At 67.0% G+C, this 56807-nt stretch carries 51 protein-coding genes and 1 pseudogene (1 of these 52 running past the window's edge); 13 read left to right on the top strand and 39 right to left on the bottom strand.

From position 1 onward, the window contains the following. On the top strand, nucleotides 1–492 hold the 3' portion of the coding sequence (locus G3N98_RS12860) for a lysophospholipid acyltransferase family protein (protein WP_039360052.1). Its footprint begins 273 nt before the window's first position; only the last 492 of its 765 coding nucleotides appear in the window; its start codon lies off the left edge, out of view; its stop codon occupies nucleotides 490–492. A 46-nt stretch (nucleotides 493–538) separates the two neighbouring features. After that, nucleotides 539–1426 carry a SprT family zinc-dependent metalloprotease gene (locus G3N98_RS12855; RefSeq protein ID WP_206148373.1) on the top strand — a complete coding sequence of 296 codons (888 nt, stop codon included), beginning with the start codon at nucleotides 539–541 and terminating at the stop codon, nucleotides 1424–1426. A 108-nt stretch (nucleotides 1427–1534) separates the two neighbouring features. Here the strand turns inward: G3N98_RS12855 and gloA are convergent, their stop codons facing one another. Further along, nucleotides 1535–1924, bottom strand: a complete 390-nt coding sequence (gene gloA / locus G3N98_RS12850; RefSeq protein ID WP_089473531.1) for a lactoylglutathione lyase — start codon at nucleotides 1922–1924, stop codon at nucleotides 1535–1537. 395 nt (nucleotides 1925–2319) lie between these two features. Here gloA and G3N98_RS12845 point away from each other — a divergent pair, with 395 nt between their 5' ends. Then, nucleotides 2320–3255, top strand: coding sequence for a DMT family transporter (locus G3N98_RS12845; protein ID WP_089473532.1), 936 nt, complete (start codon nucleotides 2320–2322; stop codon nucleotides 3253–3255). Between the two features lie 94 nt (nucleotides 3256–3349). On the opposite strand, the gene rsmA is transcribed toward G3N98_RS12845, so the two are convergent. The 4 genes from rsmA to G3N98_RS12825 are packed head-to-tail and all read right to left on the bottom strand — an operon-like array spanning nucleotide 3350 to nucleotide 8998. Further along, nucleotides 3350–4177: a 16S rRNA (adenine(1518)-N(6)/adenine(1519)-N(6))-dimethyltransferase RsmA gene (gene rsmA / locus G3N98_RS12840; protein WP_047852199.1), complete on the bottom strand. Its 828-nt coding sequence runs from the start codon at nucleotides 4175–4177 to the stop codon at nucleotides 3350–3352. A 49-nt stretch (nucleotides 4178–4226) separates the two neighbouring features. Further along, nucleotides 4227–5216: a 4-hydroxythreonine-4-phosphate dehydrogenase PdxA gene (pdxA, locus tag G3N98_RS12835; protein WP_089473533.1), complete on the bottom strand. Its 990-nt coding sequence runs from the start codon at nucleotides 5214–5216 to the stop codon at nucleotides 4227–4229. 11 nt (nucleotides 5217–5227) lie between these two features. After that, nucleotides 5228–6586 carry a peptidylprolyl isomerase gene (locus tag G3N98_RS12830; protein ID WP_089473534.1) on the bottom strand — a complete coding sequence of 453 codons (1359 nt, stop codon included), beginning with the start codon at nucleotides 6584–6586 and terminating at the stop codon, nucleotides 5228–5230. A 51-nt stretch (nucleotides 6587–6637) separates the two neighbouring features. After that, on the bottom strand, nucleotides 6638–8998 hold the full coding sequence (locus G3N98_RS12825) for an LPS-assembly protein LptD (RefSeq protein ID WP_206148372.1): 2361 nt from the start codon (nucleotides 8996–8998) through the stop codon (nucleotides 6638–6640). 223 nt (nucleotides 8999–9221) lie between these two features. Here G3N98_RS12825 and G3N98_RS12820 point away from each other — a divergent pair, with 223 nt between their 5' ends. Both G3N98_RS12820 and murU read left to right on the top strand, forming a co-directional pair. Beyond that, complete coding sequence (locus tag G3N98_RS12820; protein ID WP_206148371.1) at nucleotides 9222–10271, top strand: phosphotransferase; 1050 nt, start codon at nucleotides 9222–9224, stop codon at nucleotides 10269–10271. A gap of 38 nt (nucleotides 10272–10309) precedes the next feature. Continuing rightward, entirely contained in the window at nucleotides 10310–11029 is a 720-nt protein-coding gene (gene murU, locus G3N98_RS12815; RefSeq protein ID WP_206148370.1) for an N-acetylmuramate alpha-1-phosphate uridylyltransferase MurU, read from the top strand. 198 nt (nucleotides 11030–11227) lie between these two features. Here murU and G3N98_RS12810 read toward each other — a convergent pair whose 3' ends face one another. Then, nucleotides 11228–13099 carry an ABC transporter ATP-binding protein/permease gene (locus G3N98_RS12810; RefSeq protein WP_046546241.1) on the bottom strand — a complete coding sequence of 624 codons (1872 nt, stop codon included), beginning with the start codon at nucleotides 13097–13099 and terminating at the stop codon, nucleotides 11228–11230. Nucleotides 13100–13274: 175 nt separating this feature from the next. Between G3N98_RS12810 and G3N98_RS12805 the strand changes: the two genes are divergently transcribed. Further along, nucleotides 13275–13670 carry a hotdog domain-containing protein gene (locus tag G3N98_RS12805; protein WP_041492954.1) on the top strand — a complete coding sequence of 132 codons (396 nt, stop codon included), beginning with the start codon at nucleotides 13275–13277 and terminating at the stop codon, nucleotides 13668–13670. 44 nt (nucleotides 13671–13714) lie between these two features. Here the strand turns inward: G3N98_RS12805 and G3N98_RS12800 are convergent, their stop codons facing one another. After that, nucleotides 13715–14197: a nitrate reductase associated protein gene (locus G3N98_RS12800; RefSeq protein ID WP_175237366.1), complete on the bottom strand. Its 483-nt coding sequence runs from the start codon at nucleotides 14195–14197 to the stop codon at nucleotides 13715–13717. 123 nt (nucleotides 14198–14320) lie between these two features. Here G3N98_RS12800 and fdhD point away from each other — a divergent pair, with 123 nt between their 5' ends. After that, nucleotides 14321–15157 carry a formate dehydrogenase accessory sulfurtransferase FdhD gene (gene fdhD, locus G3N98_RS12795; protein WP_206148369.1) on the top strand — a complete coding sequence of 279 codons (837 nt, stop codon included), beginning with the start codon at nucleotides 14321–14323 and terminating at the stop codon, nucleotides 15155–15157. A 59-nt stretch (nucleotides 15158–15216) separates the two neighbouring features. Here fdhD and G3N98_RS12790 read toward each other — a convergent pair whose 3' ends face one another. The 18 genes from G3N98_RS12790 to G3N98_RS12705 form a co-directional block, all read right to left on the bottom strand. Beyond that, complete coding sequence (locus G3N98_RS12790; protein ID WP_089426299.1) at nucleotides 15217–15984, bottom strand: enoyl-CoA hydratase; 768 nt, start codon at nucleotides 15982–15984, stop codon at nucleotides 15217–15219. Between the two features lie 93 nt (nucleotides 15985–16077). After that, complete coding sequence (locus G3N98_RS12785) at nucleotides 16078–17277, bottom strand: acetyl-CoA C-acyltransferase (protein ID WP_039360089.1); 1200 nt, start codon at nucleotides 17275–17277, stop codon at nucleotides 16078–16080. A gap of 27 nt (nucleotides 17278–17304) precedes the next feature. Continuing rightward, on the bottom strand, nucleotides 17305–19740 hold the full coding sequence (locus G3N98_RS12780; RefSeq protein ID WP_021158421.1) for a 3-hydroxyacyl-CoA dehydrogenase/enoyl-CoA hydratase family protein: 2436 nt from the start codon (nucleotides 19738–19740) through the stop codon (nucleotides 17305–17307). 113 nt (nucleotides 19741–19853) lie between these two features. Then, nucleotides 19854–21641 carry an acyl-CoA dehydrogenase C-terminal domain-containing protein gene (locus G3N98_RS12775; RefSeq protein WP_089426301.1) on the bottom strand — a complete coding sequence of 596 codons (1788 nt, stop codon included), beginning with the start codon at nucleotides 21639–21641 and terminating at the stop codon, nucleotides 19854–19856. A gap of 58 nt (nucleotides 21642–21699) precedes the next feature. After that, entirely contained in the window at nucleotides 21700–22299 is a 600-nt protein-coding gene (locus G3N98_RS12770; protein ID WP_006751498.1) for a TetR/AcrR family transcriptional regulator, read from the bottom strand. A gap of 201 nt (nucleotides 22300–22500) precedes the next feature. After that, the gene (clsB, locus tag G3N98_RS12765) at nucleotides 22501–23775 is read right to left on the bottom strand and encodes a cardiolipin synthase ClsB (protein ID WP_206148368.1); all 1275 of its coding nucleotides are present in this window, start codon (nucleotides 23773–23775) and stop codon (nucleotides 22501–22503) included. Next, the gene (gene nudB, locus G3N98_RS12760) at nucleotides 23772–24266 is read right to left on the bottom strand and encodes a dihydroneopterin triphosphate diphosphatase (protein WP_089426303.1); all 495 of its coding nucleotides are present in this window, start codon (nucleotides 24264–24266) and stop codon (nucleotides 23772–23774) included. Before nudB ends, clsB begins: the two co-directional genes overlap by 4 nt. Before the next feature lie 159 nt (nucleotides 24267–24425). Further along, nucleotides 24426–26228: an aspartate--tRNA ligase gene (gene aspS / locus G3N98_RS12755; RefSeq protein WP_006477843.1), complete on the bottom strand. Its 1803-nt coding sequence runs from the start codon at nucleotides 26226–26228 to the stop codon at nucleotides 24426–24428. 67 nt (nucleotides 26229–26295) lie between these two features. Next, a complete protein-coding gene (locus G3N98_RS12750) occupies nucleotides 26296–26946 on the bottom strand; it encodes a DUF502 domain-containing protein (RefSeq protein WP_069248829.1) in 651 nt (216 codons plus the stop codon). Between the two features lie 61 nt (nucleotides 26947–27007). Further along, complete coding sequence (locus G3N98_RS12745) at nucleotides 27008–27355, bottom strand: FmdB family zinc ribbon protein (RefSeq protein ID WP_011353158.1); 348 nt, start codon at nucleotides 27353–27355, stop codon at nucleotides 27008–27010. A 95-nt stretch (nucleotides 27356–27450) separates the two neighbouring features. Then, on the bottom strand, nucleotides 27451–28077 hold the full coding sequence (locus tag G3N98_RS12740; protein ID WP_175237363.1) for an SAM-dependent methyltransferase: 627 nt from the start codon (nucleotides 28075–28077) through the stop codon (nucleotides 27451–27453). Between the two features lie 17 nt (nucleotides 28078–28094). Continuing rightward, a complete protein-coding gene (gene ubiB / locus G3N98_RS12735; protein WP_175237362.1) occupies nucleotides 28095–29672 on the bottom strand; it encodes a ubiquinone biosynthesis regulatory protein kinase UbiB in 1578 nt (525 codons plus the stop codon). Between the two features lie 13 nt (nucleotides 29673–29685). Continuing rightward, on the bottom strand, nucleotides 29686–30312 hold the full coding sequence (locus G3N98_RS12730) for an SCP2 sterol-binding domain-containing protein (protein WP_069248831.1): 627 nt from the start codon (nucleotides 30310–30312) through the stop codon (nucleotides 29686–29688). Nucleotides 30313–30475: 163 nt separating this feature from the next. Beyond that, on the bottom strand, nucleotides 30476–31510 hold the full coding sequence (locus G3N98_RS12725; protein WP_175237361.1) for a TIM44-like domain-containing protein: 1035 nt from the start codon (nucleotides 31508–31510) through the stop codon (nucleotides 30476–30478). A 41-nt stretch (nucleotides 31511–31551) separates the two neighbouring features. Continuing rightward, entirely contained in the window at nucleotides 31552–32283 is a 732-nt protein-coding gene (gene ubiE / locus G3N98_RS12720) for a bifunctional demethylmenaquinone methyltransferase/2-methoxy-6-polyprenyl-1,4-benzoquinol methylase UbiE (protein WP_039360112.1), read from the bottom strand. A 53-nt stretch (nucleotides 32284–32336) separates the two neighbouring features. Beyond that, nucleotides 32337–32750, bottom strand: a complete 414-nt coding sequence (locus tag G3N98_RS12715; protein WP_089426307.1) for a DUF971 domain-containing protein — start codon at nucleotides 32748–32750, stop codon at nucleotides 32337–32339. Next, entirely contained in the window at nucleotides 32747–33190 is a 444-nt protein-coding gene (locus G3N98_RS12710) for an HIT family protein (RefSeq protein WP_089426308.1), read from the bottom strand. Before G3N98_RS12710 ends, G3N98_RS12715 begins: the two co-directional genes overlap by 4 nt. Before the next feature lie 85 nt (nucleotides 33191–33275). Next, nucleotides 33276–37310 carry a DUF3683 domain-containing protein gene (locus tag G3N98_RS12705; RefSeq protein ID WP_089426309.1) on the bottom strand — a complete coding sequence of 1345 codons (4035 nt, stop codon included), beginning with the start codon at nucleotides 37308–37310 and terminating at the stop codon, nucleotides 33276–33278. Between the two features lie 575 nt (nucleotides 37311–37885). Here G3N98_RS12705 and ilvA point away from each other — a divergent pair. Together ilvA and queF are read left to right on the top strand one after the other, a co-directional pair. Further along, on the top strand, nucleotides 37886–39409 hold the full coding sequence (ilvA, locus tag G3N98_RS12700; protein ID WP_089426311.1) for a threonine ammonia-lyase, biosynthetic: 1524 nt from the start codon (nucleotides 37886–37888) through the stop codon (nucleotides 39407–39409). A gap of 11 nt (nucleotides 39410–39420) precedes the next feature. After that, nucleotides 39421–40245 (top strand): NADPH-dependent 7-cyano-7-deazaguanine reductase QueF, encoded by an 825-nt coding sequence (queF, locus tag G3N98_RS12695; protein WP_047852210.1) that lies wholly within the window; start codon nucleotides 39421–39423, stop codon nucleotides 40243–40245. A 63-nt stretch (nucleotides 40246–40308) separates the two neighbouring features. On the opposite strand, the gene G3N98_RS12690 is transcribed toward queF, so the two are convergent. The 6 genes from G3N98_RS12690 to G3N98_RS12665 form a co-directional block, all read right to left on the bottom strand. After that, a complete protein-coding gene (locus tag G3N98_RS12690; protein ID WP_144030262.1) occupies nucleotides 40309–40746 on the bottom strand; it encodes a hypothetical protein in 438 nt (145 codons plus the stop codon). Continuing rightward, nucleotides 40740–41342: a peptidoglycan recognition family protein gene (locus tag G3N98_RS12685; RefSeq protein ID WP_083265918.1), complete on the bottom strand. Its 603-nt coding sequence runs from the start codon at nucleotides 41340–41342 to the stop codon at nucleotides 40740–40742. Before G3N98_RS12685 ends, G3N98_RS12690 begins: the two co-directional genes overlap by 7 nt. A 19-nt stretch (nucleotides 41343–41361) precedes the next feature. Beyond that, nucleotides 41362–41796, bottom strand: a complete 435-nt coding sequence (locus G3N98_RS12680; RefSeq protein ID WP_241025888.1) for a DUF1493 family protein — start codon at nucleotides 41794–41796, stop codon at nucleotides 41362–41364. A 287-nt stretch (nucleotides 41797–42083) separates the two neighbouring features. Next, complete coding sequence (locus tag G3N98_RS12675) at nucleotides 42084–42470, bottom strand: RidA family protein (protein WP_069248838.1); 387 nt, start codon at nucleotides 42468–42470, stop codon at nucleotides 42084–42086. A 125-nt stretch (nucleotides 42471–42595) separates the two neighbouring features. Continuing rightward, complete coding sequence (locus G3N98_RS12670) at nucleotides 42596–44077, bottom strand: D-aminoacylase (RefSeq protein WP_206148367.1); 1482 nt, start codon at nucleotides 44075–44077, stop codon at nucleotides 42596–42598. Between the two features lie 2 nt (nucleotides 44078–44079). Beyond that, on the bottom strand, nucleotides 44080–45018 hold the full coding sequence (locus tag G3N98_RS12665; RefSeq protein ID WP_206148366.1) for a MurR/RpiR family transcriptional regulator: 939 nt from the start codon (nucleotides 45016–45018) through the stop codon (nucleotides 44080–44082). A 132-nt stretch (nucleotides 45019–45150) separates the two neighbouring features. Between G3N98_RS12665 and G3N98_RS12660 the strand changes: the two genes are divergently transcribed. Both G3N98_RS12660 and G3N98_RS12655 read left to right on the top strand, forming a co-directional pair. Then, nucleotides 45151–46431 carry an amino acid deaminase gene (locus G3N98_RS12660; protein WP_039360131.1) on the top strand — a complete coding sequence of 427 codons (1281 nt, stop codon included), beginning with the start codon at nucleotides 45151–45153 and terminating at the stop codon, nucleotides 46429–46431. Between the two features lie 166 nt (nucleotides 46432–46597). Beyond that, nucleotides 46598–47179, top strand: coding sequence for a DJ-1/PfpI family protein (locus G3N98_RS12655; protein WP_021161332.1), 582 nt, complete (start codon nucleotides 46598–46600; stop codon nucleotides 47177–47179). Nucleotides 47180–47259: 80 nt separating this feature from the next. On the opposite strand, the gene G3N98_RS12650 is transcribed toward G3N98_RS12655, so the two are convergent. Both G3N98_RS12650 and G3N98_RS12645 read right to left on the bottom strand, forming a co-directional pair. After that, nucleotides 47260–47706, bottom strand: coding sequence for a MarR family transcriptional regulator (locus tag G3N98_RS12650; RefSeq protein ID WP_206148365.1), 447 nt, complete (start codon nucleotides 47704–47706; stop codon nucleotides 47260–47262). A 26-nt stretch (nucleotides 47707–47732) separates the two neighbouring features. Continuing rightward, nucleotides 47733–49328, bottom strand: a complete 1596-nt coding sequence (locus tag G3N98_RS12645) for an MDR family MFS transporter (protein WP_089495629.1) — start codon at nucleotides 49326–49328, stop codon at nucleotides 47733–47735. A 107-nt stretch (nucleotides 49329–49435) separates the two neighbouring features. Here G3N98_RS12645 and G3N98_RS12640 point away from each other — a divergent pair, with 107 nt between their 5' ends. Beyond that, a complete protein-coding gene (locus G3N98_RS12640) occupies nucleotides 49436–50278 on the top strand; it encodes an EcsC family protein (protein ID WP_046544431.1) in 843 nt (280 codons plus the stop codon). Here the strand turns inward: G3N98_RS12640 and G3N98_RS12635 are convergent. From G3N98_RS12635 to G3N98_RS12615, 6 genes and pseudogenes are all read right to left on the bottom strand, one after another. Next, a complete protein-coding gene (locus tag G3N98_RS12635) occupies nucleotides 50248–51210 on the bottom strand; it encodes an alpha/beta hydrolase (protein WP_089473551.1) in 963 nt (320 codons plus the stop codon). The two genes, G3N98_RS12640 and G3N98_RS12635, sit on opposite strands and share 31 nt — an antisense overlap. 137 nt (nucleotides 51211–51347) lie before the next feature. Next, nucleotides 51348–51527, bottom strand: a pseudogene (locus G3N98_RS39775) (zinc ribbon domain-containing protein); the annotation flags it as partial. A gap of 17 nt (nucleotides 51528–51544) precedes the next feature. Beyond that, entirely contained in the window at nucleotides 51545–51979 is a 435-nt protein-coding gene (locus tag G3N98_RS12630; protein ID WP_046544429.1) for a CHRD domain-containing protein, read from the bottom strand. Nucleotides 51980–52345: 366 nt separating this feature from the next. After that, complete coding sequence (locus tag G3N98_RS12625; protein ID WP_089473552.1) at nucleotides 52346–53119, bottom strand: class II aldolase/adducin family protein; 774 nt, start codon at nucleotides 53117–53119, stop codon at nucleotides 52346–52348. Between the two features lie 198 nt (nucleotides 53120–53317). After that, nucleotides 53318–54940, bottom strand: a complete 1623-nt coding sequence (locus G3N98_RS12620) for a phospholipase D family protein (protein ID WP_206148364.1) — start codon at nucleotides 54938–54940, stop codon at nucleotides 53318–53320. 225 nt (nucleotides 54941–55165) lie between these two features. After that, nucleotides 55166–55882: a FadR/GntR family transcriptional regulator gene (locus G3N98_RS12615; RefSeq protein WP_069248848.1), complete on the bottom strand. Its 717-nt coding sequence runs from the start codon at nucleotides 55880–55882 to the stop codon at nucleotides 55166–55168. A gap of 134 nt (nucleotides 55883–56016) precedes the next feature. On the opposite strand from G3N98_RS12615, the gene G3N98_RS12610 reads away from it, so the two are divergent. Continuing rightward, nucleotides 56017–56807, top strand: a 791-nt coding sequence (locus tag G3N98_RS12610) for a (Fe-S)-binding protein (protein WP_206148363.1), incomplete at its 3' end; no start/stop codon positions are given.

Below are 56807 nucleotides of genomic sequence, written 5' to 3'. Positions count from 1 at the left end.
CCGAGGCCGCTTTGCTACGTGTTCAAGCGCGAGCTGCTGTACGTGCCGTTCTTCGGCTGGGCGCTCGGGATGCTGCACATGGTCAACATCAACCGCAAGGAAGGCAAGAACGCGTTCACGTCGGTGATCCGCCAGGGCAAGAAGCGCCTGTCGGAAGGCGCATGGATGATCATGTTCCCGGAAGGCACGCGCACGCCGGTCGGCAAGCAAGGCAAGTACAAGACGGGCGGCGCGCGCTTCGCGATCGAAACCGGCGCACCGGTCGTGCCGATCGCGCACAATGCAGGTCGGGTGTGGCCGCGCAACTCGTTCACGAAATTCCCGGGCGTCGTCACCGTGTCGATCGGCAAGCCGATTCCCAGCGAGGGGTTGACGCCCGATGCATTGAACTCGCAGGTCGAAGCATGGATCGAAGCGGAAATGCGCCGGATCGATCCCGATTCGTATCGCCAGGCGGGCAATGCGGGCACGCGCGATGCCGCGCGTGTCTGACGCCCCCAGGTTGCAGCCGTTGCGTACGACAAAAAGAAGCGAACTGATGAAACAGCGTCCGCGGCCACGGCCTGCCGTCGTGGCCCTCGATCATCGCCAGATGGACCTGCCGCTCTTCGACGGGCCGGCCGCCGCACCGTCGGCGCCCGCCACGCCGCCGGCGCCGCCCGAAGCGGCACCCGCCGTGCCCCTCGATCCGGGCCCGGCGCCCGACCGCTCGCGCGTGCGCACGTTCGCACTCGACAGCCGCGTGCTCGAATACCGCCTGAAGCGCTCCGCGCGCCGCACGATCGGCTTCACGATCGACGGCAGCGGGCTGTCGATCACCGCGCCGCGCTGGGTCACCCTCGCCGACATCGAAGCCGCGATCTCCGAGAAACAGCGCTGGATCTTCGCGAAGCTCGCGGAGTGGAAGACGCGCACCGAACAGCGCGCGCTGCCGCAGATCGACTGGCGCGACGGCGCGGCGCTTCCCTATCTCGGCAAGACGGTGACGATCGCGCTCGGCGCGGGCGCCGTCGCGTTCGATGCCGATGCGCTGCGGCTCTCGCTGCCGCTGCCCGTGCAGGCCGACATGCAGCAGATCAAGGATCGTGTGCAGGGCTGGCTGCAGGGCGAAGCCAAGCGGATCTTCGGCGAACGCCTCGCCGTCTATGCGGAGAAACTCGGCGTCACGTATTCGATGTACGCGCTGTCGTCGGCCGCGACGCGCTGGGGCAGCTGCTCGAGCGACGGCAAGATCCGGCTGAACTGGCGGCTGATCCATTTCCCGATGTCGATCATCGACTACGTCGTCGCGCACGAGCTGTCGCACCTGCGCGAGATGAACCACAGCCCGGCCTTCTGGCAAACCGTCGAATCGATCTTCCCCGAGTTCCGCGAAGCGCGGCATACGCTCAAGCATCACCCGCCCGAGTTGCTGCCGTCGCTGTGACGCGCACGGCGTCGCCGCCAACGAAAAAGGGCGATGCGGGTCACCCCGCATCGCCCTTTTTTTCTGCCGCGGCGCACCTCGCACACCGCAGCCCGGCTCATCCGGCGCTCAGTGCGCCTTCCTCTGGATGAACTCGATCTTGTAGCCGTCCGGATCCTCGACGAACGCGATCACGGTCGTGCCGTGCTTCATCGGGCCCGCTTCGCGCGTGACCTTGCCGCCTTGCGCCTTGATCTGCTCGCAGGCCTTGTACGCATCGTCGACTTCGAGCGCGAGGTGGCCGAAGGCGTTGCCGAGATCGTAGGCCGGCGTATCCCAGTTATGGGTCAGCTCGATCACCGTGTTGTCGCTTTCATCGCCGTAGCCGACGAATGCGAGCGTGAACTTGCCTTCCGGATAGTCGTCGCGGCGCAGCACCTTCATGCCGAGCAATTCGGTGTAGAACTTGATCGAGCGGTCGAGATCGCCGACTCGCAGCATCGTATGCAGAAATCGCATGTGTTGTACTCCTGTGGGGACTTTCCAGAACCGGGAACTCTACCAGAGTCGGGTGAATTTCGCCGGGGGCGCCTAGCCGGGGGGCGCCTGGCTGCGGCCGTCCGCGAGCGTCCAGCCGGACGCGCCTCGCCCGAGTGCGCCAATACGATCCGTCGACACCAACCGGCGCGAGCACAACGGCGGAAAACGGCACGATCCGGCTCGCCCGGCGACTGCGCCGATCGGGTAACATCCTTCCACCTCGCACCAAAAACGGGCATGCAACCCCCTGCCCGAACGCGACCACCCCTCCCCCGAGACACCCACACTGCCGTGCGAAACCGCCGATTCGAGCGCGCCGGATGCGCCGCCCTCCCGATCATGCAGCTGCCGCGCCGAACCGGCGAGGTTCGCCGATGACCACGCTCGCCGCCGCCCCCGTGCGCCGCGCGCTCGACATGCGCGCCGTCGGCCTGATGCTGCTGCTGTGCGCGATCTGGGGCTTCCAGCAGGTCGCGATCAAGAGCACGAACGCCGCGATTGCACCGATGTTCCAGGCCGGGCTGCGCTCGGTGATCGCGGCGGTGCTGCTGTGGGGCTGGGCCCGCTCGCGCGGTACGCCGCTGTTCCAGGCGGACGGCACGTTCGGCGCGGGCCTCGCGGCCGGGGCACTGTTCGCCGGCGAATTCATCTGCGTGTTCTTCGGGCTGACGCTGACGAGTGCATCGCACATGGCGATCTTCCTCTACACGGCGCCCTGCTTCACCGCGCTCGGCCTGCACCTGTTCGCCCCGGGCGAACGGCTGCAGCGCACGCAGTGGGCCGGCGTCGGCCTGGCATTCGCCGGCATCGCGCTCGCGTTCGCGGACGGCTTCCTGAAACCGCGCGCCCCCGGCGCATCGGTGCTGGCCGGGCTCGCCGGCGACGCGCTCGGGATCCTCGGCGGCGCGATGTGGGCCGCGACGACGGTCGTCGTGCGCTCGACGGCGCTCGCGCGGGCGAGTGCAAGCAAGACGCTGTTCTACCAGCTCGCGGTATCGGCGGTCGTGCTGGTCGCGCTTGCCGCCCTGTTCGGCCAGGTGTCGTTTGCGCAGGTCACGCCGGTCGCGGTGGCGAGCCTCGCGTACCAGTCGGTGATCGTCGCGTTCGTCAGCTACCTGTCGTGGTTCTGGCTGCTGACGCGCTACAGTGCGTCGCGGCTGTCCGTCTTCACGTTCCTGTCGCCGCTGTTCGGCGTCGCGTTCGGCGTGCTGCTGCTCGGCGAATCGGTCGGCTGGCGCTTCATGTCCGCGGCCGCGCTCGTGCTGACCGGCATCGCGCTCGTCAACGCGCCGCCGCGCCGGCGGGCTTGACGACCCGGCGCAGCACGCGCGCGCCCACGCAACAAAAAAGCTGCCTCGCAGGGCAGCCTCTTCGTCACATCCGGTCCGGCTCGCGTGACCGGCCTCAACCGGCCTTGCGCACCGCCGCGAGCGCCTGCGCGACGCCGACGTATTCGGCCACGCTCACGTCCTCCGCACGGCGTGCGAGATCGAAGCCGAGCGCGTCGAAATCGATCGTCTCGCGATAGTCGCCGAGCGTATTGCGCAGCATCTTGCGGCGCTGCGAGAACGCGGCGGTGACGATTTCGCCGAGCAGCACGGGATCGACGTCCGGCAGTTCGTGCGGTTCGTACGGAATCATCCGAACGATCGCGGAATCGACCTTCGGCGGCGGCTGGAACGATTCCGGCGGCACGTCGAGCATCTTCTCCATCACGTAGCGGTACTGCAGCATCACCGACAGACGCGAAAACGCCTTCGTGCCCGGCTCCGCGACCATCCGCTCGACGACTTCGTTCTGCAGCATGAAATGCTGGTCGATGACCGCATCGGCGAACGTCATCAGGTGAAACAGCAGCGGGCTGGATATGTTGTACGGCAGGTTGCCGACGATCCGCAGCGACGGCTTGTCGCCGGGCGCCGCGAGCGACCGGAAGTCGAACGCGAGCGCGTCGCCTGCGTGCAGTTCGAGCAGCGCGCCGAAACGTTGCTGCAGGCGCCCGATCAGGTCGCGGTCGAGCTCCACTGCATGCAGCGGCGACTCGGGCGTCGCGAGGCGCTCGATCAGCGGCTCGGTCAGCGCACCGAGCCCGGGGCCGATCTCGACCATGCGCTGGCCGCGCGCGGGACCGATCGTCGAGACGATCGAGTCGATCACGCCGTGATCGACGAGGAAGTTCTGCCCGAAGCGCTTGCGCGCGAAATGGCCTTGGTGCTGTCTGCTGTTCGACATCGACTGAGTAAAACGAAAAATACGACGAAAGAGGTGAAGCCGGGCCGCGTCAGGCCGTGCGGCGATGACGCGCCATCGTGACGGCCGTGTCGAGCGCGGCGATCATGCTGCCCGGATCCGCGCGGCCGGTGCCGGCCAGATCGAGTGCCGTGCCGTGATCGACCGACGTCCGGATGATCGGCAGCCCGAGCGTCACGTTGATGCCCTCGCCGAACGTCGCATACTTCAGCACGGGCAGGCCCTGGTCATGGAACATCGCGAGCACGCAATCGGCGTCCGCGAGATGGCGCGGCTGGAACAGCGTGTCGGCCGGATACGGGCCGCGCGCGTCGATGCCCTGCGCGTTCGCGCGGGCCAGCGCCGGCGAGATCACGTCGATCTCCTCGCGGCCGAGATAACCGTTCTCGCCCGCGTGCGGGTTCAGGCCCGTCACGAGGATGCGCGGTGCGGCGAGACCGAAGTCGCGCCGCAGGTCGCGATCGATGATCGCGAGTGTCTCGACGAGCCCGTCGACCGTGAGTGCGGCGGACACGTCCTTCAGCGGCAGGTGCGTGGTCGCGAGCGCGACGCGCAGCGGCCGGTGGCCGGTACCGGCCAGCATCATCACGACCCGCGGCGTATGCGTGCGCTCCGCCAGGTATTCGGTATGGCCGGTGAACGGCACGCCCGCATCGTTGATGGTGCTCTTCTGCAGCGGCGCGGTGACGATCGCATCGTACCGGCTTGCCAGCGCACCGTCGATCGCCGCATCGAGCAACCCGAGCACGTACGGGCCGTTCGCGGCGTCCAGCTTGCCCGCCTGCACGGACACGGCGAGCGCGTGATGCGCGACCGACACCGGCCCGCCGCCGGCCAGCGTGGCCCGGTCGGCGCCGACGGCCGCCGCGCGCACATCGAGCAGCGCCGCATCGCCGAGCACGGTGAAATGCGCGTCGGGCCAGCGCTGCGCGGCATCACGCAGCGCCTGCACGGTCAGCTCCGGGCCGACCCCCGCGGGTTCGCCAGTCGTGATCGCGATCTGCAGCGCGGGTGCGGTCATCTGAAGCTCGCTCAGTTCGCCGGGCCGACGCCGCCGATCTTGTACTGCACGTACGACGAATCGCGCAGCTCGCGCAGCCAGTCGGCATACGCCTGCTCGGCCTTGCGCTGGCCGATCGCCTGACGCGCGATATCCATCTGCTGCTGCACCGAGCCTTCCGCTTCGCGGCGGCTCAGCACCTGGATCAGGTGATAGCCGTACTCGGTACGGATCGGCTGGCTGACCTGGCCGTCCTGCAGGTTGTTCATCGCGCGTTCGAATTCCGGCACGGTCTCGCCCGGGCTGATCCAGCCGAGATCGCCGCCTTGCGACGCCGACCCGTCCTGCGAGTAGGTACGCGCGAACTTCGCGAAATCGCCGCCGGCCTCGACCTGGTTGCGGATGTCGGCCAGTTGCTGGCGCGCCTGGCCTTCCGACTTGCCTTCGCCCACGCGCAACAGGATGTGGCGTACGTGCGTCTGCACGATCTTCGGTGCCGCGGCGGACGCGCCCTGGCTCTGGCGACGATCGACGAGGCGCACGATCTCGAAGCCGTCCGGCACGCGGATCAGCGTCGGGTTGACCTGGCCCGGGCGCAGCTTCGATGCGGCATCGACGACGTCGGCCGGCAGCGCGCTCGGCGCCTTGAAGCCGAGGTCGCCGCCCTTCTTCGCGTCGTTCGCTTCCGAATTGTTCTTCGCGAGCTTCTCGAAGTCGGCGCCCGACTTCGCCTGCTGCAGCAACGCGTCAGCCTTCTTCTGCGCGGCTTCGATGTCGGCCTGCGGCGCGTTGGTCGGCGCCTTGATGAAGATGTGCTGGAAGCGCAGGTCCTGCTGTTGCGACGCACTCGGCCCGCGCTGGCTCGCGATGTAGTTCGCGACCTCGGCGTCCGACACGGTGATCTTGCCGTCGACCTCGCGCTCGCGCAGCTTCGACAGCATCAGTTCGGTACGCGCGTCGCTCGTGAAGATGCTCCAGGGCACGCCTTGCGCCTCGAGACGCGCGCGGTACTGCTCGAGCGTCATGCCGTTCGCCTGCGCGAGACGCTGCAGTGTCGCCTGCACGGTCGCGTCGTCGATGCGGATCCCGTCGTCCTTGGCCTTCTGCACCTGGATACGCTCGAGCACCATCTGGTTCAGCACCTGCGCGCGCAACTGATCGGTCGGCGGCACCGGTGCGTTCTGCTGCTGCAGCCGGCGCGCGATCAGGCCGGCACGCTGGTCGAGTTCGCGGCCCGTGATCACGTCGTTGTTGACGACCGCGACGACTTCGTCGGCGAGCTGCGCACCTTGCGAACCGAGCGCCTGCGCCGCGGCCGGCGCGGCGGCGAGCAGCGCGGAGGCCGCAGCGAGGCTGGACACGACTGCCGCGAAACGAAGGGTTTTCTTCATTGCCACTGGAACTCCATTGAAATCGTGCTGACCGGTGCAGACAAGCCGGCGTTACTCGTAGTTGCTGAAGCGGGACATCGGCGGCGGCGGCGGCGGCAGCGGCGTGTAGCCCGGCACCCCGGCGCGGAACGCCGACACGAGGCCGTTATCGACGGTCGACAGGCCCTTGAGCGTCAGCTGCATCATGACTCGCGTCGCCGAGTTCTGCTGTCCCGACGAATTGATACCGTTCGCAACCCGTTGCACCCCGACCCCGAGCGCCCAGCAATCCGCGTCGTATTGTAAGCCGACCAGACCGTCGACCACGCGATCGCCGGCGAGGTCGTAGTTGAAGCGGCCGATCGCATACAGGCGGCGCGTGAGCGGCCATTGCGCGGACACCAGGAACTGGTTGATCGGCTGGTTGTCGAGCGTGGTGTTCGAGCGCGTATAGCGGTAGCCGACGTTGATCACGCGGCGCTCGCCCGGGCTGTAGCCGAAACCGACGCTCGACTTCACGAGCTGGTTGTTGTTCTGGTTGTACTGGAACGCCGTCTCCGACATGAAGCCCGAGCCGAGCTTCAGCGCGGCGCCGACGATCAGGTCAGAGTGGCGCGCCAGCACGGCGCTCTGCCCGGGAGTCAGCGTGACGCGCTGATCGGCGAAGTAGTACTGCTGCGCGATCACGAAACGCGCGCGCTCGTCGCCGGTGCGCGGGTCGATGAAGCGCGACGTGAGGCCGGCCGTGATCCGGTTCGCGTCGGCGATCCGGTCGTTGCCGACGAACGTGTTCGGCTGGTAGATCTCCGCGAGGCCGAAGTCCGACTCCGCGGTGTCGAACAGCGGCGCGTTCGACTGGTCGCGATACGGCGTGTACACATAGTACAGGCGCGGCTCGAGGGTCTGGATGAAGTCCTGGCCGAACAGGCGTACCGAGCGGTCGAAGATCAGGCCCGAATCGAAGCTCACGGTCGGGATCGACTCGGTGAAGCGCTTCGGATTGTTCGGCGTGCTCGACGACAGGTAGTTCAGGTCGTACGACGCAAGGTGGTACTGGACCTTCGGCACGGCGAAGTAGCCGGGGCCGTATACGCCGTACGCGATGTACGGGTTGAAGACGATCCGGTCGCCCTGGGTCGCATCGGCCGTCGTGATGCGGAACCGCGAATAGTCGGCTTCCGCGCCGAAGTCGAAGCCGCCGACGTTGTACTTCGTGTACTTCACGTTCAACTGCGGCTCGCGGCTGTAAGGCGCGATCGACGGCGGCAGCGTCTGCCAGTGCTGGTAGCGCGCGAGCACCGACCACGGGCCGTTGTTGTACGTGAGACCGGCCTCCTGCTGGTACAACGTCTGGGTCCCGTTGATGAACTGGTTCATCGAACCCAGTTGCTCGGGATACAGGTTGTCCGAGACCTTGTTGTAATAGACGTAGCCGCCGAAGCCGCCGCCGAAGTTCTGCTGGTGCTGCCAGTAGATCGCGTAGCGGTTGCGGTGCTCGAGCCGGTCACTCGGCAGGTAATTCGCCGTAAACGTGCCCGAGTACGTCGGCGACAGGTAGCGGAACGTCCCCTCCATCATCACGCCGCGCCGCGAGATGATGCGCGGCGTGAGCGTCAGGTCGCGGTTCGGCGCGATGTTGAAGTAGTACGGCAGCGTCAGCTCGAAGCCGTTGTTCGAGTTCACCGCGAACGTCGGCGGCAGCAGGCCGCTGCGCCGCTCGCCCGACAGCGGGAACGTCATCCACGGGCTCGCGAAGATCGGCACGCCCTGGAAGAACAGCACGCCGTTGCGCGCGGTGCCTTCGTCGGCGCCCGTATCGAAGTCGAAGCGGCTGCCCTTGATGTACCACGCGGGGTTCGTCGAGCACTGGCACGCGGTGTAGGTGCCGTTGACGAACACCGAGCGCTCGTTGTCGACCATGTCGACGCGTTCCGCGCTGCCCGAGCCGCCCGTCACGTTGAAGTGGTACTTCGGCGCGGTCATGAAGCCCTGGTTCGCCTCGATCTTCAGGTGCGCCTCGGGGCCCGCGAACGACGTGCCGGCATTGTTGATCCTGACCTGGCCGTACGCATCGGCCATGTCGGTATCCTGATCGTAGTGGATCGCGTCGGCCTTCACGACGGCGTCACCGCGCCGCAGCTCGGCCGAACCCTTCGCGGCGAGATCCTGCTCGGCCGTGCCGCTCGTATGGTCGGCGATCACGAAGGCGGCCGGTTTCGCGCCGTCCTTCAGCGGATGATCCTCGAGCTGGGGCGCGAGACGCAGATCCCACGGCGAGTCGAGCGGCTGCGGCTGCGCGGCCGCGCCCGACAGCTGCGCGTACGACACGGCCGGCACGAGGCCGGGCACGGCCAGGAGTGCGAGCGCGAGCCGCCGTTTGCGCGGCGCCCCGTCACCGGGGAAAACATTCGGGAATAGCGGTTTGGGCGGCATCTATCGTTTGGCGAATCGCCCCTTGTCAACCGCGCCGTCGCGGCACATGCGCGCGCGGCAGGCCGCACCGTCGCACCGCGACTGCGGCTGAGCGCAAACCGGGGAGGCGTTCGGGCGACCGCGCGACAGGCGGCGGGCCTGCACGGCGGAAAGCTGACGCGGGGCGCGTCAAAAAAGTCGTGGGGTATTATATGGCAAGACGTTCCCCCCTCCGCCGAGTTTCATGACGCCCCCATCCGCCGTATCCCAGCCCGACGCCCGCCTCGAAGCGCTCACCGCGTGGCTGCACCCGCTCGCCGAACGCTATGCGCTCGACCTGTCGACCCTCGCGCCCGCCTCGTCGGACGCCAGTTTCCGCCGCTATTTCCGTGTCGCGTCGGCCACGAGCGCCGGCGGCACGCTGATCGCCGTCGACGCGCCGCCGCCCGAAAAGTGCCGTGAATTCGTCCAGGTCGCGCAACTGCTCGCCGCGGCCGGCGACCACGTGCCGGACGTGCTGGCCCACGATTTCGACGCGGGCTTCATGCTCGTGACCGATCTCGGCCGCACGTCGTACATCTCGGTGCTCGATCCGGCCGACCCGGCCGCCGCAAAACCGCTGATGCGCGCGGCGCTCGACGCGCTGATCCGCTTCCAGCTCACGTCGAAGCCCGACGTGCTGCCGCCGTTCGACGAGGCATTCCTGCGCCGCGAGATGGAGCTGATGCCCGAATGGTTCGTCGGCCGCCACCTCGGCAAGCCGGTCACCGACGCGATGCGCGGCACGCTCGACCGCACCTTCGCGCTGCTGGTCGCCAGCGCGCACGCGCAGCCGCAGGGTTTCATGCTGCGCGATTTCATGCCGCGCAACCTGATGGTGTGCGCGCCCAACCCGGGCATCCTCGATTTCCAGGATGCCGTCTACGGGCCGCTGACGTACGACGTCGTGTCGCTGCTGCGCGACGCCTTCATCAGCTGGGACGAGGAGTTCGAGCTCGACTGCTTCGCGTACTACTGGGAAAAGGCAAAAAAGGCCGGCCTGCCGGTCGACCCCGATTTCGGCGAGTTCTACCGCCAGCTCGAATGGATGGGGCTGCAGCGCCACATCAAGGTGCTCGGCCTGTTCGCGCGTATCAATTACCGTGACGGCAAGCCGCACTACCTGAACGACCTGCCGCGCTTCATCGCGTATGCGCGCAAGGTCGCGCTGCGCTATCGCCCGCTCGTGCCGTTCGCGAAGCTGCTCGACGAGCTCGAGGGCAACGCGCCGGCCGACGTGGGCTATACGTTCTGATTTCTGATCGTTCCGACTCTCCTGACACCCGGCCGAACATGAGCAACACCCTGACCACGGCGATGATCTTCGCCGCCGGGCGCGGCGAACGGATGCGCCCGCTCACCGACACCCGCCCGAAGCCGCTGCTCGAAGCGGGCGGCAAGCCGCTGATCGTGTGGCAGATCGAGGCGCTCGCCCGCGCGGGCATCGAGACGATCGTGATCAACCACGCGTGGCTCGGCGAGCAGATCGAGGCTGCGCTCGGCGACGGTTCGCGCTGGGGCGTGCGGCTCGTGTATTCGGCCGAAGGCGAAGCGCTGGAAACCGCGGGCGGCATCGCGCAGGCGCTGCCGCTGCTCGAGCGCGACGGGCAGCCGGCCGTGTTCGCGGCGGTCAGCGGCGACGTCTACTGCGCGTTCGACTACCGGTCGCTCGCGCCGCGCGCCGCCCGGATGGCCGCGCTCGATACGCCGGCGATGCACCTCGTGATGGTGCCGAACCCGCCGTTCCACCCGGCGGGCGACTTCGCGCTCGGCGACGACGGCCGCCTTGCACTCGACGGCGCCGCGCGCTTCACGTTCGGCAACATCGGCCTGTACGACACGCGGATGTTCCGCGATCTCGCGCCCGGCACGCGGCGCGCGCTGACGCCGTACTATCGCGCGGCGATCGAGGCCGGCCGCGCGAGCGGCGAACTGTATGAAGGTATCTGGGAGAACGTCGGCACGCCCGTGCAGCTCGGCGAGCTGGATGCGCGGCTGCGCGCCGCGGAGTGACCGGCTGACGGGCCCTCGGGCTGAATGATCAAACGGCCGGTTAGCTGACGGGCGGGCTAGCTGGCTGACCGGCGAACTGGCCGCGTTGGCCTGACTGATCAAAGGGCCCGGCGCCTGTCGGACCACCATGCCGGGCCGGCTCCCGCCCATCAAACGTGCTCCGTCCTGCTGCGCGCGCCCCGCGCGCAGCCCCGCCGCTCAAGCGGCTTCCGCCTCTTCCCCGCCCGCCGCCGCGCGCTGCTGCTGCAGCGCCCACATCTGCGCATACAACCCGTCGGCGCGCACGAGTTCGTCGTGCGTGCCGCGCTCGACGATCCGCCCGTGGTCCATCACCAGGATCTGCTGCGCGTGCACGACCGTCGACAGCCGGTGCGCGATCACGAGCGTCGTGCGATGCCGCGCGATCTGGTCGAGTTCGTGCTGGATCGCGCGCTCCGAGCGCGAATCGAGCGCCGACGTCGCTTCGTCGAACAGCAGCACCGGCGGGTTCTTCAACAGCGTGCGCGCGATCGCGACGCGCTGCTTCTCGCCGCCCGACAACTTCAGCCCGCGCTCGCCGACCGGCGTGTCATAGCCCTTCGGCAAACTTTCGATGAAATCGTGGATGTGCGCGGCACGCGCGGCCGCGATCACCTCGTCGCGGGTCGCGGTCGGCCGGCCGTACGCGATGTTGTAGTAGATCGAGTCGTTGAACAGCACGGTGTCCTGCGGCACGATCCCGATCGACGCGCGCAGCGAGTCCTGCGTGACGTCGCGGATGTCCTGGCCGTCGATCCGGATCGCGCCGCCCGCCTGCCGGTCGAGATCGTAGAAGCGGAACAGCAGCCGCGACAGTGTCGACTTCCCGGAGCCGCTGTGGCCGACCACCGCGGTCGTCGTGCCCGCATCGATCGTGAACGACACGTCGTGCAGGATCTGCCGCGCCGGCTCGTACGCGAAATTCACGTGCTCGAAGCGCACCTGCGCGCCGGCCACCGCGAGCGGCCGCGCATCGGGCAAATCGGCCACTTCCTTCGCGGCCGACAGCAGCCCGAACATGCGATCCATGTCGGTCAGGCTCTGCTTCAGCTCGCGATAGACGACACCGAGAAAGTTGAGCGGAATGTACAGCTGCAGCATGAACGTGTTGATCAGCACCAGGTCGCCGAGCGTCAGCTTGCCCGCGAGCACGCCCTGCGTCGCACGCCACAGGATGAACACGAGCCCCGTGCCGATGATCGCCTGCTGGCCGAAGTTCAGCACCGACAGCGAATTCTGCGAACGGATCGCGGCTTTCCGGTAGCGCTTCAGGTTCTCGTCGTAGCGCTGCGCCTCCCACTCCTCGTTGCCGAAATACTTGACCGTCTCGTAGTTGATCAGCGAATCGATCGCCCGCGAGTTCGCACGCGAATCGAGTTCGTTCATCGTCCGGCGGAAATGCGTGCGCCAGTTGGTGACCTTCACCGTGAACACGATGTAGGTGACCAGCGCCGCGAACGTCACGTACGCGTAATAGGCCTCGTACTTGACCACGAAGAAGCCGAGCACGAGCCCGACCTCGACGAGCGTCGGCAGGATGCTGTACAGCGAATACGAAATCAGCTGCTGGATGCCGCGCGTGCCGCGCTCGATGTCGCGCGACATGCCGCCGGTCTGGCGCTCCAGGTGAAACCGCAGCGACAGCCCGTGCAGGTGACGGAACACCTGCAGCGCGAGCTGGCGCACCGCGCTCTCGGTGACCTTCGAGAACAGGATCTCGCGCAGCTCGGTAAACAATGAAGTCGACAGCCGCACGAGCGCGTACGCGACGACCAGCAGCCCCACGCCGCCCGCGAGCACGATGCCGGCCGACTGCTCGGCGCGGCCGATCGCGGTGATCTGCTGGACGTAGGACAGGTGGTCGACGATGCGCTTCATCACGACCGGCACACCGAGGTTCGCGACCTTCGCGCCGATCAGGCAGCCGAGCGCGAGGGCGACGCGCCATTTGTAGGTGGTCAGGTACGGCAGCAGCGACCGGATGGTTTGCCAGTCGTTGCGGGGCCCGGTCGAAGCCGGCGCGGGCTCGCCGGAAGCAGGAAATCGGCGCATGGGGGGAAGGATCGGCGGCGGTGCCGGACGCGTGCATCGGCGGCCGGCTCGCTCACTTTCTCGTACAATTTGCGAACGTTGTATTGTCGCAGAAGCCGCTTCGCGCCGCTGCCGGCGCCCTCGCCGGCCGGCCTGCGCGCGGCGGCGTAATTATTACAGGATGAAAGCCCCCGCCATGACCGATTCGACCCTCGAACTCCCGCAAAAGCAGCCCGCGCTGCGCGTCGTCCCGCAACCGCACGACGCGAACGTCCACGGCGACGTATTCGGCGGCTGGATCATGTCGCAGGTCGACATCGCCGGCTCGATCCCCGCGAGCCAGCGCGCGAACGGTCGCGTCGCGACGGTCGCGGTCAATTCGTTCGTGTTCAAGCAGCCGGTGTTCGTCGGCGATCTGCTGAGCTTCTACGCGACCATCACGCGTACCGGCAACACGTCGATCACGGTCGACGTCGAAGTGTACGCGCAGCGCATGCGCCTGATGGGTGAAGTCGTGAAGGTCACCGAAGCGACGCTCACCTACGTCGCGACCGGCACTGACCGCAAGCCGCGGCAACTGCCGCCGCTCTGACGGGCGAGCGCCGCACGGCGGCGCTTTCCCTGCCTTCGGCCGCCTCAGTGCGTGGCCGTCAGCCCGAACTCCCGCATCGCGGGCAGGAAATCGTGGTTCAGCTTCGGCTTGCGCGACAGCTTCACCAGCACGTAGCGCTGGAACGGCGCGAGCCGCTGCCACTGCGCGAGCTCGGGCGCCATCAGCCCGGCCAGCGCGCTCTGCTGCACGAGCGACTCCGGCACGATGTCGGTGGCACGCCAGGCCGGCTGCTCGTCCGGCTGGAACCACGAGGGCTCCAGATCCGCGTGCGTACGCAGCATTTCGAACAGCGCGTGATCGAAGTTGGGCTCGATCGCGGTGTCCTCGTCGGCCGGAAAGCGCGCGAGCAGCTTGCGGTCCTCGAGCGGCAGCAACTGCCACTGCTCCAATGAGATCCGCAGACCGAAACGGTCGAGATTGAAACGCACGATCATCGGGATGTACGTGAAGTTTTCCGACGAATCGTGTTCGAAGGCGAATAGCAGTGGAGCGTCGCTGAGTCCCATGATCGTTACCTGATGTGGCGGATACCGGCGCGGCCGGCTTGCCTGGGGTATTTTAGAACCTCTGCGCGCGGGTGGCGGATACGATTGCCGCCGGCCCCGCGCGCCGAATCAACGGGAGTGCTCGTGAATCCGACCGAATCCGGCGACCTGCGCGACGAACCGCGCGGCGCGATCGAACTGTCCGTGCGCCGCACGCGCGGCGGCGCCGTCGAAACCGCACACGACTACGTCGGGCAGGAATGGCCCGTCGCGCTCGTCTTCAACGGCATCTCGCATGCGGTGATGATGTGTACGCCGTGCGACCTCGAAGCGTTCGCGGTCGGTTTCGCGATCTCGGAAGGGATCGTCGCGCGCGGCAGCGACATCAAGGACATCGAGGTGATCCTGCACACCGACGCGCCGCTGCCGCATGCGGAAGTCCACCTGGAGGTCGTCCAGCAGGCGTTCGCCGCGCTGAAGGACCGGCGCCGTGCGCTCGCGGGGCGTACCGGCTGCGGCGTCTGCGGGATCGAAAGCATCGACCTGCTCGACCTCGCGCCCGAACGCGTGCCCGATACGGGCTTTCTCGCCCGCCTCGCCCCCGACGCGCTGACGCGTGCGGCGCAGGCGCTGCCGGTTCACCAGGCGCTCACGCGGCTCACGGGCGGCCTGCATGCGGCCGCGTGGTGCGACGCAACAGGCGCGATCCGGATGGCATTCGAGGACGTCGGCCGCCACAACGCACTCGACAAGCTGATCGGCTCGCTCGTGCTGTCGCGCGCCGACGCGACCGACGGCTTCGTGTTCCTGTCGAGCCGCGCGAGCTACGAGCTCGTGCGCAAGGCCGCACGGGTCGGCATCCCGATGGTGGCGACGATCTCCGCGCCGTCGTCGCTCGCGATCGAGATCGCGAAAGCGGCCGGCTTGCGGCTCGTCAGCTTCTGCCGCGAAACCGGCCACGTCGACTACGGCACGGCCTGATCGCGATCCCGGGAGCGCGCCGGCGGTCCGCCGCCGGCGCGCCCTGCTCCGTCGATCGGTCAGTCGAACTGACGGAAATCCGGCTTGCGCTTCTCGAAGAACGCCGTCATCGCCTCGCGCGCTTCCGGCGCGCGCAGCATCGTGGCGAAGTGGCCCGCTTCCTCGGCCATCCGCGCCTGCGTCGCCACCCCGCCCGTATCCTTCAGCAGCGCCTTCGTCACACGCAGCGATGCCGCCGGCAGCGCCGCGAGCTTTGCCGCCTGCTTCGCCGCGAACGCGTCGAGCTCGGCCGCCGGCAGCACACGGTTGACGATGCCGATCCGGTGCGCTTCCAGCGCGTCGAACGCTTCGCCGAGCAGCAGCTTCTCGGCCGCGACCTGATGGCCGGCCAGACGCGGCAGCAGCGCGCTCGACGCGGCTTCCGGGCACAGCCCGAGCTGCGTGAACGGCAGCGAGAACGTCGCGGTATCGGCCGCGTAGACCAGATCGCAGTGCAGCAGCATCGTCACGCCGACACCGATCGCCAGGCCCGGCACCGCGGCCACGATCGGCTTGCTCGCGCTGCTGATCCGCGCGAGAAACTGGAACACCGGCGCGGTGTCGTCCTTCGGCGGCGACTTCAGGAAATCCTCGAGATCGTTCCCCGAGGTGAAATTGCCGTCGCCACCGCGCAGCAGGATCACGCGAACCGCCTTGTCTTCCTGCGCTTCGGCGAGGGCGTCGGCCATCGTCTGGTACATCGCCGCCGTCAGCGCGTTCTTCTTCGCCGGGCGCGCGATCGTGATCGTCATCACGCCATCGGCGCGTTCCACTTGAATTTCGGCCACAACCGTCTCCTTTGACTTTCCTCTATCGGAATGAAAAAAACGGTGCGCGAGCTCGTGGCCCGCGCACCGTCGCAGCTTGTCGTCGTGCTCCGCTTACAGGCGTTCGATGATGCCCGCGGCGCCCATGCCGGTGCCGACGCACATCGTGACCATCCCGTACTTCAGGTTGCGGCGACGCAGGCCGTGCACGACGGTCGCCGCGCGGATCGCGCCGGTCGCGCCGAGCGGGTGGCCGAGTGCGATCGCGCCGCCCATCGGGTTGACCTTCGACGGGTCGAGGCCGAGATCGCGCATCACCGCCAGCGATTGCGCGGCGAACGCTTCGTTCAGCTCGATCCAGTCGAGATCGTCCTGCTTCAGGCCGGCAGCCTTCAGCGCGGCCGGAATCGCTTCCTTCGGGCCGATGCCCATGATTTCCGGCGGCACGCCACGCACCGCGAAGCTCACGAAGCGCGCGAGCGGCGTCAGGTTGAATTCCTTGAGCACCTTCTCCGACACCACGAGCAGCGCGCCCGCGCCGTCCGACGTCTGCGAGCTGTTGCCGGCCGTGACCGAGCCCTTGTTCGCGAACACCGTGCGCAGCTTCGCGAGGCCTTCGATCGACGTATCGGCGCGCGGACCTTCGTCGAGCTTGATCTCGCGCGTCTTCACGTCGACTTCACCGGTCGCGAGGTTCGGGAAACGCTCGGTGATCGTGTACGCGGCGATCTCGTCGTTGAACTCGCCGGCCTGCTGGGCGGCAAGCGCCTTGCGGTGCGACTCGACCGAGAACGCGTCCTGGTCTTCGCGGCTCACCTTCCACTGCTCCGCGACGCGCTCGGCCGTCAGGCCCATCCCGTACGCGATGCCGAAGTCTTCGTTGCGATCGAAGATGTGCGGCGACATCGACGGCTTGTTGCCCATCATCGGCACCATGCTCATCGATTCGCAGCCGCCCGCGAAGATCGCGTCCGATTCGCCGACGCGGATGCGGTCGGCCGCCATCGCCAGCGCCGTGATGCCCGACGCGCAGAAACGGTTGACCGTCACGCCGCCGACCGTCTGCGGCAGGCCTGCGAGCAGCGCGCCCATGCGCGCGACGTTCAGGCCCTGCTCGGCTTCCGGAATCGCGCAGCCGATGATCGCGTCTTCGATCAGCTTCGTGTCGAAGCCGGGCACCTGCGCCACCGCCGACTTGAGCGCGTGGACCAGCAGCTCGTCCGGGCGCGTGTTCTTGAAGACACCGCGCGGGGCCTTGCCGATCGGCGTGCGGCTGGCGGCGACGATGTATGCGTCTTGCAATTGTTTGCTCATTTGAGACTCCTTGCCTTATCCGCTCGCTCAGTTACGCACCGGCTTGCCGGTCTGCAACATGCCCATGATCCGTTCCTGCGTCTTCTGCGTGCCGAGCAGCTCGACGAACGCACGGCGCTCCAGCGCGAGCAGCCACTGCTCGTCGACCAGGCTGCCGGCTTCGACGTCGCCGCCGCACACGGCTTCGGCGATGCGGCTCGCGATCAGGTAGTCGTGATCGCTGATGAAGCGGCCGTCACGCATGTTGACGAGCGATGCCTTGATCGTCGCGATCGCCGAACGGCCGGCGACCGGCACGTCCTTCGCGCGCAGCGGTGCGCGGTAGCCGGTTGCGGCCAGCGCGCGCGCTTCCTTCTTCGCGGTGTCGAGCAGTTCGAACACGTTGAAGACGATCGTGTCGGACGGCTTCACGTAGCCCATCGCACGGGCATCGTGCGCGGACGCCGACACCTTCGCCATCGCCGCGTTCTCGAACGACTTCGTGACGAACTTCAGGATGTCGGTGGTCGCGTTCGCGGCCGTTGCGGCATCCGCTGCGCGCAGCGCGGCTTCCTTCAGGCCGCCGCCCGCCGGCACGAGGCCGACGCCCACTTCGACGAGACCGATGTAGCTCTCGACGTGCACGACGCGCTTCGCGCTGTGCAGCATCAGCTCGCACCCGCCGCCGAGCGCGATGCCCGACACGGCCGCGACGACCGGAACGTTCGCGTACTTCACGCGCAGCATGCCTTCCTGGAACTTCTTCACGAACGGCTCGATACCCTTCGCGCCGCCCATCATGAACGCGGGCATCGCCTCTTCGAGGTTCGCACCGGCCGAGAACGGGCCGCCCGGCGTGCCGAGCTTCAGCGACGTCGGCTGCCAGATCACGACGCCCTTGTAGTCCTTCTCCGCGAGTTCGATCGCCTGCACGAGGCCGTCGATCACGCTCGGTCCGATCGTGTTCATCTTCGACTTGAACGACACGATCACGACGTCGTCTTCACCGGCACGATCGTCGACCCATGCACGCACGGCGTCGGTTTCGAACAGCGTCTTGCCGTACGTCTTCGGATCGGCACCGGCTTCGCCGAGCAACGGCGCGCGGAATACCTGCTTGTCGTAGACGGCGAGGTCCGAACGCGGCACGAAGCGCTTCGCTGCCGGCGCCCATGAGCCTTCGGCCGTGTGCACGCCGCCCTTTTCCGCCACCGCGCCTTCGAGCACCCACGACGGCAGCGGCACGTTCGCGAGCGCCTTGCCGGCCGCGATGTCTTCCTGCACCCACTCGGCGACCTGCTTCCAGCCGGCGGCCTGCCAGCCTTCGAACGGGCCTTCGTTCCAGCCGAAGCCCCAGCGGATCGCGAGGTCGACGTCGCGCGCGTTGTCGGCGATCGATTCGAGATGCACGCCGATGTAGTGGAACACGTCGCGGAAGATCGACCACAGGAACTGCGCGTGCGGATGGTCCGTTTCACGCAGCAGCTTCAGGCGTTCCGCCGGCGGGCGCTTCAGGATGCGGCCGACGGTTTCGTCCGCCTTCGCGCCCGAGTCCACATAGGTGCCCGTCTTCGCGTCGAGCACCTTGATCGCCTTGCCTTCCTTCTTGTAGAAGCCGCCGCCCGTCTTCTGGCCGAGCGCGCCCTGCTTCACCAGTTCGGCGAGCACGGCAGGCGTCTGGTAGACCGGGAAGAACGGATCGTCGGCGAGGTTGTCCTGCATCGTCTTGATCACGTGCGCCATCGTGTCGAGGCCGACCACGTCCGCGGTGCGGAACGTCGCCGACTTCGCACGGCCGAGGCGGCTGCCCGTCAGGTCGTCGACTTCGTCGAAGCGCAGGCCGAACTTCGCGGCCTCGGTGATCACGGCCAGGATCGAGAAGATGCCGACGCGGTTCGCGATGAAGTTCGGCGTGTCCTTCGCGCGCACGACGCCCTTGCCGACGATGCTCGTCAGGAAGGTTTCGAGCTGGTCGAGGATCTCCGGGCGCGTATGCGCGGTCGGGATCAGCTCGACGAGGTGCATGTAGCGCGGCGGGTTGAAGAAGTGCACGCCGCAGAAGCGCGACTTCAGCTCGTCCGAGAACCCTTCGGACAGCTTCGTGATCGACAGGCCCGACGTGTTGGTCGCGAAGATCGCGTTCGGTGCGATGTGCGGCGCGACCTTCTTGTACAGGTCGTGCTTCCAGTCCATCCGCTCGGCGATCGCCTCGATCACGACGTCGCACTCGGCGAGCTTCGCGATGTCGTCTTCGTAGTTCGCTGCCTCGAGGTACTTCGCGTCGTCCTTCACGCCGAACGGCGCGGGCGACAGCTTCTTCAGGTTCTCGATCGCCTTCAGCGCGATCGCGTTTTTCGGGCCTTCCTTGGCCGGCAGGTCGAACAGCAGCACCGGCACGCGCGCGTTGATGAGGTGCGCGGCGATCTGCGCGCCCATCACGCCGGCGCCCAGCACGGCGACCTTGCGAATCAGGAAATTGCTCACGGGATGTCTCCGGATAGTGTCGTGCAGCGCGGGAGGTGGGGGCTGCACGGCGAAGTGAGTACCAGGAACCGTTGCGTTCGGGCGGCGCGCGGTGCGCCCCGCCCGGACTCGCGTCAGAACAGCGATTCGTCGACTTCCATCAGCGTCTTCGAACCGGCGCGCGCCGCGCGGATCGTCGATGCCGTCTCGGGCAGCAGGCGCGCGAAGTAGAAGCGAGCGGTGGCGAGCTTCGACTTGTAGAACGGATCGCCCGACGCTTCCTTGTCGAGTGCGAGGCGCGCCATGCGCGCCCAGAAGTACGAGAACACCAGGTGGCCGACGGTGCGCAGGTACGGCACGGCGGCAGCGCCGACTTCGTCCGGGTTCTGCATCGCCTTCATGCCGATTTCCATCGTCAGCTTCTGCACCTTGTCGCCGATGTCGGCGAGCGGGTTGATGAACTCGGCCATTTCCGGCTTCACGCCTTCGGCTTCCGCGAATTCCGTGACGAGCTTGCCGAACTTCTTCAGCTTCGCGCCCATGTCGCCGAGCACCTTGCGGCCCAGCAAGTCGAGCGACTGGATCGAGTTCGTGCCTTCGTAGATCATGTTGATCCGCGCGTCGCGCACGTACTGCTCCATGCCCCACTCGGAGATGAAGCCGTGACCGCCGTAGATCTGCATCGCGTGGTTGGTCGACTCGAACGCGTTGTCGGTCAGGAACGCCTTGATGATCGGCGTGAGCAGCGCGACGAGGTCGGCCGCTTCCTTGCGCACCGCTTCGTCACCATGCGACAGTTCCTTGTCGATCTGCAGCGCGGACCAGTACGTGAATGCGCGCGCGCCTTCGGCGTAGGCCTTCTGCGTGAGCAGCATGCGGCGCACGTCCGGATGCACGATGATCGGGTCGGCCGGCTTGTCCGGTGCCTTCGGGCCCGTCAGCGAGCGCATCTGCAGGCGCTCCTTCGCATAGGTGAGCGAGTTCTGGTACGCGACTTCCGTGAGGCCGAGGCCCTGCATGCCGACGCCAAGGCGCGCGGCATTCATCATCACGAACATCGCGTTCAAGCCCTTGTTCGGCTCGCCGACCATCCAGCCCGTCGCGCCGTCGAGGTTCATCACGCACGTCGAGTTGCCGTGGATGCCCATCTTGTGCTCGATCGAGCCGCACTTGATGCCGTTGCGCTCGCCCGGCTCGCCGGCTGCGTCGGGGATGAACTTCGGCACGATGAACAGCGAGATCCCCTTGGTGCCCTGCGGCGCGTCCGGCAGGCGCGCGAGCACGAGGTGGATGATGTTCTTCGACATGTCGTGCTCGCCGCTCGAGATGAAGATCTTCGTGCCGCTGATCGAGTACGAGCCGTCGCCGTTGGGTTCGGCCTTGGTGCGCAGGATGCCGAGGTCGGTGCCGCAGTGCGGCTCGGTCAGGCACATCGTGCCGGTCCATTCGCCCGTCACGAGCTTCGGCAGGTAGCGCTGCTGCAGTTCCGGCGCGCCGTGTGCGTGCAGGCACTCGTAGGCGCCGTGCGACAGGCCCGGATACATCGTCCAGGCCTGGTTCGCCGAGTTCAGCATTTCGTAGAGCGCGTTGTTCACGAACGCCGGCAGGCCCTGGCCGCCGTAGTCCGGATCGCAGCCGAGCGCCGGCCAGCCGGCCTCGACATACTGCTGGTAGGCTTCCTTGAAGCCGGTCGGGGTCTTCACGACGCCGTCGCCTTCATACGTGCAGCCTTCGCGATCGCCGACCTGGTTCAGCGGGAACAGCACCTCGGAGCAGAACTTGCCCGCTTCCTCGAGGACCTGGTTGATCGTGTCGGCGTCGAGGTCCGCATGCTTGGGCATTTGCTTGACTTCGGCTTCGACGTTCAGAAGCTCGTGCAACACGAATTGCATGTCGCGCAGCGGCGCGGCGTACTGTCCCATGACTCTCTCCAAAGGTGGGCAAAACGGCTCGAGCTCCTGGCGGGCGGATCACGCGCCGCTAACGGCTCTCGCTCTGATACGAAACAATCGTCTTTTCCAGCGCGGCCCACGTGAGGCGCACGGCATCCGGCGAATGCAGGAAGCGGGCGTCGTGATGCAGGCCGAGCGTGAAGCTGTACAACTCGAAGAGCATCAGGTCCGGATCCGTATCCGCACGCAGATGGCCTTCTTCCTTCGCCTGCGAAATGGCACGCAGCATCGCGGCACGCCAGGCCGTCACGCTTGCGATCAACTGCTCGCGCACGGGGCTGTCAGGCCGGTCGTCATACTCGACCGCACCGCTGATGTAGATGCATCCGGTCGTCACCTCCTGGATGCGCTTCTCCGTCCAGCGGGCCAGCATCGCCCGAAGGCGCGGCAAGCCTCGCGGCTCGCGCAGGCTCGGAAAGAACACCTCGTTTTCGAAACGATGGTGATACTCGCGGACGACCTCGACCTGCAGGTCCTCACGCGATCCGAAGTGCGCGAACACACCGCTCTTGCTCATCTGCATGCGCTCGGCCAGCAGGCCGATCGTCAGCCCCTCCAGCCCGTCACGGCTGGCGAGGTCCAAAGCAGCTTCAAGTATCGCGGCACGCGTCTGTTCGCCTTTTCGCATAGCTATTTCTGTAACCGTTCGGGGGTTCGAATAAAATCGAACGGCCGTACTATTATTGAGTGCGGCCGCTCGCGAAACAAGGAAATTATTAGAAACCGGTGTCTAACCGAGCCGCTATTTTGCGCGATTCCGGCGGGACCGGAGCGGCTTTTCCGCACGAACGTGCGGACAGATTTTTTGAAGCGAATACTTAGTCTGCGTTCAGTCGTAACCGCCGACCGTCAGCGCCTTCATCACGAGGCGGTACGTGTTGTACGCAAGCCAGTTCAGCAGCCGCTCGATGCGCGGGCGCGCGGCGTAGCGCGCGGCATCGATCTCCCGGCCTTCGGCGAACGCGGTCGCGATCGCGTCGCGCAACTGGTTCGTCACTGCATCGTAGCGCACCAGCACGACGTTCGCCTCATTGTTCAGCATCAGGCTCAGCGCGTCCAGGTTCGACGAGCCGACCGTCGCCCAGTTGTCGTCGATCACGGCGACCTTGCCGTGCAGGATCGTCTTGTCGTATTCGGCCACGCGCACGCCCGCCCGCAACAGCGAGTGATACAGGAACGGCACGGCCGTATCGAGCGCCGTGAATTCCTTGCGACCGATCAGCACCTGCACGTCGACGCCGCGGCGGGCCGCGCCCGTCAGCGCGCGGCGCAGCTTGCGGCCCGGCATGAAATACGGATTCGCGAGCAGGATCCGCTGGCGCGCCTGGCCGATCGCCGCGAGATACGCCTTCTCGATCGCGCGGCGGTTCACGACGTTGTCGCGCGCGACGAACGCGACGCTCGGCTCGGTCACGACCCGCAGTGCGCCGGCCTTGATCCATCGATGGCTGCGCATCCAGCGCCGGAACATGTCGGGGAACGCTTCGCCGCCGTGCAGCCCGGCCGCGTACTGCGCGTACGGCTTGTGGCCGAACTGGATCCGGTGCCACTGCAACTCGAACGCGGCACGCACGTCGGACACCGCGGGCCCGGCCATCTCGACCGCGAAATCCCAGCGCGGAAACGGCAGCGTCGCGCTGCCCTGCGTGTAGTCGTCGACGATGTTGATGCCGCCGCAGAACGCGACCACGTGATCGATCACCGCGAGCTTGCGGTGCGTGCGCGAGAAGCCGAAGCGGCCGAACAGGTAACGGTTGTAGATGCAGTGCTCGACGCCGGCTGCCGCCCACGTATCGAACAACGGCAGGCGTGCGGTGCCGATGCCGTCGGTGATCACGCGCACGCGCACGCCGCGCTGCGCCGCGCGGATCAGCGCGTCCGACACCGGGCGGCCGGCCGCGTCGTCGCAGAAGATGTAGGTTTCGAGCATCACCTGCTCGCGGGCGGCATCGATCCGCTCGATCAGCGCCCGGAAGAACTCGCCGCCGGTCTCGCACAATCGCACGGTATTGCCCGACGTGAAGGCGAGCCGCGACGCGGAACCGCGTTCCTGCAGGAACATCTGCCGCAATTGCGCGAAGCGCTTGCGGGCTTCCGCCGTCATGCGGACGAGCCGTGCGGCGCGCGCGAAAGTGCCACGCGCGCGGGCAGTTGCAGGATCGCCTCGGCGTTCGACGGCGAGAAACAGCGCGCGGCCGCCTCGCGGAACGGCAGCCACGCATGGTCGACATGCTCGCGCGGCGACAGCGTCACGTCGACGCGATGCGGCACGCACAGGCCGAACCAGTGCTCGACGTTGCGCGTGACGCCCGGGGCGTAGCGGTGCAGGTATTGCGGATAGATCGTGTATTCGATCTTGTGGCGCCAGTCGACGAGCGCGCTCGCCGGCACGTCCGGCGTGCCGACCGCGATGCCGGTCTCTTCGACCACTTCGCGCGCGGCGGTGAGCGCGAGCGGCTCGTCGAGCGCGTCCTTCGAGCCGGTCACCGATTGCCAGAAATCAGGCTGGTCGGCACGCTTGATCACGAGCACATCGAGGTCGGGCGTGTAGATCACGACAAGAACGGATTCGGGGATTTTCGGCGGCTTCGTCATCTTTGTTTCATGCAGCACAGGGCCGCGTGCCGGGCAAATGCTCCGAACGGGCGGCAAGTGCTGCGACTGTACCGCAAAAAACGAAAAAGGCGCATCGCAGCGCCTTTTTCATGTGCGCCGTGTGCGCGCGAACGCACACACGACCGGGTACGAGGCGCGTTACGCCTTCGGCTGTTCCGGCTGACGCAGACGGATGTGCAGTTCGCGCAGCTGACGCTCGTCGACCGGGCTCGGCGCCTGCGTGAGCAGATCCTGCGCACGCTGCGTCTTCGGGAACGCGATCACGTCGCGGATCGAATCGGCGCCGGCCATCATCGTGACGATGCGGTCGAGACCGAATGCGATACCGCCGTGCGGCGGCGCGCCGTACTGCAGCGCGTCCAGCAGGAAGCCGAACTTGAGCTGCGCTTCTTCCGCACCGATCTTCAGCGCGCGGAACACCTTGCTCTGCACTTCCTCGCGGTGGATACGCACCGAGCCGCCGCCGATTTCCCAGCCGTTCAGCACCATGTCGTAGGCCTTCGCGAGGCAACGGCCCGGATCCGTCTCGAGGTACTCGAGATGCTCGTCCTTCGGGCTGGTGAACGGGTGGTGAGCCGCGACGTAGCGCGCATCTTCGTCGTCGTATTCGAACATCGGGAAGTCGACGACCCACAGCGGCTTCCAGCCGGCCTGGACGAGGCCGTTCGCCTTGCCGAATTCCGAATGGCCGATCTTCAGGCGCAGCGCGCCGAGGCTGTCGTTGACGACCTTCGCGCGGTCGGCCGCGAAGAAGATGATGTCGCCGTCTTCCGCGCCGGTGCGCTCGAGGATCGCCGCGATCGATGCGTCGTGCAGGTTCTTGACGATCGGGCTCTGCAGGCCGTCACGACCCTTCGCCTTCTCGTTGACCTTGATCCATGCGAGGCCCTTCGCGCCGTAGATGCGCACGAATTCGGTGTAGCCGTCGATGTCGCCGCGCGACAGCTCGCCGCCCTTCGGCACGCGCAGTGCCGCGACACGGCCGTCCTTCGCGTTGGCCGGCGTGCTGAACACCTTGAAGTCGACGTCCTTCATCGCGTCGGTCAGCTCGGTGAATTCGAGCTGCACGCGCAGGTCCGGCTTGTCCGAACCGAAACGCGCCATCGCTTCCGAGTACGGCATCACCGGGAATTTCGCGTCGAGCTCGACGTCGATCGTCGTCTTGAAGATGTGACGGATCATGTCTTCGAACAGGTCACGGATTTCCTGCTCGCCGAGGAACGACGTTTCGCAGTCGATCTGCGTGAATTCCGGCTGACGGTCGGCACGGAGGTCTTCGTCGCGGAAGCACTTGGTGATCTGGTAGTAACGGTCGAAGTTCGCGACCATCAGCAGCTGCTTGAACAGCTGCGGCGACTGCGGCAGCGCGAAGAACTGGCCCGCGTTCACGCGCGACGGCACGAGATAGTCGCGCGCGCCTTCCGGCGTGCTCTTCGTCAGCATCGGCGTTTCGATGTCGATGAAGCCCTGCTCGTCGAGGTACTTGCGCGCTTCGATCGCCACGCGGTAGCGCAGGCGCAGGTTGTGCTGCATCTGCGGGCGGCGCAGGTCGAGCACGCGGTGCGTGAGACGCGTCGTTTCCGACAGGTTGTCGTCGTCGAGCTGGAACGGCGGCGTGACCGACGCGTTCAGCACGTTCAGTTCGTGGCACAGCACCTCGATCTTGCCGCTCTTCAGGCCGGCGTTGACCGTGCCTTCCGGACGGTTGCGCACGAGGCCCTTGATCTGCACGCAGAACTCGTTGCGCACGCCTTCGGCGGTCGCGAACATTTCCGCGCGATCCGGGTCGCACACCACCTGCACGAGGCCTTCACGATCGCGCAGGTCGATGAAGATCACACCGCCGTGATCGCGGCGGCGCTGCACCCAGCCGCACAGCGACACGGTTTGGCCCAGCAGGTGTTCGGTCACGAGACCGCAGTATTCAGTACGCATCGACATGATGTTTGCTTTCGTTCGGTTTGATCAACGGGCGCCGCAACGCGCGGCCCGGGCGATGATTCTTTACTTACAGCGGCGGCTCGACGGGGCGGCGTGCAGGCGCCGGAGCCGGCGCCGGGGGCGCCACCACGCCCATCGAGACGATGTACTTGAGCGCGGCATCGACCGACATGTCGAGTTCGATGACTTCGCTCTTCGGCAGCATCAGGAAGAAGCCCGACGTCGGGTTCGGCGTCGTCGGGATATAGACGCTCACGTATTCTTCCGTCAGATGATTGAGCACGTCGCCGCCCGGCGTGCCGGTCAGAAACGCGATCGTATACGAGCCGCGACGCGGGTATTCGATCAGCAGCGCCTTGCGGAACGCGTTGCCGCTGCTCGACAGCAGCGTGTCCGACACCTGCTTGACGCTCGTGTAGATCGGCCCGACGACCGGGATGTGACGCACCACGGCGTTCCACCACGTGACGAGCTTCTGGCCGATGAAGTTCTGCGTGGCCAGCCCGACGACGAAGATGAACGCGAGCGTCAGCACCGCGCCGATCCCCGGCAGATGGAAGCCGAGCATCCGCTCGGGCTGCCACGATTCGGGCAGCAGGAGCAGGGTCTGGTCCATCGTGCCGATGATGAGACCAAGCACCCACAGCGTGATCGCGAGCGGGACGAGAACCAGCAGGCCGGTCAGAAACACCGATTTCAGGGTCGTCTTTTTCATCATCTGCCGTCAATGAACCGCGCCGGCGGCGCGGGTTGGTCGCAGCCCGGCCGGGCCGCGACGGTCAACTGCTGGCGGCGGGCGCTGCAGCCGGGGCGGGCGCGGCGCTCGTCGTCGTGCTTTCGGAACTGCTCGATGCAGCCGGCGCAGCCGCGGCGGGCGCGGCTTCCGTTGCTGCAGCCGGGGCTGCGTCGCCCGATGCCGTTGCCGGCGCGCTGGTGCCGCCCGAACCGCCGCGGAAATCGGTGACATACCAACCCGAACCCTTCAGCTGGAAGCCCGCGGCAGTGACCTGCTTGCGAAATGCATCCTTCCCGCATTCCGGGCACTGCGACAGCGGCGCGTCGCTCATCTTCTGGAGCACGTCCTTCGCGAAGCCACACGCTTCGCATCGATAGGCGTAGATCGGCATGATATTTTTCCCGCGGAAACTGGAAACGGCTTGCAAAACCTTGAATTATAGCCGAAACCCTGCCGCGCTCCGGCAACGGCCGCGATACCCGCGCATCAGCGGCGACGCCACGTGAGCCAGCGCTCGTGTCCTTCGAACACCGCGAGCGAATCGGTCACGGGCAAATCCTCGATCAGCTCGAAGTGCGGCGTGAGCAGCGCATCGAGTTCGGCACGCTCGATTCCGAACGGCGGCCCCTTCGGTTTCGCCATCAGGAAGAAATAGCCGGCCAGCAATCCGTCAGCAGGCAGCAACTCGGCCATGCGCGCCGCATAGTCGGCACGCATGGCCGGCGGCAGCGCGCACAGGAACGCGCGCTCGTACACCCACTGCACGTCGAACGGCGGCCGGTACGCAAAGAAATCGGCCTGCTCGACGACGTCCGCATGCGCACCGAGCTGCGCCTTCGCGGCCGCCACCGCCTGCGCGGCGAAATCGATCGCACGCACGGGCCAGCCGGCTTCGGCCAGCCACCCGGCTTCCTGCGCACTGCCGCAGCCGGGAATCAGCGCCGCGCACGGCTCGAGCCGATTCGCGAACACGCTGAAACCCTCGGGCACGCCGCCGAATTCCCACGGCGTCACGCCACGCTCGAAACGCTCGTCCCAGAACGATGCGTTGCCGGGGTCGCGCGTCGTGAAATCGGCGGCTGACGGTGTAGCGGGTTGCTTCGGATCGGACATCGCCCTGCTCCTTTCGGTCATGTGCCGTACGCGAGCGCCAGCAGCACGCGCGCGACGAGCGCCCCGACGCCGACCGCGAGGCCGAAGATCAGCAGCGCCTGCATCAGCCGGTTCGTCCGCTTCTGCTCGACGAGGATCTGGCGCATCAACTCTTCGCTCGCGGCACGCGGCGCATCATGGCGCGCGGCCATCGCGTGATGGATCAGGCGCGGCAGTTGCGGCAGCGTCTTGCTCCACTGCGGCGCCTCGACCTTGAAGCGCTCGTACCAGCCGCGCAGGCCGATCTGCTCGGTCATCCAGCGCTCGAGGTACGGCTTCGCGGTCTTCCACAGGTCGAGCTCGGGGTCGAGCGAACGGCCGAGGCCCTCGACGTTCAGCATCGTCTTCTGCAGCAGCACGAGCTGCGGCTGGATCTCGACGTTGAAGCGGCGCGACGTCGAGAACAGCCGCATCAGCACCTGGCCCAGCGAGATGTCCTTCAGCGCGCGGTCGAAATACGGCTCGCACACCGCGCGGATCGCGCTTTCGAGTTCCTCGACGCGCGTTTCGGGCGGCACCCAGCCCGATTCGAGGTGAAGCGTCGCGACGCGGTGGTAGTCGCGCTTGAAGAACGCGAGGAAGTTCTGCGCGAGGTAGTTCTTGTCGAAATCGGACAGCGCGCCGACGATCCCGAAATCGAGCGCGACGTAGCGGCCGAACGTATTCGGATCGAGGCTCACCTGGATGTTGCCCGGGTGCATGTCCGCGTGGAAGAAGCCGTCTCGGAACACCTGCGTGAAGAAGATCTCGACGCCCTCGCGCGCGAGCTTCTTGATATCGACGCCGGCCGAACGCAGCGTCTCGACCTGGCTGATCGGCACGCCGGTCATGCGCTCCATCACGAGCACCTGCGACGTCGAGAAATCCCAGAACATTTCGGGCACGAGCAGCAGGTCGAGGCCCGCGAAGTTGCGGCGCAGCTGGCTGCCGTTGGCGGCCTCGCGCATCAGGTCGAGCTCGTCGTGCAGGTACTTGTCGAATTCGGCGACGACCTCGCGCGGCTTCAGGCGCCGGCCGTCGGCCCACATGCGCTCGGTCCAGATCGCGATGTCGCGCATCAGCGCGAGGTCGGAATCGATCACGGACAGCATGTTCGGGCGCAGCACCTTCACGGCGACGGCCTTGCCCGCGTGCTGGCCCTGCTTGAGCTTCGCGAAATGCACCTGCGCGATCGACGCGCTCGCGACCGGCTCGCGCTCGAATTCGTCGAACAGTTCGTCGACCGGCGCACCGAGCGACTTCTCGATGATCCCGATCGCGACCGCCGAATCGAACGGCGGCACCTGATCCTGCAGCTTCGCGAGTTCATTCGCGAAATCGACCGACAGCAGGTCGCGGCGCGTCGACAGCACCTGGCCGAACTTCACGAAGATCGGGCCGAGGCTTTCGAGCGCGTGACGCAGCCGCACGGCAGGCGGATCGGAATAGCGGCGGCCGATCGTCGTGATCCGCAACAGCAGCTTCACGCGCCGGTCGTCGATCCGGGACAGCATCACTTCGTCGAGACCAAAGCGGATGACGGTGTAGACAATCTTGATGAAACGGAAAATGCGCATGCCCTGCGGCCCCTCAGTGCGCGCCGCGCGGGCCGGAACCCGTGCGCGCGCCGATTTTTTGTTCGAGTCGCTCGACCCGCTTTTCGACCCGTGCGAGCGCATCGCGTGCGCGCGCCAGTTCGGCGTCGAAGCCGCCGAGCGACGCGCGCCGGACGACTTGCGGGTTCTCGTCGAGCCAGTATTCGGCGACGGAATCGAGCACGTTGCGGCCGGTGCGGCGCGCGCGCGCGCCGGCGTCGCGTACGACCGTCGCGATCCGGTATGCCGCCGCGTCGCCGACCAGCTTCGCGAGATCTTCCTCAGGCTCCCAGCGCAGGTGCTCGGCCAGCTTCGCGATCTGCGTGGCGAACTCCGCGTCGCCCTCGATCTTCACGTGCTTCATCACGGCCGCCTGGCCGCCCTGCAGGAACGCGGCGACCGTGTCGCCGGCAAGCGCGATCGACACATCGACCTGTTGCGCATCGTGCGCGTCGACGGCCGACAGATAGCCGTCGGGCTGCACCAGCAGCGTCAGCGTAACCGGGGGCACGTCGATCCGGGCAGTCTTGCCCGAATAGGGAATCAGGCGGTCGCGCGCCCACGATTCGCGGGCGAGCAGGTGATTGACAGCAGCAGCAAAAGGCTTGGCGGCAAAGGTCATCGGGCTGGGAAAGAAAAAACCCGCGCAGGCCGGGCGCCCACGCGGGTTTCTATTGTAACGTCGGATCGTCGGCAGACCGTGCCTGACCGCACACCCGGGCGGCAAGCGGTCGCAGTGCGGCGGCCGTCGCCCGGGTGCCGGCGGCGCGGGCCGCCGGTCACGCTCAGTGCGTGTTGATCTGCTGGATGCCCGCGAGCAGCCAGCCCTGACTGCCCGACTTCGACAGGTTCCACACCTCGTCGAACGGCGCGGCCGATGCATTCGCCGATTCGCGGATCAGGCCGTGGAAGCGCACGCTCGCCGACTGCTCGATGCCGCGATCCTCGATCGCGACCAGTTCCGCGTCGAGCTGCACGACGTCGGTCTGGTTCGACTCGTTGCCGCGCGAATCGAGGTCGATCTTGATCTCGGCGAACATTTCCGGCGTCGTGAACTCGCGGATGTCGGCCAGGTTGCCCTGGTCCCACGCGGCCTGCAGGCGCACGAAATAGACCTTCGAGCTGCGCAGGAACGCTTCTGTGTCGAAGCCGGCCGGCACCTGGAGCGGTGCTGCCGCAGCAGTTGCTGCCGCGCCGGTGGCCGCGGCACCGCCGCCGAACACGCCTTGCGCTTCGTTCGCGTAGCTGCTGCCGCTACCCGAGTAGTTGCTGCCGGTGCCGCCCTGCTGGAACGACGGGCTTTGCGAGTAGCCGCCCGACGACGACGCCGAGCCGCCGACCGAATACGCCGGCTCCTGCGGACGACGGCGGTTCATGAACTTGCGGACCAGCCAGATGCCGACCGCCGCGAGCAGCGCGATCACGATGACGTTCGCCATCATGCTCGCGAATGCGCCGCCCAGGCCGAAGTGCGACAGCAGCGCCGCGATGCCGAGACCGGCCGCGAGGCCGGCGATCGGCCCGAGCCAGCGCGAGCGGTTGGGCTGCGCGGCCGGCGCGGGTGCGGCCGGATTCGCCCGCTGCGCCTGCGACGGCGCGGCCTGCTGCATCGGCTGCTGCGCGGGCGGCGTGGCCTGGCGCTGCGTGACCGTGGAGTTCTGGCGGCCGATGCTGCGCCCGCCGCCCATGCGCTTGGCTTCGGCGTCGAGCGATGCGAACGTGCCGGCCGTGAGCAGGCCGACCATCAGCAGCGTGCCGACCCGTCGAGCCCACGGCTTCGACGGCTTGCTACGGTTGAACAACGAACGCGATTCGAACATCAGTTTCTCCAGATGTAAGACAAATGTATGGAAAGAGCCCCTTAATACTTGGCTCCCATGTGTAAAGCTACCACGCCACCTGACAAATTGTAATATTTGACGGCATCGAGGCCCGCTTGTTCCATCATCGTCTTCAGCGTGTCCTGATCGGGGTGCATCCGAATAGATTCGGCAAGATACCGGTAACTTTCGGCATCTTTCGCGAACTTGTCGCCAAGCCACGGTAATACTTTGAAAGAATACAGATCGTACGCTTTTTTCAGCGGATCCCAGACTTTCGAGAACTCCAGCACCATTACGCGGCCGCCGGGCTTCGTCACGCGGCGCATCTCGGCCAGCGCGGCATCCTTGTGCGTCATGTTGCGCAGCCCGAATGCGACCGTGACCACATCGAAGTAGTTGTCCGGAAAGGGAATTTTCTCCGCGTCGCACAGCAGCGACGGCGTCACGATGCCCTTGTCGAGCAGCCGGTCGCGGCCGACGCGCAGCATCGATTCGTTGATGTCCGTATGCCAGACCTCGCCCGTCGGCCCGGCCGCCTTCGCGAACGACCGGGTCAGGTCGCCGGTGCCGGCCGCCAAGTCGAGCACCTTGAAGCCGGGGCGCACGTTCGCCTGCGCGATCGTGAACGCCTTCCACGCACGGTGCATGCCCGCCGACATCAGGTCGTTCATCAGATCGTAGTTGCTCGCGACCGAATGGAACACACCCGCCACTTTCTTCGCTTTTTCGTTTTCCTCGACGCTTTCGAAGCCGAAGTGGGTTTTGCTCATCGCGTTGATCCTCAGTAAATGGCAAGACGGCGCCGAGCGGGCGCCGTCGAATTTCAGTGGCAGTGGCCGTGCGACGCGTTCGCCGCCGGCATCGGGGCATCGCGCTCGACGCCCGCCGCCTTCAGTTTGTCGAAATAGTCGCGCCACAGCGCGTCCTGCTGCGTGGCCAGCTCGTACAGCAGGTCCCACGAGTAGATGCCGGTCGAATGGCCGTCGGAAAACGTCGGCTGCAGCGCGTAGTGGCCGACGCCCTCGAGCGCGGTGATCGTCACTTCGCGCTTGCCCGTCTGCAGCGTCTCCTGGCCGGGCCCGTGGCCGCGCACCTCGGCCGACGGCGAATACACGCGCATCAGCTCGAACGGAATCCGGAAACTATCGCCGTTCGGGTACTGCAATTCGAGCACGCGCGATACCGCGTGCACGACGACGCCGGACGGAATCGGCGTCGTGGAAGTCAAACCGCTCATGGCTGCCTCGAATCGGTCATGCGTTGAATTTCCTCGCGCACCGCATTGTGCAGCAGCGAGGCCTGCGCTGCGCGCGAGCGCAGCAGCGCCTCGGACACGCTGCGCTGGCGCGGCGCCCATACGGGCTGCGGGAAGTGTGCGTCGTTGGAAAAGCGCGGGATCACGTGCCAATGCACGTGCGGCACCATGTTGCCGAGGCTCGCGAGATTCACCTTGTTCGGCTGCATCACGCGGCGCACGGCCCGCTCGACCGCGTAGACCACGCGCATCAGATGTGCCCGCTCCGGTTCGCCGAGATCGGAGAATTCGGCCACGTGCGCGCCCCAGATCACCCGGCAGAAGCCCGGGTAGTCGTGCTCGCCCGTCGCGAGGACGACACGCACCGCATCGTCCTGCCAGAGCACTTCGCCGCCGTCTTCACGGCAAAACACGCATTCCATCGTCGCTCCCATGTGGACGGGCGCCGGCATTGCCGCGCCGGCGCCCGCTCATTCCTGGCCCGGTCGGGCGGTCGTCATGCCCGCATTAGACCAGCACGCGCTCGATCCCGCCATTGTTCGCACGTGCGACATAATCGGCCATCCAGTTCTCGCCGAGCACCTGGCGCGCGATTTCGACCACGATGTAGTCGGCCTCGAGGTTCGCGTCCTCGCTGTAGCGCGACAGGCCCTGCAGGCACGACGGGCAGCTCGTCAGGATCTTCACGTCCGGGCCGTTCGCGGCCGCGGCGGCCGCTGCAGCCGACCCGGGCGCGTTGCCGGCCACGACCGGGATGCTGCGCAGCTTCGCGGCCCCCTTGCGGATCTCCTCTTCCTTGCGGAAGCGGACCTGCGTCGAAATGTCCGGGCGCGTGACCGCGAGCGTGCCCGATTCGCCGCAGCAGCGATCGTTCTTCTCGATCTTGTAGCCGTCCTTCTCGGCGCCCATCAGCTCGTTGACGAGCTTCACCGGGTCCATCGTCTTGATCGGCGTGTGGCACGGGTCGTGATACATGTAGCGCGTGCCCGTCACGCCATCGAGCTTCATCCCCTTCTCGAGCAGGAACTCGTGGATGTCGATGATCCGGCAGCCCGGGAAGATCTTGTCGAATTCGTAGCCGGCGAGCTGGTCGTAGCAGGTGCCGCACGACACGACCACCGTCTTGATGTCGAGGTAGTTCAGCGTGTTCGCGACCCGGTGGAACAGCACCCGGTTGTCGGTGACGATCTTCTCGGCCTTGTCGTACTGGCCCGAGCCGCGCTGCGGATAGCCGCAGCACAGGTAGCCCGGCGGCAACACCGTCTGCACGCCGGCTTCCCACAGCATCGCCTGCGTGGCGAGGCCGACCTGCGAGAACAGGCGCTCGGAGCCGCAGCCCGGGAAGTAGAACACCGCTTCCGAATCGACGGTGGTCGACTTCGGATTGCGGATGATCGGCACGATCTTGTTGTCCTCGATGTCGAGCAGCGCGCGCGCCGTCTTCTTCGGCAGGTTGCCCGGCATCTTCTTGTTGACGAAGTGGATCACCTGCTCGACTACCGGCGGCTTGCCGACCGTGGCCGGCGGGTGCTGCGTCTGCTTCGTCACGACCTTCTTCAGCATGTCGTTCGCGAAGCGCTGCACCTTGTAGCCGGCGCCCATCATCACGCTGCGCGCGACGTTGATCGTCTGCGGATTGGTCGCGTTCAGGAAGAACATGCCCGCCGCATTGCCGGCGTTGAACTTCTTCTTGCCCATCTTGCGCAACAGGTTGCGCATGTTCATCGTGACGTCGCCGAAGTCGATCTTCACCGGGCACGGCGTCGCGCACTTGTGGCACACCGTGCAGTGGTCGGCTACGTCGTTGAACTCGTCCCAGTGCTTGATCGACACGCCGCGGCGCGTCTGTTCCTCGTACAGGAACGCCTCGACCAGCAGCGAGGTTGCGAGGATCTTGTTGCGCGGGCTGTACAGCAGGTTCGCGCGCGGCACGTGCGTCGCGCACACCGGCTTGCACTTGCCGCAGCGCAGGCAGTCCTTCACCGAATCGGCGATCGCGCCGATGTCGGACTGTTTCATGATCAGCGACTCGTACCCCATCAGCCCGAAGCTCGGCGTATAGGCGTTGCGCAGATCGGCGCCTTCGAGCAGCTTGCCCTTGTTGAAGCGGCCGTTCGGGTCGACGCGCTGCTTGTACGCGCGGAATTCGGCGATCTCGTCGTCGGTCAGGAACTCGAGCTTCGTGATGCCGATGCCGTGCTCGCCGGAAATCACGCCGTCGAGCGACCGCGCGAGCGTCATGATGCGTGCGACCGCCGCGTGGGCGTCCTGCAGCATCTCGTAGTTGTCGGAGTTGACCGGCAGGTTGGTGTGGACGTTGCCGTCGCCCGCGTGCATGTGCAGCGCGACGAACACGCGGCCGCGCAGCACCTGCTTGTGGATCGCCTGCGCCTCGTCGAGGATCTGCTTGAACGCGCCGCCGTTGAAGATCGCGCGCAGCTCGGCGCGGATCTCCTGCTTCCACGAGATGCGGACCGTGCGGTCCTGCGTGATGTGGAACACGGTCGCGCCCGGCTGATCGTCCGCGCGATCGGCGAACTTCTCGGCAAGCGCCTCGTAGCCGAGCTGCACCAGGTAATGCTGCGCCTCGCGCAGCGGCTGGTCGAGCCGGTCGCGCACGAATTCCCAGCGGGCACGCACGCGCTTGAGCAGCTCCAGCGCCTGCTGGACCCGGTCTTCGAGCAGTTCGGCGCTCGGGATCTCGTTCGCGTCGTCGGTCTTGCCGAGCGGCAGGTTGCCGGCACGGAAAAACGCTTCCAGCGCGTCGACGAGCTGCAGCTTGTTCTTCAGCGACAGCTCGATGTTGATCCGCTCGATGCCGTCGGTGTACTCGCCCATCCGGTTCAGCGGGATCACGACGTCTTCGTTGATCTTGAACGCGTTCGTGTGCTTCGCGATCGCGGCCGTGCGGCTGCGGTCGAGCCAGAAGCGCTTGCGCGCCTCCGCGCTGACCGCGACGAAGCCTTCGCCGCTCTTGCCGTTCGCCATCCGGATCACTTCGGACGTGGCGTGCGCGACCGCATCGGCATCGTCGCCAACGATGTCGCCGATCAGCACCATCTTGGGGAAGGCATTGCGCTTGCTCTTGGTCGCGTAGCCGACCGCGCGCAGGTAGCGCTCGTCGAGGTGCTCGAGGCCCGCGAGGATCGCGCCGCCCTGCTTCGACGTTTCGAACAGGTAATCCTTGATCTCGACGATGCTCGGGATTGCCTCGCGCGCCTGGCCGAAGAATTCGAGGCAGACGGTGCGCGTGTGCGCGGGCATCTTGTGCAGCACCCAGCGCGCGGACGTGATGAGCCCGTCGCAGCCTTCCTTCTGCACGCCCGGCAGGCCGGCGAGGAACTTGTCGGTCACGTCCTTGCCGAGCCCTTCCTTGCGGAACCGGCGGCCTTCGATCTCGAGCATTTCGGTGCGCAGCAGCTTCTCGCCCGGCGCGTAGGCGCCGTCGAACCACTTCAGCTCGAAACGCGCGACCGCGATGTCGTGGATCTTGCCCTGGTTGTGCTCGTGGCGCGTGACTTCGAGCCAGTTGCCGTCCGGGTCGACCATCCGCCACCAGGCCAGGTTGTCGAGCGCGGTGCCCCACAGCACGGCCTTCTTGCCGCCCGCGTTCATTGCGACGTTGCCGCCGATGCACGATGCGTCGAGCGAGGTCGGATCGACCGCGAACACGTAGCCGGCCGCTTCCGCCGCCTCGGTCACGCGGCGCGTGACGACGCCCGCGCCGGAGAAGATCGTCGGCACCTTGTGCGCGACACCCGGCAGCTCGGTCAGCTCGACCGCGCCGAGTTGCTCGAGCTTTTCGGTGTTGATGACGGCGGAGAACGGCGTGAGCGGCACCGCGCCGCCCGTGTAGCCGGTGCCGCCGCCGCGCGGGATCACGGTCAGGCCGAGCTCGAAGCAGGCCTTGATGAGGCCGGCGATCTCGGCTTCGCTATCGGGGGTCAGCACGACGAACGGGTATTCGACACGCCAGTCGGTCGCGTCGGTCACGTGCGACACGCGCGACAGCCCGTCGAAACGGATGTTGTCCTTCTGCGTGCAGCGGCCGAGCGCCTTGGTCGCGCGGCGGCGCAGGTCGGCCATCTTCTCGAATTCGTCGGCGAACTCGTTGACCGCACGCTGCGCGGCGGTTTCGAGCATCTCGACGCGCGATGCGCGCTCGCGGCCCGCGTCGTCGCGGTGCTCGGTGAGATCCGCGCTGCGGCGCTTGCCGATTTCGGTAAGGCGGTGGTTCAGCGCCTCGATCAGCAGCGCGCGGCGCTTCGGGTTGTCGAGCAGGTCGTCCTGCAGGTACGGGTTGCGGCGCACGACCCAGATGTCGCCGAGCACTTCATACAGCATCCGTGCCGAGCGGCCCGTACGGCGCTCGGCGCGCAGTTCGTCGAGCACCGACCACGCCTCTTCGCCGAGCAGGCGGATCACGATCTCGCGATCCGAGAAGGACGTGTAGTTGTAGGGAATCTCGCGCAAACGGGGCGCGGGGTCGGCGGCGACGGCGGCGGCCGCGCCATGCGGATCGAAAACTTGTGGTGCGTTCATGTTCGGACGACTCGGAGGGCCGATACACCGTGCACGGGCGTCGGCAAGCGCGTGGGCGCAATCTTGGGGAAATCTGTTCTGTTACCAGGCGCGCGGCTGTCCTTCATGGGGCCGGAGCGGGCGACTCGCCCCTCCTGGCCGGCGACAGGGCCTGGCGGCACTCGGAACGATCAGCACGATCGCGCGCGGCGCGCGTGCCGTTCGGCCGCGGGGCTGGCTGCGCGCGGCGTCGGCTTCAACGGTGCGATCCGAGGGTGCCTCTGCATCTTCCGATCCTTGATTCAAAACGGAATTCTAACCCATGATCGGGTCACGCGTGACACGTCGGACAGGTCGTGGGGCTATCCCCGCGAGCCGCGCCAGGCCTGGCTCGGCGCGATTTCGCGCGATCATTCGCCGTCCGTCCGGTCGGTAACCGTGCGGTTAAGCCGGTAAAAAAGGCGGCGCGCGCCCGCCGACGCCCCGCCCGCACGGCCCCGCGAGCACCGGCTCGGCATGCCGCTTGCATGCAGGCAGACCCTTGGCGCTATCATTGATCCTTTACCGTCTGCTTTCCGCACTGCACGCGAGCGCCCATGGCATCCCACGATTACCTGAAGAAAATCCTCACCGCGCGCGTCTACGACGTCGCGATCGAGACGGAACTCGAATCCGCCCGCAACCTGTCGGCCCGCCTGCGCAACGCCGTCTACCTGAAGCGCGAGGACAACCAGCCGGTGTTCTCGTTCAAGCTGCGCGGCGCGTACAACAAGATGGCGCACATTCCGTCGGAAGCACTCGCGCGCGGCGTGATTACGGCGTCGGCCGGCAACCACGCGCAGGGCGTCGCGTTCTCGGCGGCGCGGATGGGCGTCAAGGCCGTGATCGTCGTGCCGGTCACGACGCCGCAGGTGAAGGTCGATGCGGTGCGTGCGCACGGCGGCCCGAGCGTCGAGGTGATCCAGGCCGGTGAGTCGTACAGCGACGCGTATGCACACGCGGTCAAGGTGCAGGAAGAGCGCGGCCTCACGTTCGTCCACCCGTTCGACGATCCGTATGTGATCGCCGGCCAGGGCACGATCGCGATGGAAATCCTGCGCCAGCACCAGGGCCCGATCCACGCGATCTTCGTGCCGATCGGCGGCGGCGGGCTCGCGTCCGGTGTCGCGGCCTACGTGAAGGCGGTGCGCCCGGAGATCAAGGTGATCGGCGTGCAGGCCGAGGATTCGTGCGCGATGGCGCAGTCGCTGGAAGCCGGCAAGCGTGTCGAGCTGAGCGAGGTCGGCCTGTTCGCGGACGGCACCGCCGTGAAGCTGGTCGGCGAGGAAACCTTCCGGCTCTGCAGCGAATACCTCGACGGCGTCGTGACGGTGAACACCGACGCACTGTGCGCGGCGATCAAGGACGTCTTTCAGGATACGCGCAGCGTGCTCGAGCCGTCCGGCGCGCTCGCGGTCGCGGGCGCGAAGCTCTACGCGGAACGCGAAGGCATCGAGAACCAGACGCTCGTCGCGGTCACGTCCGGCGCGAACATGAACTTCGACCGGATGCGCTTCGTCGCCGAGCGCGCGGAAGTGGGCGAAGCGCGCGAAGCCGTGTTCGCGGTCACGATCCCCGAGGAGCGCGGCAGCTTCAAGCGCTTCTGCTCGCTCGTCGGCGACCGCAACGTCACCGAGTTCAACTACCGGATCGCCGATGCGCAGGCCGCGCACATCTTCGTCGGCGTGCAGATCAAGCGCCGCGGCGAATCGGCCGAGATTGCCGCGAACTTCGAGTCGCATGGCTTCAAGAGCGTCGACCTGACGCACGACGAGCTGTCGAAGGAACACATCCGCTACATGGTGGGCGGCCGCTCGCCGCTCGCGCTCGACGAGCGCCTGTTCCGCTTCGAATTCCCGGAGCGCCCGGGCGCGCTGATGAAGTTCCTGTCGTCGATGGCGCCGGACTGGAACATCAGCCTGTTCCACTACCGCAACCAGGGCGCGGACTACAGCTCGATCCTCGTCGGGCTGCAGGTGCCGCAGGCCGATCGCGCCGAATTCGAACGCTTCCTCGCGGCACTCGGCTATCCGTATGTCGAGGAGAGCGCCAACCCGGCTTACCGCCTCTTCCTGTCGTAAAGGCGTCACGCATGAATCCCGAACATTCCCCGCTCGGCAAGGCCACCGTCTACGCCGCCCAGTACGACGCGTCGCTGCTGTTCCCGATCCCGCGCGCCGGCGCACGTGAGCAGCTCGGCATCACGTCGGCGCTGCCGTTCTTCGGCACCGACATCTGGAACGCCTACGAGCTGTCGTGGCTCAACGCGCGCGGCAAGCCGCAGATCGCGGTGGCGACGTTCTACGTGCCGGCCGAATCGCCTAACATCGTCGAATCGAAGTCGTTCAAGCTGTATCTCGGCTCGTTCGCGCAGACGAAGTTCGATTCGATCGACGCGGTGCGCGACGCGCTGAAGCGCGACGTGTCGGCCGCGTGCGGCGCGACCGTGTCCGTGCAGCTCGTGTCGCCGCACGATTTCGGCAAGCTCGAGATGGACGAGCTCGACGGGCTGTCGCTCGACCGGCTCGACCTCGACACCGACGTGTACGAACCCGATCCGTCGCTGCTGTCGGCCGCTGAAGACGAAGCGCCGGTCGAGGAGACGCTCGTGTCCGACCTGCTGCGCTCGAACTGCCCGGTCACCGGCCAGCCCGACTGGGGCAGCGTGCAGATCCACTATGTCGGGCCGCAGATCGACCACGCGGGCCTGCTGCGCTACATCATCTCGTTCCGCAATCACACGGGCTTTCACGAGCAGTGCGTCGAGCGGATCTTCCTCGACATCCTGCACGCATGCAAACCGGTGAAGCTCGCGGTGTATGCGCGCTATACGCGCCGCGGCGGGCTCGACATCAATCCGTTCCGCACCAACTACAACCAGCCGATGCCGGATAACGCGCGCAACGCGCGACAGTAAATGAGTGGGTTGGCGGACGTTTTCGGTCCGCCAACACTGCCCGCTTGCGGAAGGCGTGCTTCTCTAATTCGGTGCGAATACGTCGGCCCGGCACTTCGGACAATACAGGTAGATTGTTCGACCATCGTGCATGGAAATGAAGCCTCGCCTTGCCTGGTCTATCCTCCATTTCGCCGCGCCACCGCCCGCCAGACGCGCTTCCCCTTCGGCATAGCAACGCGCGGCGTCCAGGTCATGGCTGTACGCCCGCTCTGTTACGCGGCCCGCACGCTTGAAAAATGCGCTGACATCCGCACGCCGAAGAACGAACGCACGACACATATCCGCCGTTTCGTCCCCGCTGATGTCAGCCGACCACGCACCGTTCCTGACGATTTCGACTGACTCCGGTACAACAACGGGTGCCGCGCCGCCAGGCGATGCCCTATTGGACAGCGTGCCCGCAGCCACACTGTGGCTGAGTGCGAGCGCCAACATCAAAACTGCGATCCGAATCACCATTGCACTCTCGCCGCCTCCGTCCGGTTCTTCCGCGATACTACCGGGTGACGAAAAACCTCTGTCACCGGCACACGCAGCGTTACCGAAAGGGCGTGGACGAGCCATCGCAACGAATCGTTCTGAGCTTCCGGCGCCGCGACGTAGGTTCGTCGATCAGGGTTGGGCTCATTGAGTGGCAGAGCTTCACCGACCAATTCCACGCCAATGCTGTCCGTATTGGAAGGGTAACGGTCCGGGACCGCCTTGCGCATCTCCCGCCGGTCTTCTCCACGCGGGTCAAAACGGCGAAGTTGCTCCAGTTCGACAGGCGTGCAACGCATTTCGGCAACACAGCGCGCCTTGATCCGACCGACATGCCAAGTCATCTTCTTCAAAGATGCCGTCTGATAAATCGTTCCATCTTTTTCAATCAGAAAATGCGCGCCAGTGGCCGACGCATTCTGATAGCTGCTGAGCGCAGAAGTCGCAGTTGAACCACCTGTTTGATGGACGACAATCCCACTAATCCTCTGCATCGCACCGCGCTCAATTTGGATTTTTCTGGCCCGTACTACGCGCGGAGTCACAACCATCCCGCTGGAATCAATCGACAACATCCAATACCCTCCGGTTTGATTACGGTATATCGCCTTGAGCTTTCCGCCTATCGCTTACGTTCAGTTCTCCGGAAGTCATGCGCACCTGCTCACTCGACTCTTCACGATAGCTCGGTGAATTGCCGCGCACCCCATTTCCGTTCAACCGCTGCGCGGTACAGCATCGCCAGCGTGATCGATTCCCGTTCGAGAGCGTGCGGTTTTCGGAGCACCCATCGGCGGAACAATGAATAGAGGCCCCTTCGCCCTCCATCAGGAAATACCGGTGAAAATCGAAGTCGCCGGCATCGACGGAAAAACGCTCGAAAAAGCGACCCATGAAATCGTCTGCTTCGTCGCCGGTCCGGCCAAGATCCTCCCAAAGCCTCGTGGCGACGAACAATGGCGTCGATTTGCCAAGCCCTACCTCTGCTCTGACGAAGACCTCGATCTCATCCCAACGCACGTTTTCCATCAAAACACCTTGCCCTCTGGATTGAAAGGCGGTTGTAGCCGGCGAATCGCGCCATGCATCCGCGGCTTGCTGCCGCCGCCGGCTCAGACAGGCGTGTCACGTTGAGGCCCGTCGGAAAAGCTTCGTCACACAATGCAAAGTTTCGGTGCCGCCCATACCTACTTCAACCGAGTTGTATTTGAACGCCCTCGCCCGCCCGCTCGCCCTCGCATCGACTGCCTCAAATGCAACAAGGCCGGTGCACGTCAATGCACCGGCCTTGTTGTACAGCTTCCGCCCTCGCCGCGTTACTTCACCGGCGGCTTGTAAGCGATGCAGTCGACCTCGACCTTGCAGTCGATGACCATGCTCGACTGCACGCACGCGCGTGCCGGCGGATGCTCGCCGAAGTACGAAATGAACACCTTGTTGAACGACGCGAAATCGCGCGCGTCGTCGAGCCACACGCCGCAGCGCACGACGTGCTCGAGGCCGTAGCCGGCTTCCTTCAGGATCGCGATCACGTTCTCGATCGTCTGCTTCGACTGCGTGACGATGCCGCCTTCGACGACCTCGCCGTTCACCATCGGCGTCTGGCCCGACACGTACAGCCAGCCGTCGGCCTCGACCGCGCGTGCGAACGGCATCACCTGGCCGCCCGTGCCCTTCGCTTCGCCTACGCCATATCGCTTCATCGTTTCTCTCCTTGTTTGTCGGCCGGAGCCGGCGCTTCAGCGCCTGCTCCGGCCCCATGCAACGCACGGTTACGGATGCGCGCACCGACGACGGCGCGCGCGGCAGATCGGAACAACCACCGCGTTCAGAACGCGGCGTCGGCACTCGCCGGCACGCGCTCGCCGCGGGCGACGAAGCCGCCGGCGCGCTCGCCGGTCGGCTGGCCGTTTTCATAAGAGAGCACGCCGTTCACCCACACGGCGTCGATCCCGTGCGCGGGCTGCTGCGGCTTCTCGAACGTCGCGGCGTCGATCACGCTCGCCGGATCGAACAACACGAGATCCGCGTGGTAGCCCACGTGCACCTCGCCGCGCCGTGCGATCCCGTAGCGGCGCGCGGACAGCGACGTCATCTTGCGGATCGCTTCCTCGAGCGGCAGCAGGTTCGTCTCGCGCACGTAGTGGCCGAGCACGCGCGGGAACGCGCCCCACAGCCGCGGGTGCGGCAGCGGATCGTTCGGCAGGCCGTCGGAGCCGACCATCGTCGCGGGATGCGACAGGATCCGGCGCACGTCGTCCTCGGACATGTTGTGGTACACCGCGCCCGCCGGGCGGATGCGCTGCGCGGCTTCCTGCTCGGTCACGCCCCACTCGGCCGCGATCGCCTTCAGCAGCTTGCCCGCCACTTCCGGGTGCGGCTCGGACCACGTGATCGTGATGTCGATGTCGCCCGTCACCTGCTTCAGGTCGAGCGTCGACGAGCTACGGCTGTACGGATAGCAGTCGCAGCCGACCGGCTGGTAGCGCCGCGCGCCTTCGAGCGACGCGAGCACCTCGGTGCTGCGCCCCCAGTTCGACGGGCCCGCGCACTTCAGGTGCGAGATCACGACCGGCACGCGCGCATGGCGGCCGACCTGGTACGCCTCTTCCATCGCATCGAGGATCGCGTCGAACTCGGTGCGCATGTGCGTGGTGTACAGCGCGCCCGCATTCGCGAGCGGCTCGGCGAGCGCCATCACCTCTTCGGCCGGCGCCGCGAACGCGGAGCCGTACGCGAGACCTGACGACAGGCCGAGTGCGCCGTTCGCGAGCGCCTCCTCGAGCTGCGCGCGCATGCCGGCGATCTCGCCGTCGGTCGCCGCGCGGTCGAGGCGGTCCATCTGGTTGTTGCGCAGCGCCGTGTGGCCGACGAGCGCCGCGACGTTCACAGCCGGACGCGCGCCGTTCACGGCCGCGACGTAGTCGGCGAAGGTCGGGTACTGGAACGCACCGCGCTCGCCGAGCAGGTTCATCGGATCGGGCGGATCGCCCGCGAGCGTCACCGGCGACGCGCTGATCCCGCAGTTGCCGACGATCACGGTCGTCACGCCCTGCGAGATCTTCGGGATCATCTCCGGTGCGCGGATCACGTGCGTGTCGTCGTGCGTGTGCACGTCGACGAAGCCCGGCGCGAGCGCGCGGCCGTTCGCATCGACGACATTCTCGGCCAGCCAGTTCGACAGGTTGCCGATCGCCGCGATCAGGCCGTTGCGGATCGCGACGTCGCGCGTGACGGGCGGCGCGCCGGTACCGTCGTAAAGCTGCGCGCCGACGATCAGCGTATCGGCGGCTTCGGGATGCGAATGCATGGTCAGTCTCCTACCGGTTGACGGTCTCCGCCGCCGCGATGCGCATCGAGCGCGTGCTTGATGCGACGCAGCGATTCTCGGCCCGCATCGCCGAGCCGCAATGCGACTCCGGTGACGAGCACGTCGATCGCCATCATCATCGCGTAGCGCGATGTCGACGGCTTGTAAATGAAATCGGTTTCGAACGCGACGACCGGGATCAGGTGGTCGGCCAGCTTCGCGAGCGGCGACGCCGGCGCGGTGATCGCGATCAGCTTCGCGCCGTAGCGCTTCGCGAGCCGGCAGCTCTCGAGCAGCTCGGGCACGCGCCCGCTCACCGACAGCGCGACGACGACGGTGTCGCGCGACAGCGTCGCGGCCACCATCCGCTGCAGCACGCTGTCCTGGTAGCTCGCGACCGGCCGGCCGAAACGCACGAGCCGGAAGCGCAACTCGTCGGCGAGCGCGGTCGAGCCGCCGCCCTGCCCGTACACGTAGGTCATCTTCGCGGCGGCGAGCAGGTCGGCGGCTGCCTCGAACGACGTGTTGCGCAGCAACTGATGGTTGTGCGCGAGCGCGACGCGGATCTCGTCGTAGACCATCGACGCGGGGCTCGTGTCGTCGGCCGGCGCGTCGTCGGACGGCACCAGGAAGCGCTGGCCGACGGCCGCCGCCTGCGCGACCAGCACCTTCAGTTCGCGCACGTCGCGGCAGCCGACCGCCTTCGCGAAACGCGTGACCGTCGCGACGCTGACCTCCGCGTCGCGTGCAAGCGCGCCGATGCTCGCATGCGCGGCGCGCGCCAGGTCGGCGAGGATGAACGCGGCGACCTTGCGCTCGGCTTCGCGCAGCTCGGGCGCACATTCGGCGATCCGCGCGACGATGTCGAGCACCGGCGGAGCGGCCGGCGCCGGATGAAGCTCGGCTGCGAGCGGGGTGGACGGGGTGGCGGGCGTATTCATCTGCAAAAAGGGGCGAAGCTCGAGGGTGCGAAGCTCGATGTTACTAAATAACATCACCGCGCCGATGCTACTTTCTGTACCATCGGCGTGTCAACTTCAGTGCAATGCATAGTGATGATGGAGCGGGATGACATGAAAGTTACAAACTATCAGGAAGCGACGATCGATCCGTTCGGCAAGGGCCTCGGCAATCTGCCCAGCGCGAGCGTGCCGCTCGGCGAAGCAGGCCGTCTCGAGTGGAACCTGCTTGCGGAAGACGTCAGCCTGCCGGCCGCCGTGCTTTACGAGGACCGCATCGAACACAACCTGAACTGGATGCAGGCCTTCGTGCAGAAGTACGGCGTCAAGTTCGCGCCGCACGGCAAGACGACGATGGCGCCGCAACTGTTCCGCCGCCAGCTCGACGCCGGCGCGTGGGGCATCACGCTCGCGACCGCGCACCAGACGCAGGCCGCGTATCACGGCGGCGTGCGGCGCGTGCTGCTCGCGAACCAGCTGGTCGGCCGCCAGAACATGACGATCATCGCCGGGCTGCTGTCCGACCCCGACTTCGAATTCTTCTGTCTCGTCGATTCGGCGGAGAGCGTCGACCAGCTCGGCCGCTTCTTCGGTGCGCTGAAGAAGCCGCTGAACGTGCTGCTCGAGCTCGGCGTGCCGGGCGGCCGCGCGGGCGTGCGCGATGCCGCGCAACGCGAGGCCGTGCTCGCCGCGATCGCGCGCTATCCGGACACGCTGAAGCTGGCCGGCATCGAACTCTACGAAGGCGTGCTAAAGGAAGAAGGCGAGATCCGCACGTTCCTGCAGGAAGCGGTCGCGCTCACGCGTGAGCTGGCCGAAGCAGGCCGCTTCGCGCGTACGCCGGCGATCCTGTCCGGCGCGGGTTCGGCGTGGTACGACGTGGTCGCGGAGGAATTCGCGAAGGCGTCGAACGCCGGCTTCGCGGAAGTCGTGCTGCGTCCGGGCTGCTACCTGACGCACGATGTCGGCATCTACAAGAAGGCGCAGACCGACGTGTTCGCGCGCAACCCGATCGCACGCACGATGGGCGAAGGGCTGCTGCCCGCGCTGCAACTGTGGGCCTACGTGCAGTCGGTGCCGGAGGCGGACCGCGCGATCGTCGCGCTCGGCAAGCGCGACGCGGCGTTCGACGCGGGGCTGCCGGAGCCGGCGCGCCACTTCCGCCCGGGCCGCGACACCGCGCCGCGCGACGTCGCCGCCACCGAAGGCTGGGCCGTCACCGGAATGATGGACCAGCACGCATACCTGCAGATCCCGCCGGGCGCAGACGTGAAAGTGGGCGACATGGTCGCGTTCGACATCTCGCACCCGTGCCTGACGTTCGACAAGTGGCGCCAGGTGCTCGTGCTCGATCCGCAGTTCAGCGTGACGGAAGTCGTCGAAACCTTCTTCTGACGCCCGTCGCGCACAACGTGCACCACCGCCCCGCCGCTCGCGCGGCGCGGCCGTCACGCGCGCTTCAAGCGGCCGGAGTACACTGCGCTTTCGTCCTCGGGGCCCCAGGCGGGCGTGGCACTTGCCTGTCGCGCGGGCCCTCAACGCAGCTCCACTGGAGAAAGCCATGGCCGCGAAGAAGATCCTGTTCCTGACCGGCGATTTCGCCGAAGACTACGAAACGATGGTGCCGTTCCAGGCGCTGCAGGCCGTCGGCCACCACGTCGATGCAGTCTGCCCGGGCAAGCGCGCGGGCGACAAGATCAAGACCGCGATCCACGATTTCGAGGGCGACCAGACCTACACCGAGAAGCCCGGCCACCAGTTCACGCTGAACGCGGCGTTCGACGACGTCGATGCATCGCGCTACGACGCGCTCGCGATCGCGGGCGGCCGCGCGCCCGAATACCTGCGACTCGATCCGAAGGTGATCTCGCTCGTGCGCGAGTTCGCCGAAGCCGGCAAGCCGATCGCGGCGATCTGCCACGCGGCGCAACTGCTCGCGGCCGCCGACGTGATCCGCGGCAAGCGCATCTCGGCCTACCCGGCCTGCGCGCCCGAGGTGAAGCTCGCCGGCGGCGAATACGCGGACATCCCGGTCGATGCGGCCGTGACCGACGCGCCGTTCGTCACCGCGCCCGCGTGGCCCGCGCATCCGGCCTGGCTCGCGCAGTTCCTCGCGCTGCTGGGCACGCGCATCGAGCTTTGAGCCCGCTTCTGACCGACAGTGAATTGAGATGAGATGAAGGGCCGGGCCGGCGGCGGATACGCGCCGCCCTGCCCCGCGCTTCAGCGCGCGGCCGGCGTCGAGCCGACGTCCGCGATCCGCGACTCCAGCATCGCCAGCGCGCCCGACAGCGCAGTCAGCACGTCGTCCGGCAATTGCGCCATCGTCTGTTCGATAAACGCCTTGCGGCGCGGCAGGCACGCGTCGAACGCGGCGCGGCCGTCGTCCGTCAGCGTCACGTTGGTCACGCGATTGTCGCGTGCGTCCGATTCGCGCTGGATCCAGCCGAGCGCGTCGAGCGACTTCAACTGGCGCGTGAGCGCGCCCGGATCGACGCGCAGCACTTCGACGAGCTTCTTCTGCGACGAATGGCCGCCCATCGTGTGCAACGCGACCATGATGCGCCAGCGCGGCATCGGTTGCCCGACGTGCGCCTCGAACGCGGTCATGAATGCGCGATACGTGCGTCCGAATTGCTGCAAGATCGCGACGCGGTCCTGTTCTTCCATGCGCTCAGTTCTACTCGTTCAATCGTTCAGTCGGCCGCGACATGCGGTTCGATCTTGTGCCGCAGCGCGATCGGCGGCACGCGGCGGCACTGCCACACCGACACCACGGCGACGACCGCCGCCATCGCGACGCCCAGGTGAATCGCGCCGACGAGCGATTCGCGGGCCGCTTCCAGCAGCAGCGCGCCATTATGCCCGGCGCGCGTCAGCTCCGCGACGAGACCACCCTGCGCGGCGCGATCGATCAGGATCTGCGGATCGGCGAGCTGCGCATGCCATTGCATCGCATGGTCGGCCGACAGCGCATTGCGCACGCCACTCGAATACATCTGGTTGACGAGCGTGCCGGTGAGCGCGGTGCCGACCATCCCGCCAACCATCCGCAGCGACTGCAGCAACGCCGTCGCGATGCCGAGATGCTCGCGGCCGGCCGTCTGCTGCGCGAAGACGGTGAGGTTCGGCAGCACGAAGCCGAGCCCGATGCCGCCCGCGACCATCAGCGCCATCAGCAGCCACTTCGGCGTCGTGTGGGTCGACACGACGATGCCCGCGCAGGTGATCGCGAACAGCACGAAGCCGACGTGCAGCATCGCGTTCGGATTGCGGATGCGCGTGACGACCCGGCCGTTCATGATGCTGCCGATCGTGATGAACACGACGAGCGGCGTGATCACGAGCCCCGCCTCCTTCGGCGACATCCCGAACCCGCCCTGGAACAGCAGCGGCGCGTAGAACAGCAACGAGAACATCGAGAAGCCGGCGAGGATCGCCAGCACGAAGAGTGCCGACAGCGCGCGGTTGCCGAACATGTCGAACGGCAAGATCGGCTGCGCGCAACGCTTCTCCCAGTGCCACAGGCCGAAACCGGCCGCGACCGCGACGACGAGCAGCAGCGACGCCCAGCTCGCGACGCCGTATTTCGGCAGCCATTCGACGAACAGCTGCAGCGCGCCGAGCGACAGCGCGATCAGCAGCGCGCCTGGCCAGTCGAGCCGCATCTTGCGATCGTGCTCGACGTGGCGCAGGTGCGGCAGGTAGCGCCACACGAACAGCAGCGACAGCAGGCCGACCGGCAGGTTCACGTAGAACACCGAACGCCAGCCGAACGACTGGGTCAGCACACCGCCGAGCGACGGCCCGACCGCGTTCGCGATGCCGAACGCGGAGCTCATCAGCACCTGCCAGCGCAGCCGCACGACGGAATCGGGGAACAGGTCGGGAATGCACGCGAACGCGGTGCCGACCAGCATCCCGCCGCCGATCCCCTGCAGCCCGCGCGCGAGCACGAGCATCAGCATGTCGTTCGCCATCCCGCACAGCACGGACGCGCCGGTGAACACGACGATCGACGCGATGACGAATGGCTTGCGGCCGTAATAGTCGCCGAGCCGGCCGAAGATCGGCACCGTGATCACGGAACTGAGCAGGTACGAGGTCGCGACCCACGCGTACAGGTCGAAACCGCGAAGCTCGGCGACGATGGTCGGCAACGCGGTGCCGACGACGGTCTGGTCGAGCGCGACCAGCATGGTGACAAATGAGATCCCGATCATCGCCAGCAGCGATTCGCGGAACGGCAGGACTTGCCCGCTCGAATGGTGGGCGGCAGTATGGACGGCCATTTTTTGTTGGCGCAACTTTTGACGAGTCAAACAATCTCAAAATTCTAGCACGCCGGAGTAATCTAGGCTGGCGACGGTCAAACTCGCTCAGACCGCCAAGGAGAAAGATGGAACCGATTTCAATCACCCCCGCGACCACGCTGTCCCAGGAGGATCGGGACGCGCTGTGGCGCGCGAAGCAGGTACTGGAAAGCCCGTCGCTGACGATGAAGCTGACGGGCATGCTCGGCGCGCCGGTCGAGAAAATGATCGCCCGGCTGCCGGATTTCGCGACCGGCAAGATCAACGACGCGACGCAGCTCGCGCTGCGCAAGTGCCTGAACATCGCGCTGCGCACGCTCGGCAAGCCGCCCGGGCCGGACGCCGAACCCGACAAGCCGAGCAACCTGCTGCACAAGCTCGCGGTCGCGACGACCGGCGCGGCGGGCGGCGCATTCGGCTTTCTCGCGCTGCCGGTCGAGCTGCCGGTGACGACGACGCTGATCTTCCGCTCGGTGTGCGACATCGCGCGCAGCGAGGGCGAAGACCTGGGCTCGGTCGATACGCAGCTGCAATGCCTGGCCGTGCTCGGCATGGGCGGCAACCCGGACAAGCAGGAAGAGGACGCCGATCTCGGCTATTTCGTGCTGCGCGGCGCGCTCGCGCAGGCGATTTCGAAGGCGTCGTCCGACATCACGACGAAGGGCATCGCCGCACACAGCTCGGCGGCCGTGTTCAAGCTCGTGCAGACGGTGGCGTCGCGCTTCTCGGTACAGGTGACCGAGCAGATGGCCGCGAAGTCGATTCCGGCGATCGGCGCCGTGCTCGGCGCGACCGTCAATACGCTGTTCATCGACCACTTCCAGCAGATGGCGCACGGCCACTTCACCGTGCGCCGGCTCGAGCGCAAGTACGGCTCGGTGGCCGTCAAGGCCGCCTATCAGGCGATCGACGCCTCGCCGGCACGCTGAACCGCACGCTCGACCGCGACGCGGCGCAGGAACGCGGCCGCGCGGTCGAGCGCGTCACGCGCTTCCGGCACCATCGGCGCGTACAGCTGCCACACGTGCGGCATGTCGGGCCACACCTCGATCTCCACCGCGACCCCGGCCGCCTTCGCCTTCTCGGCGACGCGGCGCGAATCGTCGAGCAGCACCTCGGTGCTGCCGACCTGGATATACAGCGGCGGCAGCCCCGCGAAATCCGCATAGAGCGGCGATGCGTACGGATTCGTGCCCGGCTCATCGCCCAGGTACAGCTTCGCGGCCTTCGGCAGCGCCGCGCCGGCGAACATCGGATCGGCGCCGTCGTTCGTGCGCAGCGTCGCGCCGGTGGCGGCCAGGTCGGTCCACGGCGAGAACAGGATCGCGCCAGCCGGCAGCGGCTCGCCGCGGTCGCGCAGCGCGACGAGCGTCGCGAGCGCGAGGCCGCCGCCCGCCGAGTCGCCGCCGAGCACGATCGACTCGGGCGGCGTGCCGAGCGCCAGCAGTTGCCGGTACGCGGCCAGCGCATCGTCGAGCGCGGCCGGGAAGCGGTGCTCGGGCGCCAGCCGGTAGTCGAGCGAGAACGAGCGCACGCCCGCGCGCTTCGTCAGGCCGAACACGAGCGGACGGTGGGTCTTCGTCGAACAGAAGTAATAGCCGCCACCATGGAAGTACAGCAGCGTGCGGCCAGGGCCTCGGCCCGCAACCGAGTCGGTGCGTTCGAGCCATTCGCCGCGCAGCGGCGCGTCGCCCGGGCCATGGCACTGGCGCAGCCGGTAGCCCGACGGCGCACGGCGCGGCACGACCATCCGCAGGTCGGTAAAGCGCCGTGCACGGGCAGGATCGAGCACCTCGCGCGTGGTCTCGGGACGGAACTGCCAGCGCAGCAGCCAGCAGGCGAACTTGCTTTGCCAACTCATCGGACGCACTCCGTAATCACAGTGTGACGATGGTACGTGCGATCGCTCCCGCACCGCTCGACAGATGCCTCTACTTGACATCCTCCCGCGCCTGAAGGCTCGGGATTCCTACCGCGTTTGAAACGATGATGCTTGTCTCAGATCGCCTCGGCGGGTTCCTGCTTCACGGAGCTGCCCGACTGCACCGGCTCTCCACAGGCTGCAACGCGGTGCCCCCGCGCCAGTATGGTGATCGCACCAACCACATCGGCATGGCCCTCATGCCCGCACCCGACACAGCGGAATGCCGCCTGCGTCTGCCGGTTTCCGGCGCTCACGGATCAAACGCCGGCACTCAGTTCGCCGGCATCACCTGGCCGCGGATCTCGCCGGCCGGATGCTCCTTCGTATGGACGTTGAAATACCACTTGCCGCCCATCAGGTCGGTGACCTGCGCGTCGGTGAGTTCCTTCGAGCCCTTGATCGGGCTCGCCAGCTCCTCCTTCGGGATCGGCACCTGCACGCCTGCGTTCTGGCCAACCGGCGCCGGCCCGTGGAAGTGCGCGGCGGTGGCCGGCCCCGTGAGGTGTTCGTAAGTGACCTTCCACTGCAGCATGTGCGTGGCCGTGTCGTAGGTGGCCTCGACGTCGCCCGAGCCCTTGGTCGCCGTGGGCGGCACTTCACTCGACGGCTGGAGATTGGCGGACAGGCGCACCGTTTCGGCGGCGGCGCTGCCGGCAGCCAGCACGCCCGCGAGTAACGCGACCTGGAGCAAACGCAGCTTGAGCATGGACTCTCCTTGTACGACGTTGTACGCCGCCCGAGCGGGGGCGCCAGATAGGATGGTAGTCGATCGCCGCCGGTCCGGGAGTCGACCGAACGGCCATGCAGCGAATCGCCGCACCGCGCCCGGCCGGCCCGCTCGCGCGGCGCACGGCGCGCAGTCTGCATCAAGCTGGAATGGACCTTTGCAGCCAGGTGACTGAATCGGCGCGCGGGCTTTCGCTACACTTCGTCTCACAGTTGCTTGTTTCCTTCGTCCGAAGGAGTCTGCGAGTATTCACGCGGCCGCCCGGCCGCGTTTTTTTTGCGCACGCCGCCGTCGGATCCGGTTCACCCCGTATCAGGCATGCCGATGCGAGTGCACCGCTTCACGTCACGCGCGATAGCCCGGATCGATGCGATCGACGATCCGCTGCAGCGCGTCGAACGCGTCCTGCCCCGCGCCATGCTTCGGATCGAAATTCAGCGAATCGCGCACGCACCCCTCGAGCACCGGCGGCGCAATCGGCAGCGCGTCGCCGATCGCATGCGTGGCGACCTGCACCTCGCACGCGCGATTGAGCAGCCACATCAGCGAAAACGTCTGCGCGAGCGTCGCGCCGATCGTCACGGGCCCATGGTTGCGCAGCAGCAGCACCGGCCGCCCGCCGGCACTTTCGACGATGCGCCGCCCCTCTTCGAGATGCACGGTGATGCCCTCGAAGTCGTGATACGCGATCTTCCCGTACAGCTGCGCCGAATAGAAATTGGAGAACGACAGCCCGTCGCGCGAACAGCACACGGCCATCGTCGGCGTCGTGTGCACGTGCATCACGCAGTGCGCATCGGGCAGCGCCGCATGGATCGCGCTGTGGAACGTGAAGCCGGCCGGGTTGATCGGCCAGTCGGAATGACCGATCACGTTGCCGTCGATGTCGATCTTCACGAGGTTCGACGCGCACACCTCGCGGTAATGGAGCCCGAACGGGTTGATCAGGAAATGCCCGTCCTCGCCTGGCACGCGCAGCGAGATATGGTTGTAGATCAGCTCGGTCCAGCCGAGGTGATCGAAGATGCGGTAGGCGGCCGCGAGCTGCACCCGCGCCTGCCATTCGGCTTCGGAGAAGCGCGCGGGGCGCATGAACGGCTGGTTCGGTACACGTTGCATGGGGAACTCCGGTTGCGACGGCGCGCGGCCACGGCGAGCGGCGGCGCGCATCGTCCATCGTCTGCCGGCGCCGTTCCGACCCGCATTGTGCGAACGGCCCGGAAGCGCCCTTCACGATTCATATATCGTTGCGCGCACAACCTTATCACCTTTCCCCGCGCACCGGTATCGCGGGTTTTGCCGGAGCCGTTGCCGCCCTTACAACTGGTCGTCGACCGGCAGCAGCGTGAAGATGCCCGTCATCACGTTGCGCAGCAGCCCCGCATGCGGGTCGACGTGATAGGTGGCGGCCTGACCGCTTTCGGTGCCCGTCCATTCGAGCGCGGGCGGGCTGCCGTCGGTCCGCTTCGCGAGCGTGACGCGGTAGCTTTCGTCCGGCTGCGTCACGCGCGCGAAGATCGCCGCGGCCTGCTGCGCGAGCACCGGGCTATGGACCACGAGCGCGAGCTCGGTGTTCAGGTACGCGGAACGCGGGTCGAGGTTCAGCGAACCGATCACGACGATTTGCCGGTCGATCACGTACGCCTTCGCATGCAGGCTCGCACGCGAGCGCGAGCCGAACAGCCGCGCGGGCTGCTGGTCCGGCTGCGACTTGAATTCGTACAGCTCGACGCCGCGCTGCAGCAACGGCACGCGGTACGGCGCATAGCCGGCCTGCACCGCGACCGCGTCGGTCGCCGCGAGCGAATTCGTGACGATCGCGACGCGCACGCCGCGCGCGACCGTGTCGCCGAGGATCTTCACGCCGGCGTCGTGCGGCACGAAGTACGGCGAAAACGCGAGGAATTCCTTTTGCGCGCCGCGCGTCAGCTCGGCCAGGCGCTGCATCGGCGGGCTCACGTACGTGCCGGTCGGCCGCGCGACCTTGTCCGGCGCATCGACCTTGAATTCGGCAGGCGCCCACACGAGTTCGAGTTCGTCGCGCGCGATCTGCCGTGCGAGCGGCGTCGCGTTCAGCGGCTTCGCGTTGTACGGATCGGCATTCTTTCGCCAGTGGTCGCGCAACTCGTCGCGCATCGCGTCGAGATCCTTCGGATCGAACGTCTGCTGATTCAGCACGCGCAACGGATAGCTGCTCGCGCTCGCCCAGTAGTCGTCGAAGCTCTTCGAGATGTCGCTCGTCACGGGGCCGGCGGCCAGCACGTCGAGATCGCGGAACTGCAGTGTCGGGCTCGCACTGAAGTATTCGTCGCCGAGATTGCGGCCGCCGACGATCGCGAGCTGGTTGTCCGCGATCATCGCCTTGTTGTGCATCCGGCGCGTGAAGCTGTCGATCCGCGTGAAGAAGTTGGCCGTGCGCTCGACCATGCCGCGCTGCGATGCGCCGAACGGGTTGAACACGCGGATCTCGATGTTCTGGTGCGTGTTGAGCGCGGCCATCACGCGATCGATATCGTGGAAGTTCAGGTCGTCGACCAGCATCCGCACGCGCACGCCGCGATCGGCCGCGTACAGCGCCGCGGCGAGCAGCAGCTTGCCGGTCGTGTCCTCGGTCGCGATGTAGTACTGCATGTCGAGCGTCTTCGTCGCCGCCCGCGCGAGCGCGATGCGCATCTGCAGCGCGGTGGCGCCATCGGCCAGCAGCCGGAAGCCCGACTGCCCCGGATGCGCGGCTTCCGTCGCGGCTAGCGCATCGCGCAACGGTGTCGCGATATCGGCCGACAACGCGTGGGAGACGGGGCGATCGAGCGAGGTGGCGGGCGGATGCGTCGCGCACGCGGCGAGCGGCAGCAGCGCGCAGACGACCAGCGCGCGGGCCTGGCGGCATGCGGCGCGCCACGACAGCGCGGCCAGTGCGCGCCGGATCAAAGAGGTGAACACGGAAACTTCCTCGACTGGCGGAACAAAAGTCCCGCATGCGCCGCGGCGCGCGGCTGGCGCGCGGTTCCGGCCGATTCTAGTGGGCGCCCGATGAACCGGTCAATCGCGGGGGGCACCGCCGGCCGCTTCAAGCCACGGATGGCCGCCCGCCTGCCGGGCACCGATGCCCCGCCGCTCCGGAGTCGCCCGCCGGACGGGTCACGCGCCAAAGCGGCCCAACCAATTTCATGCTCCATCGCCGCTGCGCTCGAAATGGCTGCGCACATAGTCGATATGCGTCTGCATCGCGGTGCGCGCCTCCTCGGGCCGTTGCGCGCAGATCGCGTCGCACACGACGCGGTGCTGCAGCAACAGCAGCTCGGACGCCTGCTCGTCGTGCGTCGTCATGCCCGCCACGTTGATCGAGATGTGCTCGCGCAACATCCCGATCACGCTGGTATGCAGGTGCAGGAACATCGTGTTGTGCGACGCGAGCGCAATCGCCTCGTGCAGCTTCGCGTCGGTCGCGGCTTCGACGGCCGCGGCGCCGTTCGCGTGCGCGGTTTCGAGCTCGCGCAGCAGCGCCCGGATCCGGCGCCGGTCGTTCGCATCGGCGCGCAGCGCGGCGAAATAGGCGGTCGCGCCTTCCAGCACACGGCGGAACTCGAGGATGTCGTCGCGCAGCGCCGGATGATCGGCGACCAGCTGGCCCCACGGCGACGCGATCCCGGCACGCAACTGGTCCGTCACGTAGACACCCGCGCCGCGCCGGCTCTGCAGCAGCCCGCGCGCGACGAGCCGCTGGGTCGCCTCGCGCACCGTATTGCGCGCCACGCCGTATTCCTGCGCAAGCACGCGCTCGGCCGGCAGGCGCGCGCCGGCCGGCCAGGTGCCGTCGAGCAGCGCCGTCTCGATCTTGCGCATCACCACTTCGGTCCGGCCCCGTGCCGTCATCGCTGCCATCGTCGCGTCTCCCCGCGGAATGCCTTCCGCGCCGATTGGCCCAACCAATTTGAGCTGCGGCGCCGTCGCGGGAATTATGCAGCGAAATCGTCGTCCCGCATCCGCATGCCGGGCCGTCGCCTCTGGAGCGAGACATGAACGAAAGGCAGTACCCCGCCGCCGCCCCCGCGCACGTCTACCTGTTCGCGACCTGCCTGGTCGACCTGTTCGTCCCCGAAGCCGGGCTCGACGCGGTCCGCCTGCTGGAACGCGAAGGCCTGACCGTCCACTATCCGCGCGGCCAGAGCTGCTGCGGGCAGCCGGCCTACAGCAGCGGCAATCCCGACGAGGCGCGCCGCGTCGCGGCCGCGCAGCTCGACCTGTTCGCCGAACCGTGGCCCGTGATCGTGCCGTCCGGCTCGTGCGGCGGCATGATCCGGCACCATTGGCCGGCGCTGTTCGCCGACGATCCCGTCCACGGCCCCAAGGCGCGGGCGATCGCGGAACGCACCTACGAACTCACCGAATTCCTCGTACACGTGCTCGACGTGCGGCTCGATGCACTCGCCGCGCCGGCCGGCGCCGACGAGCGCGTGGTGCTGCACACGTCGTGCGCGGCCCGCCGCGAGATGGGCACACGCGTGCACGGTGTCGCGCTCGTCGACGCGCTGCCGGGCGTGACGCGCATCGAACACGAACGGGAATCCGAATGCTGCGGCTTCGGCGGCACGTTCTCGCTGAAGCATCCCGACATCTCCGGCGCGATGGTGCGCGACAAGGTCGCGTCGGCCTGCGCGACGGGCTGCGACCGGCTCGTGTCCGCCGACTGCGGCTGCCTGCTGAACATCGGCCACGCGGCCGACCAATCCGGCGCGCCGCTGCCCGTCGAGCACCTCGCCAGCTTCCTGTGGCGGCGCACGGCCGGCGCCGCAACGCTGCGCGGAGA

It is taken from the genome of Burkholderia sp. Tr-20390 (assembly GCF_017104595.1).
Taxonomy (GTDB): Bacteria; Pseudomonadota; Gammaproteobacteria; order Burkholderiales; family Burkholderiaceae; genus Burkholderia.
The sequence above is the reverse complement of the archived record's forward strand: the minus strand, read 5'-3'. Positions and strand labels throughout refer to the sequence as shown.

Excerpts from the sequence above, each read along its gene's own strand:
- G3N98_RS12855 (WP_206148373.1), top strand. The coding sequence starts at position 539 with ATGAAACAGCGTCCGCGGCCACGGCCTGCCGTCGTGGCCCTCGATCAT.
- gloA (WP_089473531.1), bottom strand. The coding sequence starts at position 1,924 with ATGCGATTTCTGCATACGATGCTGCGAGTCGGCGATCTCGACCGCTCG.
- G3N98_RS12845 (WP_089473532.1), top strand. The coding sequence starts at position 2,320 with ATGACCACGCTCGCCGCCGCCCCCGTGCGCCGCGCGCTCGACATGCGC.
- rsmA (WP_047852199.1), bottom strand. The coding sequence starts at position 4,177 with ATGTCGAACAGCAGACAGCACCAAGGCCATTTCGCGCGCAAGCGCTTC.
- pdxA (WP_089473533.1), bottom strand. The coding sequence starts at position 5,216 with ATGACCGCACCCGCGCTGCAGATCGCGATCACGACTGGCGAACCCGCG.
- G3N98_RS12830 (WP_089473534.1), bottom strand. The coding sequence starts at position 6,586 with ATGAAGAAAACCCTTCGTTTCGCGGCAGTCGTGTCCAGCCTCGCTGCG.
- G3N98_RS12825 (WP_206148372.1), bottom strand. The coding sequence starts at position 8,998 with ATGCCGCCCAAACCGCTATTCCCGAATGTTTTCCCCGGTGACGGGGCG.
- G3N98_RS12820 (WP_206148371.1), top strand. The coding sequence starts at position 9,222 with ATGACGCCCCCATCCGCCGTATCCCAGCCCGACGCCCGCCTCGAAGCG.
- murU (WP_206148370.1), top strand. The coding sequence starts at position 10,310 with ATGAGCAACACCCTGACCACGGCGATGATCTTCGCCGCCGGGCGCGGC.
- G3N98_RS12810 (WP_046546241.1), bottom strand. The coding sequence starts at position 13,099 with ATGCGCCGATTTCCTGCTTCCGGCGAGCCCGCGCCGGCTTCGACCGGG.
- G3N98_RS12805 (WP_041492954.1), top strand. The coding sequence starts at position 13,275 with ATGACCGATTCGACCCTCGAACTCCCGCAAAAGCAGCCCGCGCTGCGC.
- G3N98_RS12800 (WP_175237366.1), bottom strand. The coding sequence starts at position 14,197 with ATGGGACTCAGCGACGCTCCACTGCTATTCGCCTTCGAACACGATTCG.
- G3N98_RS12785 (WP_039360089.1), bottom strand. The coding sequence starts at position 17,277 with ATGAGCAAACAATTGCAAGACGCATACATCGTCGCCGCCAGCCGCACG.
- G3N98_RS12775 (WP_089426301.1), bottom strand. The coding sequence starts at position 21,641 with ATGGGACAGTACGCCGCGCCGCTGCGCGACATGCAATTCGTGTTGCAC.
- G3N98_RS12770 (WP_006751498.1), bottom strand. The coding sequence starts at position 22,299 with ATGCGAAAAGGCGAACAGACGCGTGCCGCGATACTTGAAGCTGCTTTG.
- clsB (WP_206148368.1), bottom strand. The coding sequence starts at position 23,775 with ATGACGGCGGAAGCCCGCAAGCGCTTCGCGCAATTGCGGCAGATGTTC.
- nudB (WP_089426303.1), bottom strand. The coding sequence starts at position 24,266 with ATGACGAAGCCGCCGAAAATCCCCGAATCCGTTCTTGTCGTGATCTAC.
- aspS (WP_006477843.1), bottom strand. The coding sequence starts at position 26,228 with ATGTCGATGCGTACTGAATACTGCGGTCTCGTGACCGAACACCTGCTG.
- G3N98_RS12750 (WP_069248829.1), bottom strand. The coding sequence starts at position 26,946 with ATGATGAAAAAGACGACCCTGAAATCGGTGTTTCTGACCGGCCTGCTG.
- G3N98_RS12745 (WP_011353158.1), bottom strand. The coding sequence starts at position 27,355 with ATGCCGATCTACGCCTATCGATGCGAAGCGTGTGGCTTCGCGAAGGAC.
- G3N98_RS12740 (WP_175237363.1), bottom strand. The coding sequence starts at position 28,077 with ATGTCCGATCCGAAGCAACCCGCTACACCGTCAGCCGCCGATTTCACG.
- ubiB (WP_175237362.1), bottom strand. The coding sequence starts at position 29,672 with ATGCGCATTTTCCGTTTCATCAAGATTGTCTACACCGTCATCCGCTTT.
- G3N98_RS12730 (WP_069248831.1), bottom strand. The coding sequence starts at position 30,312 with ATGACCTTTGCCGCCAAGCCTTTTGCTGCTGCTGTCAATCACCTGCTC.
- G3N98_RS12725 (WP_175237361.1), bottom strand. The coding sequence starts at position 31,510 with ATGTTCGAATCGCGTTCGTTGTTCAACCGTAGCAAGCCGTCGAAGCCG.
- ubiE (WP_039360112.1), bottom strand. The coding sequence starts at position 32,283 with ATGAGCAAAACCCACTTCGGCTTCGAAAGCGTCGAGGAAAACGAAAAA.
- G3N98_RS12715 (WP_089426307.1), bottom strand. The coding sequence starts at position 32,750 with ATGAGCGGTTTGACTTCCACGACGCCGATTCCGTCCGGCGTCGTCGTG.
- G3N98_RS12710 (WP_089426308.1), bottom strand. The coding sequence starts at position 33,190 with ATGGAATGCGTGTTTTGCCGTGAAGACGGCGGCGAAGTGCTCTGGCAG.
- G3N98_RS12705 (WP_089426309.1), bottom strand. The coding sequence starts at position 37,310 with ATGAACGCACCACAAGTTTTCGATCCGCATGGCGCGGCCGCCGCCGTC.
- ilvA (WP_089426311.1), top strand. The coding sequence starts at position 37,886 with ATGGCATCCCACGATTACCTGAAGAAAATCCTCACCGCGCGCGTCTAC.
- queF (WP_047852210.1), top strand. The coding sequence starts at position 39,421 with ATGAATCCCGAACATTCCCCGCTCGGCAAGGCCACCGTCTACGCCGCC.
- G3N98_RS12690 (WP_144030262.1), bottom strand. The coding sequence starts at position 40,746 with ATGGTGATTCGGATCGCAGTTTTGATGTTGGCGCTCGCACTCAGCCAC.
- G3N98_RS12685 (WP_083265918.1), bottom strand. The coding sequence starts at position 41,342 with ATGTTGTCGATTGATTCCAGCGGGATGGTTGTGACTCCGCGCGTAGTA.
- G3N98_RS12680 (WP_241025888.1), bottom strand. The coding sequence starts at position 41,796 with ATGGAAAACGTGCGTTGGGATGAGATCGAGGTCTTCGTCAGAGCAGAG.
- G3N98_RS12675 (WP_069248838.1), bottom strand. The coding sequence starts at position 42,470 with ATGAAGCGATATGGCGTAGGCGAAGCGAAGGGCACGGGCGGCCAGGTG.
- G3N98_RS12670 (WP_206148367.1), bottom strand. The coding sequence starts at position 44,077 with ATGCATTCGCATCCCGAAGCCGCCGATACGCTGATCGTCGGCGCGCAG.
- G3N98_RS12665 (WP_206148366.1), bottom strand. The coding sequence starts at position 45,018 with ATGAATACGCCCGCCACCCCGTCCACCCCGCTCGCAGCCGAGCTTCAT.
- G3N98_RS12660 (WP_039360131.1), top strand. The coding sequence starts at position 45,151 with ATGAAAGTTACAAACTATCAGGAAGCGACGATCGATCCGTTCGGCAAG.
- G3N98_RS12655 (WP_021161332.1), top strand. The coding sequence starts at position 46,598 with ATGGCCGCGAAGAAGATCCTGTTCCTGACCGGCGATTTCGCCGAAGAC.
- G3N98_RS12650 (WP_206148365.1), bottom strand. The coding sequence starts at position 47,706 with ATGGAAGAACAGGACCGCGTCGCGATCTTGCAGCAATTCGGACGCACG.
- G3N98_RS12645 (WP_089495629.1), bottom strand. The coding sequence starts at position 49,328 with ATGGCCGTCCATACTGCCGCCCACCATTCGAGCGGGCAAGTCCTGCCG.
- G3N98_RS12640 (WP_046544431.1), top strand. The coding sequence starts at position 49,436 with ATGGAACCGATTTCAATCACCCCCGCGACCACGCTGTCCCAGGAGGAT.
- G3N98_RS12635 (WP_089473551.1), bottom strand. The coding sequence starts at position 51,210 with ATGAGTTGGCAAAGCAAGTTCGCCTGCTGGCTGCTGCGCTGGCAGTTC.
- G3N98_RS12630 (WP_046544429.1), bottom strand. The coding sequence starts at position 51,979 with ATGCTCAAGCTGCGTTTGCTCCAGGTCGCGTTACTCGCGGGCGTGCTG.
- G3N98_RS12625 (WP_089473552.1), bottom strand. The coding sequence starts at position 53,119 with ATGCAACGTGTACCGAACCAGCCGTTCATGCGCCCCGCGCGCTTCTCC.
- G3N98_RS12615 (WP_069248848.1), bottom strand. The coding sequence starts at position 55,882 with ATGGCAGCGATGACGGCACGGGGCCGGACCGAAGTGGTGATGCGCAAG.